This is a genomic window from Mammaliicoccus sp. A-M4 (assembly GCF_022386955.1).
Lineage (GTDB): Bacteria > Bacillota > Bacilli > Staphylococcales > Staphylococcaceae > Mammaliicoccus > Mammaliicoccus lentus.
This window is the reverse complement of record NZ_JAJNHH010000001.1, coordinates 229,128-286,798: the sequence shown is the minus strand read 5'-3', so window position 1 is coordinate 286,798 and position 57,671 is coordinate 229,128. Positions and strand designations below refer to the sequence as shown.

Sequence of the window (57,671 nt, the reverse complement as noted above, 5' to 3'; positions counted from 1 at the left end):
TTATTAACATAAAGATATTGCCTATGTCTAATTTGATATAAACCTTGCTTGTATTTCTTACCGAGTGCAGGTGTATGCAACGCACCGAATACAGGAAGTCGTATTTGTCCACCATGGGTGTGGCCAGATAAAACGAGATTTATATTTGGGTTGAGTAATCGAACTTTATCAGGTTCATGCATTAAGCAAACTCTAAAATCAATATAATCATCTTTGTCAAAAAATGAGTTACTAAAATTTGGTTGACCGAAACATAAATCATCAATGCCGTAAATAGAAAGATTGCCAGCACAGGTTTTGACTACTTGTGTTTCATTTAATAAAACATTAAACCCTGAAAGTTTCATGATTTTTATAACAGTACTGATACTATTGGAACCATAGTCATGGTTTCCTGGAACAAAAAATTTGCCATATTTTGATTTAAGGGTTATGAATAAAGGTATAACTAGATAAGGGTCAAATTTAATTTTGCCGATATCATCAAAGCAATCACCAGTTAAACATATGATATCAGGTTGCATATTATTAATTTTGATCACAAGTTGGTGTAATGATTCTAAGCCAGAGTAATAACCAATATGCAAATCTGTTATATGGACAATTTTTAAGTTAGATTTGAGTTCAGTGTAAAATGTGTGCTTGAGCGTTACTATATCAGAAGAAGGGAAATTTATTTTCATTGTGTTATACCTAGTGCTTTATTAAATGATTCAATATCTACTTGGTAGAATACTTTATCATCAATTAAAACAGTTGGAGTCGAAAAACTATCTAAGTCGATAAGTTCTGATTTGAATTTTGAGTTTTTAATATTTTTTTCTGTATAGTCAATTTCATTTTGATCAAAGTACTGTTTTACAAATTGACAAGGTGGGCATTGATCTTGTGTATAAATTATGACATTTTTCATTGAATTCACCTCTACTTTATATAGTCATATTATAATGATTTGTTAGCTTATTCAACGGATTAGCATAATGATGACATGAATTTGTCACGATTTGTTAAAACTTTTAGATTTTATTAAGTAATAATTTGTTGTATAATGAATTTAAATTGTGATATAAATCACATACGTTGAATGGAGGAATATTATGGATGCAGTAGTTGTAAGTCGTTTACTAACTGCAATGACATTAGGTTTTCATATTATATTTGCAACGATAGGTGTAGGTATACCGCTAATGTTTGCTATCGCAGAATTCATAGGGATTAAGAAAAATAATCCTATGTATATTGCAATGGCTAAACGATGGTCAAAAGGTTACACAATAACTGTAGCAGTCGGTGTAGTTACGGGAACAATTATCGGGCTACAATTATCATTATTATGGCCATCATTTATGCAGTTAGGTGGACAAGTTATTGCCCTTCCATTATTTATGGAAACATTTGCATTTTTCTTTGAAGCAATTTTCTTAAGTATTTATTTGTACACTTGGGATAGATTTAAAGGAAGATGGACACACTTTTTAATTAACTTACCAGTTATTATAGGTGGTACATTCTCAGCGTTTTTCATTACATCAGTGAACTCTTTCATGAATACGCCTGGAGGATTTGATTTTATCAACGGTAAATTGATGAATATTGATCCAGTTGCAGCTATGTTTAACGCTTCATTTGGAGTACGTTCATTTCACGTTGTAGCAACAGCGTTTATGACTGCCGCATTTATTTTAGCAAGTATAGCAGCTTATAGACTTATTAAAAATAAATTCATCGATGATAGAGAATATCATAAAAAAGCACTTAAATTAACAATGATAGTTGGTTTGGTTGCGAGTTTATTATCAATGCTTGCAGGGGATTTATCAGCTAAATTTTTACATGATGAACAACCTGAAAAATTAGCAGCTATGGAATGGCACTTTGAAAGTGAATCCAAGGCCGATTTAGTATTATTTGGTTATGTGGATGAGAAGAGCCAAGAAGTTAAAGGCGCTATTAAAATTCCTGGTGCTTTAAGTTTCTTATCTGATAATAACTTTAATACAGAAGTGAAAGGTTTAAATGACTTTAAGAGTGATGAAACACCACCACTCATTATACATTACTTCTTTGACTTAATGGTATTCTTTGGAGTTTATTGTTTTGTTGTATCAGCACTGTTTGTTGTTTTAAAATGGACGAAAAAATGGTCGCAATTTAACAAACCATTATTATACTTAACTGTGCTAACTGGACCATTAGCAATGCTAGCGATTGAATGTGGATGGTTCTTAGCAGAAATGGGTAGACAACCATGGATTTTAAGGGGCTATTTAAAAGTGGCACAAGCTGCTACAAACGCTGATGGTTTAAGTCTAGTGTTTATTGCTTTTGCTATACTTTATTTAGTACTCGGTATTTCATCAAGTTATGTATTAATCAGAATGTTTAGTCACAGTAAAGCAACAGATGATGTAAATAAAGTTATAGAAAGAAGGGGTGAAGTATAATGGATTATCAACACATAGGTGTCACAGTACTTTGGCTCTTCTTATATGGCTACATTGTTATCGGTGCAATTGATTTCGGCGCAGGATTCTTTTCTTTCCATGCGAAATTAACTAAACAAGATCATATTATAAATGGATTGATCTCCAGATATTTAAACCCTGTTTGGGAAGTTACAAATGTATTCTTCGTATTCTTCTTTGTAGGAATCGTTGGATTCTTCCCAGATTCAGCTTACTACTTTGGTTCAACATTATTGATACCAGGAAGTATAGCTCTAATATTATTAACAATTCGTGGTAGTTTCTACGCATTTGAAAACTACGGACAAGATAGTAAATTATCATGGTTGTTCTTGTATGGTGCTACTGGTTTGCTTATTCCGGCATCATTATCGACAATTTTAACAATTGCTGAAGGTGGATATATTAAAGAAACATCAAGTGGTGTTCACTTAGAATGGATGACACTATTATTAAGTCCTTATGCTTGGGCAGTAGTGTTCTTAGCTATTATCTCAGTACTCTATATCTCATCAGGTTTCTTAACGTACTATGCTAATAAAGCTAAAGATACTGAAGCTTATCATTTATTAAGACAATGGTTCTTAATTTGGGCACTTCCAATGATTATTATTTGTCAGTTTGTTTTCTTATCATTAAGACAACATAATGAAAGACATTTTACCAATGCGATTGAAAATTATTGGTGGTTGTTTGCTTTAAGTATGGTATTCTTCATTATTGCTGTAGTATTGATATATCTTAAAAAAGCGCATGGTTTTGCATTTACGATGATTCTGTTACAATTCGGAACAGCATTCTTTGGATACGGCTTAAGTAAATTACCTTATATACTTGAACCATATATTAATATTGATAAAGCTGTCGTAAATGAACAAATGGCGCTTATGTTAGTCATAGCATTTATTTTAGGTTTACTTTTACTAGTTCCATCGCTTATATTATTATTAAGATTGTTTATCTTTGATGCAGATTACGTTAAAGGTAAAAAATAATTTCAGGATAAGTATGGAGGCGTATCATGAGTAAAGAATATGTAGTAATTGGCTTAGGGCGTTTTGGTGGTAGTATTGTTAGAGAATTAAACGCGCTAGATATGGATGTAATGGCCATTGACTCAGATGAAGCTAGAGTGAATGAATTTAGTGATATTGCCACACATGCTGTTATAGCAGATACAACTGACGAAGCGGTTATGAAAAGTTTAGGTATACGTAACTTTGATCATGTCATTGTAGCGATAGGTGAGAATATACAGGCAAGTACTTTAACAACGTTAATTCTTAAAGAGTTGGGCGTAAAGAAAGTAACAGCTAAAGCTCAAAATGATTATCATGCGAAAATTTTGAATAAAATTGGTGCAGATACCGTAGTACATCCAGAAAGAGATATGGGTAGAAGAATTGCACATAACGTTGCAAGCGCATCTGTATTAGATTATTTAGAGTTATCGGATGAATATTCAATTGTTGAAATAAAAGCAGGAGAAAAGCTTGCAGGTAATTCTATACTGGAATTGGATGTCCGAGCTAATTACGGCATTAATATAATAGCTGTAAAAAGAGGTAAAGACATTATTGTAGCACCAGATCCAAATGAAAGTATTGAATTTAATGATATTTTAATTGTTATCGGACACGACAATGATTTAAATCGTTTTGAAAAGAAATTAGTAAATGAATAATACAAAATAAGGGAGTGGGACAGAAATCTCATTTTATTAAAAAGATTTCGTAGTCCCACCCCGGCAAGGGTGACTAGGTATGAAAAAAGCTTGTTATAAGCGCATTTTCATACCAGTCATCTACTGCCAATACAAAAATAAGAGCCTAGGACATAAATAATTGTCCTAGGCTCTTATTTTTAAATTTTACCCTAAACACATATGATACATTACTCTAATGAGCTAGTGATTATAAATAAGCCTGTTAGCGCGATATTTTCTATGATTTAATTTTATGTACTCAAATCTTTGTTAGTTATAACAAAAATAGAAGACTATATACTTTTTAAAACGAAATAAACAAACACCGCAATCCGAAAGAGAAATCAACGGATTGCGGTGTTTGACTTGAGAAAAGGAGTTATATCCTATTCTCTATTATTTGATTTTCATAATGATTGGTAAAATCATTGGTTTACGAGCAGTTTTTTCGTATAAATACGGTTGTAACGCTTCTGTTATTGTTGCTTTAACATGATGCCATTCAACTTTATCATTATTATTTAATTTCTCAATTACTGACTTTTTAATTAATCGTTGTGCATCATAAATTAAATGACCAGATTCTCTCATGTATACAAAACCACGAGATATAATATCAGGACCGGAAAGCAATTGCTTTGTCTTAAAGTCAATGCTTACAACTACAATTACTAAACCTTCTTCTGATAATACTTTACGGTCTTTTATAACAACGTTGCCTATATCTCCAATTCCGCTTCCATCTACGAACACACTTCCAGAAGGTATGCGTCCTGCGTATCGTGCAGAATCTTTCGTAAGTGCTAATACATCACCGATTTCATATACAAATATATTATCAGGATCAACGCCACAGTTAACACCTGTTTCACTGTGTTTCTTAAGCATTCTATATTCACCATGAATCGGCATGAAATATTTCGGCTTAATTAAACGAAGCATTAATTTTTGTTCATCTTGAGAACCGTGTCCAGATGTATGAATATTCGACAACTTACCATGGATAACATCTGCTCCAGCTTTATAAAGCGCGTTTATTGTTCTGTTAACACTCTTTGTATTACCTGGAATAGGGGAAGAACTAAATACTACTGTATCATCTGGTATAATACTGATTTGTCTATGTGTGCCATTAGCTATTCTAGATAAAGCAGCCATTGGTTCACCTTGAGAACCTGTACATAAAATTAATATTTCATGCTTAGGCACAGTATTGATTTTATTAGGTTCAATAAATGTTTCAGGTGGTACTTTAATATATCCTAAATCAGTACCAATTTTAATGTTGTTCTCCATTGAACGACCGAATACTACAATTTTACGATTGTATTTAACGGCAGCTTCAACAGCTTGTTGTACACGATATATATTTGATGCGAAAGTCGCAAAAATAATTCTTCCTGTACATTTACGGAAAATCTCATCTACATTTTGTCCAACTTCTTTTTCACTTAGTGTAAAGTTAGGAACTTCAGAGTTAGTAGAATCTGAAAGTAAACAAAGTACGCCTTCTTCACCTAATTGAGCCATTTTAGCAATATTTGCTGGTTGTCCAACAGGTGTGAAATCAAATTTGAAGTCACCAGTATGAACAATTTTACCTTGAGGTGTATCAGCTATAATACCGTATGCTTCAGGTATACTATGTGTTGTTAAATAAAATGAGATTTTAAAGTGTTTAAATTCAAACACAGAGTCTTCAGTTATTTCATTGAGTTGTGCAGTTTTTAGTAAATGATGTTCTTCTAATTTATTTCTAATTAAACCTAAAGCTAATGGTCCACTGTATATGGGAACATTAAATTGTTTAAGTAGATAAGGGACGCCACCAATATGGTCTTCGTGTCCATGTGTAATGAATAAAGCTTTTACTTTATGTTTGTTTTGTATTAAGTAAGTATAATCAGGTATCACGTAATCGATACCAAGCAAATCGTCATCTGGGAACTTAATACCAGCATCTATTACGATTATTTCATCTTGATATTCGAGGGCGTACGTGTTTTTACCTATTTCACCGAGTCCTCCCAGTGCATATACACCTACTTCATTTTTTTGGATGGGTTTCATTTAGATTTTCTCCACATTAAAATGTTCTGATTTTTGTTCATAATCTAAATGAGCGCCCTCTAATTTTTGGACAAATTCGATATTATAATTACGATCTGATAAATAACGTCTCACTTGTTCTTCTGTTTGTCCTTCGAAATACTTAGTTTGTGTACTTTCACGTACAATAACTTCACTTTTGTCTTCTTGATAAAATACTTTAAATATTGCCATATATATAATCCTCCTAGTTGATTAACATAAATAAAGCCCTAGTTTAAGGCTAGGGTTAGTCAATTTTTGAAATTTGAGTCCCGTTCATTTTGAGAGGTATTTAAATTAAATATATAAATACCTTTTTAATAAGTTCATTTTACATGATAATTAGATATAAATAAAGTTATTTAACTAAATCTTTCATATATACTCAGAATGGACTAGAATAGAACGGAGGAGGCGATGATAGTTGGAAAAGAAATTAATATTTCTAGATATAGATGGTACAATTTATGATGAAAATAAAGAAATACCTCAATCAACAATAACCGCAATAAAAAAATTAAAAGAAAAAGGTCACATAGTTGGAATTGCTACTGGACGCGCACCTTACATGTTTAAGCACGTAATTGAAGAAACTGATATTCAAACGTTTGTTTCATTAAATGGACAAATTGTTGTTCATGATGGAGAAGTAATAGGTAAATATCCATTGAATAAGGAAGAATTAACACAAATCGTTGAAAAAGCACACAAAAATAATCATCCTTTAGTTTTCTTTGGAGACACAAACGTATACGCAAGTGAAGAAAACAATCTTCATATTTCAGAAAGCTTAGGTACTTTGAAAATGGATTATCCACAATATCACAATACATATTATTTAGATCATCCAGTATATCAAGCGCTTATATTCCATACTGCTGATGAAGATTATAAATATGATAACCAATTTGAATCTTTAAAGTTTTATAGATGGCATACTTTAAGCAGAGACGTTGTACCTAACAATCGTTCTAAAGCAGAAGGCATTAAAGAGTTGAGTAAAGAGTTAGGATTTTCATTAAATGAAGTCGTAGCGTTTGGCGATGGACCGAACGATGTTGAAATGTTAACTGAAGTTGGTTGTGGAGTAGCTATGGGAAATGCTGTAGACGCTTTAAAAGAAGTTTGTGATTATGAAACTAAAAGTGTAGACGAGAATGGCATATACGATGCATGTGTGAAATTAGGATTGATAGATGAATAGGAAGTGAATGTTATGGATAAAGTTGAACGTATTATAAAAACTGTAAAAGCTGAAAAAAATAGATCAGATAAACATTTTAAAGGTATTGAATTTAATATTCGCCAAAATGAAGTTGTTATGATTTATAATTATGATGAAACAGTAAATAATGTAAAACAAGATCCACACTACATTCGACATAATAAAGATCCAGAGTGGTTGAATCTAGATGAATTAGAATTAATTCAAAAATCATTAAGAGAAGAAAATATTAAATTTATAGAACGTAGAGATGAATTTATGTAACTATAATTTAAAACTATGAAAAAGAGTCTGGGGCATAAATAATTGTCCCAGACTCTCTTTTTGTATTGTTAATTAATTTCTACAGCATCGTCTACCACTTTAAATGGATCTTCTTCATTAATATAGTCATAGAACATTATGCCATTCAAATGGTCAATTTCATGTTGTAGGACAATTGCTGGATATCCTTTAAACCTTTTTTTGAATGGATTGCCTTCAATATCAAAAGCTTCTATCGTCACTTTAAAGTTTCTGTGCACTAATCCTGGTATAGATTCGTCAACACTTAAACAACCTTCACCGCCGTTTAAATATGCTTTTTGAACACTATGGCTCACAATTTTAGGGTTAATGAGTTGAAGTTCAAGTTTATTTCCTTTTCCATCATCTTGGATATAAACGGCTAACATTTTTTTAGAAACATTTATTTGAGGAGCTGCAAGACCAACTCCAGAGCGAAGTCCATATTTTTTTGCTAGTTCTTCATCTTGAGAATTTTTAAGGAATTCTAACATTTCGTTTAAAGTTTCTTGATCCTCTTTAGATACAGGTATTGCTACTTCATCGGCTTTTTTTCTAAGTGTTTCGTGGCCGTCACGTATAATATTTTCCATAGTTATCATTTTCATGCACCTTCCTCATATAAAATATATCAAAAATTCATCGTATTTACATCTAATATTAATTGTATAAATAAAAAAAACAGAGTAACATAAACATAGATTAGTAAGGAGGAAATACATATGATTGGCAAGAAAATCGGCGCATTAACTTTAACAGCCACTATGTTATTAACAGCTTGTGGTCAATCAACAGATTCATTAGAATCATTTTACAAAAAAATAGAAAAAGCAAATAAAAAAGAGAAGGTCATCGTAGATTTAAATGAAGAAATGACAAAAGCAGAAAAAGAAAAAGTAGCTAAAATTGAAAAATTAAATAAAGCTAAAGGTGATGAATTTAAGTCTATTGCTGAAGAAATTACAAAAAGCGTTGATGATCGTGAAGCGATAATCGATAAAGAAGATAAAGCAATGAAAGATTCAAAAGAGATATTTGAAACATCCGAAAAAGACTATAAAGCGATAGAAGACGATGAACAGATAAAAGAAGCTAAAGATTTAAAAAATATCTTAGATAAAAAATATAAAACACATGAAGAAGTAATAAAAGGATATAAAGGTGTTCTAAAAGCAGAAAAAGAATTATTCGGTTATTTATCGAAAGATAAAGCAACACAACAAGGTGCAGATGAACGTTCGGAAAAATTAACTGAAGAAAATAAAAAAACAGAAAAAGTTGTTACAGATTATCAAAATCAATTAAAAAAAGTTCAACAAGAAAAACAAGATGTAGCACAGATTTTAAATAATTGATATGTATTAGTACAGTTGTTATGATGTTGTAATACAGACGTATAAAAGCCTTGAATCAAAGGCTTTTTATTATGTAAGTATTTTTTATTTAACAGTAAAACAGTTTTGTGTTAAACTAATTAAGAAATGATTATTTAATATAGGGAAAGGTATGGTGAATTGAATGGCTCCGAGAAAAAAAGCCCAATTCGATGCAGTAGCGACTTTAAATGAAATAGAGTCTAAGTTTGAAATGGTTCAAGTTTTAGATGAAGAAGGAAATGTCGTAAATAATGACTTATTACCGGACTTATCTGACGAAGAACTAGTTGAATTAATGGAAAGAATGGTATGGACTCGTGTCCTTGACCAACGTTCTATTTCTTTAAATAGACAAGGTCGTTTAGGTTTCTATGCACCAACAGCAGGACAAGAAGCTTCTCAATTAGCTTCACATTATGCATTAGAGAAAGAAGACTATGTACTTCCAGGTTACCGTGATGTACCTCAATTAATCTGGCATGGTTTACCATTAACTAAAGCGTTCTTATTCTCACGTGGACACTTTATTGGTAACCAATTCCCAGAAGGTGTGAACGCATTAAGTCCACAAATCATCATCGGTGCTCAGTTTATTCAAACAGCTGGTGTAGCATTAGGTCTTAAAAAACGCGGGAAGAAAAATGTAGCAATCACATATACTGGTGACGGTGGTTCATCACAAGGTGACTTCTATGAAGGTATTAACTTCGCATCTGCTTATAAAGCACCTGCTATCTTTGTAATTCAAAATAACAACTACGCGATTTCAACTCCACGTGATAAACAAACAGCAGCTAAGACATTAGCTCAAAAATCAGTGTCAGTTGGTATTCCAGGCGTATTAGTAGACGGAATGGATGCTTTAGCAGTTTATGCAATCACTAAAGAAGCGCGTGAACGTGCTGTTAAAGGTGAAGGTCCAACATTAATCGAAACATTAACTTATCGTTATGGTCCACATACAATGGCTGGTGACGATCCAACACGTTACAGAACATCTGATGAAGATTCAGATTGGGAAAAGAAAGATCCATTAGTACGTTTCAGAAAATATCTTGAAGCTAAAAACTTATGGTCTGAAGAAAAAGAAAACGAAGTAATGGAAAAAGCAAAAGAAGAAATTAAAACAGCTATTAAAGAGGCAGATAATACGCCTAAACAAAAAGTTACTGATTTAATGGAAATTATGTACGATGAAATGCCTCAAAACTTGGCTGAACAATATGAAATTTACAAAGAGAAGGAGTCGAAGTAAGTCATGGCACAAATGACAATGATTCAAGCGATTAACAATGCGCTTCAAAACGAATTAAAAAGAGACGAAGATGTTTTATTATTCGGTGAAGACGTTGGTGTAAACGGCGGAGTATTCCGTGCTACAGAAGGTTTACAAAAAGAATTCGGCGAAGATCGTGTATTTGATACACCACTAGCAGAATCAGGTATTGGTGGTTTAGCTTTAGGTTTAACGCTTGAAGGTTACCGTCCTGTCATGGAAATCCAATTCTTTGGTTTCGTATTTGAGGTTATGGACTCAATCGCTGGACAAATTGCACGTCACCGTTTCCGTTCAGGTGATTCAAAAGCTGCACCTGTAACTATCCGCGCGCCATTCGGTGGAGGTGTTCACACTCCAGAATTACACGCAGATAACTTAGAAGGTTTAATGGCACAATCACCAGGTTTGAAAGTAATCATTCCTTCAAACCCATATGATGCTAAAGGATTATTAATTTCAGCTATTCGTAGTGACGACCCTGTCGTTTACTTAGAACACATGAAATTATATCGTTCATTCCGTGAAGAAGTACCTGAAGAAGAGTACGAAGTAGAAATCGGTAAAGCGAAAGTAAAACGTGAAGGTACAGATTTAACTATTGTTACTTACGGTGCAATGGTTCAAGAATCTCTTAAAGCAGCAGAAGATTTAGAAAAAGACGGTTATTCAGTAGAAGTAATCGACTTAATCACTGTTCAACCTATCGATGTTGAAACAATCGTAAAATCAGTTGAAAAAACTAACCGTGTAATCATCGTTCAAGAAGCTCAAAAACAAGCTGGCGTTGGTGCTACTGTAGTTGCTGAGATTTCTGAAAGAGCAGTTCTATCATTAGAGGCTCCAATTGCACGTGTAGCAGCTCCTGATACTATTTACCCATTCACACAAGCTGAAGGTGTTTGGTTACCAAACAAAAAAGATATCGTAGCACAAGCTAAAGAAACATTAGAATTTTAATTTGTACTAAAAATACAGATTTATATTTAGGAGGAAAAAATCTTGTCATTTGAATTTAAATTACCAGATATCGGTGAAGGTATCCACGAAGGTGAAATTGTAAAATGGTTTGTTAAAGCAGGCGACGAAATTCAAGAAGACGATGTATTATGTGAAGTTCAAAATGATAAATCAGTCGTAGAAATTCCATCACCTGTTTCAGGTAAAGTAGAAGAAGTTATGGTCGAAGAAGGAACTGTTTCTGTTGTTGGTGACACAATTGTTAAAATTGATGCTCCTGACGCTGAAGGTATTCAGTTCAAAGGTCATGATGACGACGAAGAACCTAAACAAGAAGAAAAAGCAGAAGAAACTAAAGAAGAATCTGCTCAAGAAAGTGAAAAATCTGAAGAAGTTGACGATTCTAAACGCGTAATCGCAATGCCTTCTGTTCGTAAATTTGCACGTGACAACGATGTAAATATTAAAGCAGTTTCAGGTTCAGGTAAAAATGGACGTATCTTAAAAGAAGATGTTGAAGCATACTTAAATGGCGGAAGCACTTCAGAACAAGGTACAACAGAAGAAGCTCAATCAGCTTCAACTGAAGATACTGCAACACAAACTGCACAAGTACCAGAAGGTGCTTACCCAGAAACTCGTGAGAAAATACCTGCTATGCGTAAAGCAATTGCAAAAGCAATGGTTAACTCTAAACAAACAGCTCCTCATGTAACATTAATGGATGAAATTGATGTACAAGAACTATGGGATCACCGTAAAAAATTCAAAGAAGTTGCTGCGGAACAAGGTACTAAATTAACATTCTTACCATATGTTGTTAAAGCATTAGTATCAGCGCTTAAGAAATACCCAGCATTAAATACTGAATTTGATGAAGAAAATGGTGAAATTGTTCATAAACATTACTATAATATAGGTATAGCTGCAGATACTGATCGCGGTTTATTAGTACCAGTAGTTAAAAATGCTGATCATAAATCAATGTTCCAAATTTCAGATGAAATTAACGAATTAGCTGTAAAAGCACGTGATGGTAAATTACAAGCTAATGAAATGAAAGGCGCAACTTGTACAATCAGTAATATCGGTTCAGCTGGTGGACAATGGTTCACTCCTGTAATCAATCACCCTGAAGTAGCGATTTTAGGTATTGGCCGTATAGCTCAAAAACCTATCGTTAAAGATGGAGAAATTGTTGCAGCACCTGTGTTATCATTATCATTAAGCTTTGACCACAGACAAATTGATGGTGCTACTGGTCAAAACGCAATGAACCATATTAAGAGATTATTAAATAATCCAGAATTATTATTAATGGAGGGGTAAAAATGGTAGTTGGAGATTTTCCTATTGAAACAGATACTATTGTAATTGGAGCAGGTCCTGGTGGTTACGTTGCAGCAATTCGTGCAGCGCAACTTGGACAAAAAGTAACAATCGTTGAAAAAGGCGAATTAGGTGGCGTTTGTTTAAACGTTGGTTGTATTCCATCTAAAGCTTTATTATCAGCGTCTCACCGTTTCCATAATGCACAACATTCAGAAGATATGGGTGTAATTGCAGAAAAAGTAGCATTAAACTTTGACAAAGTTCAAGAATTCAAAAACGGCGTAGTTAATAAATTAACTGGCGGAGTTGCTGGATTATTAAAAGGTAACAAAGTTGAAGTTGTAAAAGGTGAAGCATACTTCGTAGATGAAAATAACTTAAAAGTTATGACTGAAAAAGCTTCTCAAACTTATACTTTCAAAAATGCAATTATCGCAACAGGTTCTCGTCCAATTGAAATTCCTAATTTCAAATTTGGTGAACGTGTTATCGATTCAAGTGGTGCATTAGCGCTTAAAGATGTTCCTAAAAAATTAGTTGTAGTTGGTGGCGGATATATCGGTTCTGAACTTGGTACAGCTTTCGCTAACTTCGGTTCTGAAGTTACAATTCTTGAAGGTGCAAAAGACATCTTAGGCGGATTCGAAAAACAAATGACTCAAATCGTTAAAAAAGGTCTTAAAGCTAAAGGCGTTGATATCGTAACTGAAGCAATGGCTAAATCTGCTGAAGAGACTGATAATGGCGTGAAAGTTACGTATGAAGCTGGTGGAGAAACAAAAGAAATCGAAGCTGATTATGTATTAGTAACTGTAGGACGTCGTCCAAATACTGACGAATTAGGTCTAGAAGAATTAGGCTTGAAAATGAGTGATCGCGGACTAGTTGAAGTAGACGATCAAACTCGTACATCAGTTGAAAATATCTTTGCAATTGGTGACATCGTAGCTGGTCCTCCACTTGCTCATAAAGCAAGTTATGAAGCTAAAGTAGCTGCTGAAGCTATTTCTGGTGAAAAATCAGCTGTTGATTACTTAGGTATTCCAGCAGTATGTTTCACTGAGCCAGAACTAGCTACTGTAGGTCATACAGAAGCTAGTGCTAAAGAAGAAGGTTTAGAAGTTAAAGCTTCTAAATTCCCATTTGCTGCAAATGGTCGTGCTTTAGCACTAAACGAAACAAATGGATTTGTTAAGTTAGTAACATTAAAAGAAAATGGATTATTAGTAGGTGCTCAAGTAGCAGGTGCTAATGCTTCAGATGTTATTGCTGAACTTGGATTAGCAATAGAAAGTGGAATGACTGCAGAAGACATTTCATTAACTATTCATGCTCACCCAACATTAGGTGAAATTTCTATGGAAGCTGCGGAAGTAGCACTAGGTACGCCTGTCCATACTTTATAATATTTGACAATACTAAAGAATCACTGTTAACGCAGTGATTCTTTTTTTATAAGGAGATTAATAATATGGAATATAGTTATCCAATTGATGTTGATTGGTCACAAGAAGAAATATTGCAAGTCGTTGAATTTTTTAATCATATCGAAGATGCTTACGAATCAAGTGCTAATAGAGAATCATTTGAACAAGCATACAAAAACTTTAAGAAAGTTGTTCCTGGTAAAGCAGATGAAAACAACATGTATAAAGAATTCAAACAAGCGAGTGGCTATGATGGATACAAAGCAGTTAAAGCTTTAAAAGATAGTACTACTGAAACAAGTATCACAATTAAATAAATTTTCTCATCCCCCAAAAAAGTGTTGAAGTATAAAATGATTTCTGTTATTTTATTAAAGATACTAAACTTATTGTTTAGTAAAAGTAAACATACAACTCTTTTTTGGGGGATTTATGAATATAGGAGAAAAACTTAAAAATTTAAGATATCAAAAGAACTTAACTCAAGAAGAATTAGGTGAAAGAACAGATTTATCAAAGGGATATATCTCACAATTAGAAAGAAATTTATCATCGCCATCTATGGAATCTTTTTTAAATATATTAGATGTATTAGGTGTTGAACCAAGCGAGTTTTTCAATGAAAAGCTATATCAAGCTCGTATACATTATCCCGCAAAAGAGCAAACTTTATATGACGAATATGATGAAGGATACAAAATTAATTGGTTAGTCCCAGATTCCAATGAATTTGAAATGGAACCAGTCATTATAACGCTTAAAGGCGGGTGTCGATATAAATCATTCTCACCATCTTCGTCAGAAACTTTTGCCTATGTTAAAAAAGGTACCATTACTTTGAAAATTGGGAAAAGAAAATATAAAGCTAAAAAAGGTGAATGTTTTTACTTTAAAGCTCATGAAGTTCATCAATTCTTCAATGAAACTGAGAAAGATGCTGAAGTACTAATTGTGGCTACAGAATCTTATTTATAGGAGGGGAAACAATGTCAAAATCAATTATTAAGTTTGAAAACATCTATAAAAATTTTAATAATACCCATGTATTAAACGATGTTAGTTTTGAAATAGAAGAAGGTAGGTTTTACACGCTATTAGGCCCTTCAGGTTGTGGCAAAACAACTATTTTAAAACTTATTGCTGGATTTGAAACACCGACAAGTGGAAACATATATTTTAATGATAAAATCATTAATCAAATCCCTGCAAATAATAGAAAAGTAAATACAGTATTTCAAGATTACGCATTGTTTCCTCATTTAAATGTTTTTGAAAATGTAGCTTTTGGATTAAAAATAAAAAAATTAAACAAAAAAGATATACAACATAAAGTGATAGAAGCATTGAAATTAGTGAAACTAGAAGGATATGAACAAAGAAAAATATCTGAAATGAGTGGTGGACAAAAACAACGTGTAGCAATTGCTCGCGCTATAGCAAATGAACCTGAAATTATATTGTTAGATGAACCTTTATCTGCATTAGATTTAAAACTGCGTACCGAAATGCAATATGAATTGCGTGAATTACAGCAAAGGCTAGGCATTACATTTATATTTGTAACGCATGATCAAGAAGAAGCTTTAGCAATGAGCGATTATATTTTTGTAATGAAAGATGGAAAGATTGAACAAAGTGGCACACCAGTTGATATATACGATGAACCGGTAAATAAATTCGTAGCAGATTTCATCGGTGAATCTAATATCGTAAGTGGCATCATGAAACGAGATTATGAAGTAGAAATGTATGGTATTACCTATGAATGTGTAGATGCTGGATTTGAGCCAGATGCTAAAGTAGATGTCGTAATACGCCCAGAAGACATAAGCATCAAATCGCCAAGTGAAGGTAGAGTATCTGCAGTAGTAGACTCACAGCTATTTAGAGGCGTGCATTATGAAATTTGTTGCTATGATGAACAAGGTAACGAATGGATTATACAAACGACTAAAAAGGCAGTAATCGGTGAAACAGTAGGATTAGATTTTGATTCTGAATCTATTCATATAATGCTACCTGGTGAAACAGAAGAAGAATTTGATCGTCGGATAGAAAGCTACGAGGATGATGTTCATGCATAAAATAAAATCATTTTTACTCGTACCTTATATGATTTGGATTATTTTATTTATCATCGTTCCAATTGCCATGATATTTTATGCTTCTTTACTCGATATTCATGGCCATTTTTCATTAGAGAATTATACGAATTTCTTTACAAGTAGCTATTTAAAAATGACTTTAAGTTCAGTATGGTATGCTATTTTGATTACATTCTTTTGTTTGTTAGTGAGCTATCCGTTAGCATTAGCTTTAAAAAGTGCTAGACATAAAGAAATATTATTATTGCTTATCATTTTACCAACATGGATTAATCTATTATTAAAAACATATGCTTTTATCGGTATTTTTAGCCATGATGGATTATTAAATAAAATGTTGAATATATTTCATGTACCTTCTACTGATTTATTATTTACGAGCACAGCGTTTATTATTGTATCGGTATACATTTATATTCCATTTATGCTATTACCTATATTTAATGCTATGGAAGAAATACCAGAAAATCTAATTCAAGCTTCAAGAGATTTAGGTGCTAATCACATTACAACTTTTAGAAAGGTCATTATGCCTTTAACTTATGAAGGTGTTAAAACAGGTATACAAATCACATTTATTCCTGCACTTTCATTATTTATGATTACAAGATTAATTGCAGGTAATAAAGTAGTTAACCTTGGTACAGCAATTCAAGAACAATTTTTAGTTACTCAAAACTATGGGATGGGTTCTACAATTGCAGTGTTTTTAATATTGGCGATGGCTTTTATTTTAATTATTACGAAATCTAAATCAGAGAATAAGGAGGTATAGAAATGAAATTATCAGGGAAAATCTATTTCACAATTATTATGATTTTTCTATACTTACCTATTTTCTTTTTAATTTTTTATTCTTTTAATAGTGCAGGGAATATGACACATTTTAAAGGTTTTACATTTGATCACTATACTTCAGTATTTCAAAATAAACGGTTACTTGTAATTATAGTTAACACGATAGCTGTAGCATTACTTGCAGCTAGTATTTCTACTTTGATTGGAATTTGCGGTGCTATCGGTATTTATTATATGAGAAACAAGAAACTTAAAGTGGGGTTATTAACATTAAATAATATCCTTATGGTAAGTTCAGACGTTGTTATTGGTTCTTCTTTCTTATTATTATTTACAGTTATTGGTCATTTTACTGGTATGGGGTTAGGCTTTTGGTCGGTGTTAATATCGCATATCGCATTTTGTGTACCAATTGTTGTATTACTTGTTCTACCTAAACTATATGATATGAATCCATCCATGATTAACGCTGCCAAAGACTTAGGTGCAACATCTTGGCAAACACTCATAAAAGTAATTATTCCTCATATATTACCAGGGGCAATAGGTGGATTCTTTATGGCATTAACATATTCATTAGATGACTTTACAGTGAGTTTCTTTGTAACTGGAAGCGGCTTTAGTGTATTATCAGTCGAAGTTTATTCTATGGCGAGAAAAGGTATTACGATGGAAATTAATGCGATTTCAACATTGTTGTTCTTATTAGTTATGTTTATCATAGTAGGTTATTACTTCATAAAAAGAAGTCAACAACAAAGGATAAGTAAAAAGGGAGGAATTATGAGATGAAACAATTAATGCAATTATTAGGCATCTCATTATTTGTTGGTGCACTATTAATCCTTTCAACAAAATTAATCGATCCTCCTCCTTCAAATGGCAAAAAAGATGTACTCTATGTATATAATTGGGGCGAGTATATAGATCCAGAACTAACTAAGAAATTTGAACAAGAAACAGGGATTAAAGTTGTTTATGAAACTTTTGATTCGAATGAAGCGATGATGGCTAAAATCAAAAACGGCGGTACTGCATACGATGTTGCTGTACCAAGTGAATATACTGTTCAAAAAATGAAAAAAGAACATTTATTATATCAAATTGATCATGAGAAAATTCCCAATATGAAAAATTTAGATAAAGATTTTATGGATTTACCATTTGATCCAGACAATAAATATTCTATCCCTTATTTTTGGGGAACTGTAGGTATACTGTATAATCCAGAAAAAACAAAAGGTTTAGATTTCACGAGTTGGGATACATTGTGGAACAAACGACTTAAAGATGATGTTTTAATTGTTGATGGCGCAAGAGAAGGTATTGGATTTGCGCTTAATAGTATGAATGAAAGCCTAAATGAAACTGATGAGAAAAAATTACAAAAAGCACAAGATAAATTGGTTCAATTAGCACCAAATGTTAGAGGTGTTGTTGGCGATGAAATCAACACCATGATGGGCCAAAATGAAACAGATGTTGCTGTAGTATGGAGCGGAATGGCTGCTGATATAATGAATAAAAATGAACAATTAGATTTTGTTGTACCTGAAGAAGGTTCCAATTTATGGTTTGATAACTTAGTTATTCCTAAAACAGCTCAAAATGTGGAAGGTGCTCATAAGTTTATTAACTTCTTGCTTGAAGAAGAAGTAGGTAAACAAAATGCTGAGTGGGTTGGTTATGCTACTCCAAATAAAGCATCTTATGAATTATTAGATAAAAATATTAGAGAAGATGAAAGATTTTATCCTGACTCTAAAGTAAGGAATAAATTAGAAGTTTATAAAGATTTAGGTAAAGAAAACATAGCAAAATACAACGAAGCATTTTTAAAATTCAAAATGTCATTAAATTAATATTTAAAAAGGTCTTTGTGAGAAACAATGGCCTTTTTTTGATATAATTAAAACCAATTCATTGTAGAGGAGGAAAATATAATGAATTCATATGTAGAACATGTGAGACAGCCTGTGGGAAGAGGCGCTGAGAAATTTTTCGGTTGGTTTGCATGGATTATTACATTAGGCGTAACGGCTTTATCATTATTTGCAGCTTTAGTCGTTTTAAATAATCCTACAAATATAAATAGACTTGAAACTTTGATAGAACAATTAAACATTAATATAACATCTAATGGACAAATACTGACATCTAGCCAGATAGCATTGAATATCCAAAATGGAATATGGTTATTCATTATTTATTTGATTATCGTTTTAATATTTTCATTTATAGGTTTAGTACTTATGAGATGGAGAATATTCTCTGCACTAGTATTCTTATTACTTTCAGTTGTAACACTGCCATTATTTATTGTATTAGTTCCGTTATTCTTCTTTATTACGAGTATTCTACTATTTATTAGAAAAGATAAAATCTTACCAGTAGAAGGTATGAGAAGACCTGAACCGATGTACAATGAACCGATAAAACAACCAGAAGAAAGAAAACCTATACCACCACAAGAACCTGTACAACCAAGAAGACAAGAAAAACAGGTAGAAACAGAACCGGAAATTAATGAGAATGAAGCACAAGATTCTGGTAATGATGAAATATTGTCTCGTACTAGAAAACATCAAAAAAATAAACGTTTTAAAGAGCCAGTTGCTGAAGAAGAAAAAACAGAGACAACAGAGACTGATGCAACAGAAAGTGAAGAAAAAGACGTTGATGCAGTTGATGAAAATGGAGAAATCGGTCAAAGATCAGATGATCCGTATAGCTATCAAACTACGCAACCCGATGATTATCAAGTTACATCAGGGGTAACTAAGAAAGAGAAAAAACCTAAAAAAGTTAAACCTAATGCCACTATTGAACGTAGAAAAAATTATGAAAAAAGAATGGAACAACAAAGAAAACAAACAAAAGCAGTACAAGAAGCGGAAGAACTAAATAAAAATGATAATAAGGGTTGAATATTATAAATATCATTGAGATAATAATATTTGACAAATTCTAGGAGGCAAATAATGAAAAGAACAGTAGAGTATACTTTAATGATTATTAGCGCAGTAGTATCATTAATAGGTATAATATTTGGTTTTGTTTTTAAATCCCTTGTAAATTCTCCGGATTTTGTAAACCAATTTAAATCAGAATTTGAAAATACTTATAATGAGCAAGTTGAACAAGCTGGAGGTACAGCACAAAATATTTCAGCTGAGCAAGCATTAGATACATTTGCAAGCGTATCAAATTATGGTTTAATCGTATTAGCTATTAGCTTAATTTTAACAATTGTAGCTATTATTTTTATTAAGAAACAAAGAATATTATCAGGAGTATTAGCTATCGTTGCAGGACTATTATCTATATTCACTCTTAACATTATTTCTTTCTTATTATTAATTATCGCAGCGATTATGTTATTTGTTAGGAAAAATAAATCTAATCAACAATTTGAAGATGTGAATTTTCAAAATGATGTAAATGATAATGAAAATAATTTAAATTCTAATCAAAATCAACAAACATTTGATGAACAACAAAATAAAAAGAACAAAGATGATGATCCATATATTTATTAATAACTGATATATAATCATATAGAATGAGTTGTTCTTAAGTTTAAAAGAAATCAGGTTGAGACATTATAATGTCTCAACCTGATTTTATTATATATACAGTTGTAGTATGATTAGCTATAAAACTTTATTAATTCATCAAATGTTTCATCTAAAAATTCTGTAAATGCTTTATCAGTTTTAAGTATTTCGGATTGTGGATCCAAAGTTCTAGCTACAAAGAATTCTGCTTTTTTAATTTCTTTTAAACGTTTGATATGATGTTTTATATCATCAGTGGATAGTTCATTTATAGGTGTCTTATCAATTTTATAGTGGTCAAAGCATAGTGAATAATCTTTTGGTAATGATTCTAATAAATTTATGTTTTTATTTAAGAATTCAGCCATTAAACCTTTATCTTTATTCTCATGCATTACACCAAACATGATGAATAATTGTGATTCAAATAGACCTATTTGAAAATGAGGCAGCATCTTATAGCCTCGTTGGTTTGTAGCAAAAGCAACCCATGTGTCTTTAGGCGGGTTAACAGTTCGACGTGCATGCTTAGCCACGTGGTAGAAAAACTCATCACCTGTTTGTTCTGTTAAGTATTTACTATATCTTTCCCCTAAAGCATTTAATTGCGGTCTTACTTGTTCATCTAGTGCAGCCATTCTATTTTCTAAGCCTTCAACACTAAAAACTTTAAAATCTTTTTGTTTAAACGTATACTTAGTCATAGTTGTCCTCCTTATAACGGTAATACTATATACATATTTTATCATAATTCTATTTGAATATATAAAGAACAATGCTAATATAAAAAATAAATTAGGGGGTATTGTGATGGAAATTTATAAATTTGCATATCAAATTATTAAAGAAGCTGGAAGACACATCAGAGAAACAATTGATGAAGAATTAGAAATAGAAACAAAATCAAACCCAAACGATCTCGTCACAAACATGGATAAAGAAACTGAGGAGCGTTTGTTTAATAATATAAAAGCCACTTACCCTGAACATTTTATATTAGGTGAGGAAGGTCACGGTAAAGATATTGAAAATACAAAAGGTGTATTGTGGATTATGGATCCAATAGATGGCACTTTAAATTTTGTACATCAAAAAGAAAACTTTGCGATTTCAATAGGTATATATATTGATGGTAAAAAATACGCAGGTTTTGTATATGACGTAATGAATGATAAAATGTATCATGCATTAGTAGGTAAAGGGGCATGGCAAAACGACAAGCAACTTAAGCAGATAGAAAATACTGAATTGAAATCAAGTTTGATTTCAACAAACCCTCTATGGCTGACGAAAGAAAAGTTATCTAAAATTTATATGCCAATTATAGATGAAGCTAGAAGTACACGTGCCTATGGATCAGCTGCTTTAGACTTTGTGCATGTAGCAAGAGGTATTACAAGTGCTTATTTAACAATGAGATTACACCCTTGGGATTTTGCTGGTGGATTAATTATTGCAGAAGAGGTAGGGGCAGTGGTAACAAACTTGCTAGGACAATCTTTAAATATTTTAGAAGCTAATTCAATTGTGGTCGGAAATAAACAAATACATGATGAATTATTGACTCAATATTTCTTACCACATAAAGCATTACTAGAAGAAATTCATACGGAAAGATTTAAGAAAAATGGCTAAAAAAAAGATGCGAAACAAAGTCGCATCTTTTCTTGATTGTGTCGGTAAATTTATAGCCATCCATTTTCGCGATATTTCTTTTTAAGTGTAAAACCGTAACCCATAGTTGCAATAATTAATATAACCGCTAGCAACATAAAGAGTATAGATCCCTCTGCTAAAGCAAAACTAAACACTAAAAGGAAAAATGTTACAATTAAAGCAAGTAAAACAAAAATTGCTTTAGATTTTTTCATTTATATCCACCCTTTAACCGTTTTCATTATTATATTATGCGTTACATTTCTAGAAAAATCAACTATCAGCAATTAATCCATTTTTATAAAATAAATGGAAATTTGAGTAAAAGTGTTCGATAATGGTTATTTTTCTAGTGATGTATGTTATAATTATCAAGTTATAAATATAAGCCGAATAAATTTAAATTGGAGAGGAAAATTTTTTGCATGACTAATTTAAGAGAAAATGTACGTAACATTGCAATAATAGCCCACGTAGACCACGGGAAAACAACACTAGTAGATGAATTATTGAAACAATCAGGAATATTTCGTGAGAATGAACATATAGCAGAGCGAGCAATGGATTCAAATGATATTGAGAAAGAAAGAGGTATTACAATTTTAGCGAAAAATACGGGAATTGAATATAAAGATCACCGTATTAATATATTAGATACACCAGGCCACGCAGACTTCGGTGGTGAAGTTGAACGTATTATGAAAATGGTAGATGGTGTTGTATTAGTTGTTGACGCTTATGAGGGAACGATGCCTCAAACTAGATTTGTATTGAAAAAAGCGTTAGAACAAAATTTAAAACCAGTTGTCGTTGTTAATAAAATTGATAAACCTTCAGCTAGACCAGAACAAGTGGTAGATGAAGTATTAGACTTATTTATAGAGTTAGATGCGAATGACGATCAATTAGAATTCCCTGTAGTATACGCTTCAGCAATAAGTGGTACTGCAAGTTTAGACGCTGATCATCAAGATGAGAACATGCAGTGTCTATATGAAACAATATTAGATTATGTACCAGCACCAATTGATAATAGAGATGAACCGTTACAATTCCAAGTAGCATTATTAGATTATAACGATTATGTTGGACGTATTGGTGTCGGACGTGTGTTTAGAGGTACAATTAAAGTTGGACAACAAGTATCACTAGTAAAACTTGATGGTACAATAAAACACTTTAGAGTATCAAAAATATTCGGTTTCTTTGGATTAAATCGTGTAGAAATTGATGAAGCTTATGCTGGTGATTTAATTGCATTAAGTGGGATGGAGGACATCAACGTTGGTGAGACAGTTACTCCACAAGATAATGTAGAAGCATTACCTGTATTGCGTATTGATGAGCCAACATTAGAAATGACATTCTCTGTAAATAACTCTCCATTTGCTGGTAAAGAAGGTACTTATGTAACAGCACGTAAAATTGAAGAAAGATTAGAAACACAATTAGAAACTGATGTTTCATTACGTGTAACACCAACTGACTCTCCAGACGCATGGGTAGTAGCTGGACGTGGTGAACTACATTTATCAATATTAATTGAAAACATGCGCCGTGAAGGATTTGAATTACAAGTTTCTAAACCACAAGTTATTATTAAAGAAGTTGATGGCGTTAAATGTGAACCATATGAACGTGTTCAAATCGATACGCCTGATGAATATACAGGTTCAGTTATTGAATCATTAGGTTCACGTAAAGGTGAAATGTTAGATATGCAATCTAACGAAAATGGACAAACAAAATTAATCTTCTTAGTACCTGCAAGAGGATTAATCGGTTATACAACTGAATTTATGTCTATGACTCGTGGTTACGGTATTATAAACCACACATTCGATTCATACCGTCCAAACATTAAAGGCCGTATCGGTGGTAGAAGAAATGGCGTACTTGTATCTATCGACAAAGGTACAGCAAGTACTTACGCTATCTTAAACTTAGAAGACAGAGGCGTAAACTTCATGGAACCTGGTACAGAAGTGTATGAAGGTATGATTGTTGGAGAGAATAACCGTGAGAACGATTTATCTGTAAACATTACAAAAGTTAAAGCAGCTAACAATATACGTTCTGCTACAAAAGAACAAACAACAACAATGAAGAAACCTAGAATTTTAACTTTAGAAGAAGCATTAGAATACTTGAACGATGATGAATTAGTTGAAATTACACCTGAATCTATTCGCTTAAGAAAGAAAATTTTAGACAAAGCTGAAAGAGAACGCGCTCAAAAGAGACAGAAAATGGCTGAACAAGAAGAGGAGTGATATAGATGCTCTTTATCGCTAAAAATGTAAGTGTTAATCCAGAAGAAAGGCTTTCATTTTTTGGTAAATTATTTAGAGTAGATGAAAATCCAGAACTTGGTATGTGGCTTTTATTATTAACAATATTTGTATTAAGCGCTATTGTATATAATTTAGGCTTCGCTAGAAAATTAAAGTTTTGGCAAAACATAATTATCTATATTTTACTGTTTTTAGGTTGTTTATTATTGACGTTCCTTGCGGTATTCTTACCAGTAGGAGAAAGCTTAATAATAGCAGCAATTGTATTAGGTCTATATCGCTACCGTCTTCATAAAGAGCGAAGTAGAGAAAATCAACAATAAAATTAACCCCTTATTCGTTAATTGGAATTTTAATGAATTAGGGGTTTTTTATATGAAATAAAATTTTTAAAATAGATAAAAATTAATTCAATATAATCTAGGAGAATTTAGAGATTGTAACGTGCAAGAAATCTAAGACAAGCCCGTTACATTTTCTAACGGGCTAGTGGTTTTAAACAAGCACGTTAGAGCGATATTTTCTATAATTTTGTAAAGTTCTGACGCCTAGGGTAATAGTATGAGCGAAAGACTACAGGCTCGAGCCATCTCTAGGTATGTATGCACTTTCAAAATCAGCAAAATAAATTCTCCTAATCCATTAAATGAAAATCACTCGGATTAGGAGAATTATTTTTTAAACAGTAAACCTTAAATGATATTTTATGATTTCGGTTTATCTAGTTTTGATTTACAATCATCGCACATATACGTACGAATTGGATGATTTCTAAGTCTCTTAGCTTCTTTAGATTTTGAATCAAGATTGACTACAGCATCGCATATAACGCATTTAACTTTCATAACCAAAATTATACGACCTCTATTTCGTCGACATAACTAAATTTGTCTTTGTATCCGTTTTCTTGATCATATGTGAAAGCGTCAATTTTACCGTCGCTATATATCATTTTTCCTTCTTTAGAGAAATGGAAAAATAGATAAGGCCAATCGTCGATTGAAATTTCTAAAGAATCTTTGTCATTTTTTAATACAACTTTTGTTGCATCTTCATTTGGTTCAGAATTTTTTATAAAAGGCATTGCATTAATAACAAAAGTTTCTTTTAAGAATGATTGTCTTTTATAATTTGTTTCACTATTTAAAGTAGGGGGCATAGTAGCACCTTCTAAAATAGCTCTGTTCCAAGCTACATTGTTTTCAAATTCAATTGGTTTTTCACCATTGAATATACCTTGTTCTAAATCTTCAATTTTTACTTTGCGATCGTCAAATATCCAAGTTGTTGCGTCTAAAGTAATATTAAATTTACAATTTCCTTTAATTTGTATCAATTTTTTTCACTCCTATCAATATCACAATTCAATTTTAACACATTTATATTGATGAACCTTCTGTTTTTACTTGCAATTTTAAGATTTCTAAGCTAAAATTTTATAAGTATAGAACCTAAAAGATTAAGGGGGAGTATGTCATGCATTACGATTCAGAAATTTGTCAGAAGGCATATGACCAATTATATAACGATTCTGAAAAGATTCTTCAGTTAATTAAGGTGCAAATGGACAACTTAACTATGCCCTCATGCCCGTTATATGAAGAAGTTTTAGATACGCAGATGTTTGGTCTTCAAAAGGAAGTTGATTTTGCAGTACAAATTGGACTTGTTGATAGAGAAAAGGGTCAGACACTTATGGCAAGTTTAGAAAAGGAACTATCTAAATTGCATGATGCTTTCACAAATGCTTAAATGATACAAAGTCTAGAGAGGAGAAATCTTTCTTTAGACTTATTTTTTTAGAATTGGAATGAGTAGATGGACTATATTAAAAGATTTTTTCGCTACATAAAAAATTATTCTAAATACATAGATTTTACGTTGTTAATCGCGTATATCATTTTATGTTTCATTGGTTTAGTGATGGTTTATAGTGCGAGTATGGTTGCTGCAACTAAAGGCTCATTAACTGGTGGCGTACCGGTTGCAGGTAATTACTTTTTTATTAGGCAATTAATGTATTGTATTGTTGGATTTGGAATTGTATTTTTTATGTCATATTTTATGCACATAAATATACTGAAAAATAAACGTGTTCAACAAATCATGATTTTTAGTGTTTTTGGTTTATTAGTATTAACATTACTAATCGGAACAGAAATAAACGGATCAACAAGTTGGATAAATTTAGGATTTATGAATTTGCAGGCATCTGAAATTTTAAAGGTAGTTATGATTTTATACTTATCATTTATTATTGATAAGAGAAGAAATCGATTAAAGCAATTCAAATTAGCTTTGATGATGCCATTATTCTTAATTGGAACATGTATTGGTCTTGTATTATTACAAAATGATACTGGACAAGCTTTACTATTATGCATGATAGTATTGTGTGTCTTTGCTTATTCAGGAATAGGTATAAAAGCTATTTTAAAATGGTCAGGTCCAATTTTAGCAGGTGTTGTGTTATTGATTGTATTTAGTATTGTCTTTAAAGGCGGTATTTTATCTCAGCACCAAGCTGATAGGTTCCATGTAATGGAAAATCCATTTAATTATGAAAGTGGTATTGGTTACCATTTAGCTAATTCATTGCTTGCTATAGGTAATGGAGGATTATTTGGTAAAGGTTTAGGTAATGGCGTTATGAAATTAGGTTATTTACCGGAACCGCACACCGATTTTATTTTCGCCGTTATTGCAGAAGAATTAGGTTTAGTAGGCGTATTATTTATAATTGGTTTGTTAATGTTTATTGTATATAAAGGATTTCTATATGCAGGTTTAACTGATTCATTCTTCTTTAAATTAGTTTGTGTTGGTATATCTAGTTATATTGGTGTACAAACATTTGTAAACTTAGGAGGAATTTCAGGTGCTATACCATTAACAGGTGTCCCACTACCATTTATGACTTTTGGTGGCTCATCCATGTTAAGTTTAAGTATAGCTATAGGAATTTTGCTATTAACTGCTAAACAAATCAAAATTGATAACATTGAGAGAAGGCGCTAAACTGCATATTTACTCAATCTAATTAATAAATTTTATAAAAAAAGCGTATTACAGTAGAATGTAATGCGTTTTTTTTATATAATGGACTAATACATCGTTTTTTGAAAATTCAAATACATTGAGGGGAGCCTTCAAATTATGAGCAAAATAAATAAATTATTAGTAGCCAATCGTGGTGAAATTGCGATTAGAATATTTAGGGCTGCAACAGAATTAGATATTGAAACAGTAGCAATTTATTCGAATGAAGATTTGGGAGCTTTACATAGGTATAAAGCGGATGAATCTTATTTAGTTGATGAAGATCTAGGACCGACGGAAAGTTACTTAGATATTGAAGCAATTATTAAAGTAGCAAAGAAAGCAGAAGTTGACGCTATCCATCCTGGATACGGCTTCTTAAGTGAAAATAAAACATTTGCTAAAAGATGTGCTGAGGAAGGTATTAAATTTATCGGGCCAGAACTTAAACATTTGGATATGTTTGGGGATAAGGTTAAAGCGAGAGCAACAGCACTAGATGCAGATTTACCAGTCATTCCTGGTACAGATGGTTCAGTTGAATCATTTGAAGAAGTAGAAGCATTTGCAAAAGAAAGTGGTTTTCCAATTATCATTAAAGCTATCTCAGGTGGCGGTGGTAAAGGAATGCGTATTGTTAATAGTGAAAGTGAGTTAGAAGACGCATACCAACGTGCTAAATCTGAAGCTGGAAAATCATTTGGGAATAGTGAAGTTTATGTGGAAAAATACATAGATCAACCTAAACATATAGAAGTGCAAATTATCGGAGATGAACATGGTAATTTAGTTCATTTATTCGAAAGAGATTGTTCAGTTCAACGTAGACATCAAAAAGTAGTTGAAGTAGCACCATCAGTTTCATTGAGTGACGAGTTAAGACATCGTATATGTAATTCAGCACTACATTTAATGAAAAAGATAGGGTATGTAAATGCGGGAACAGTTGAATTTCTTGTATCAGGTGATGAATACTACTTTATTGAAGTTAACCCACGTGTACAAGTAGAGCATACAATCACTGAAATGATAACTGGTATTGATATTGTAAAAACACAAATTTTAGTTGCAGCTGGTGAATCTTTATTTGGCGATGAAATTGAAATGCCTAAACAAGAAGATATCAAAACGCTAGGATATGCTATACAAAGTCGTATCACAACTGAAGATCCATTAAATGATTTCATGCCAGACACTGGTAAAATTATTGCGTATCGTTCAAGTGGCGGCTTCGGTGTAAGACTGGATGCTGGTGATGGATTTGAAGGTGCTGAAATTTCACCTTACTATGACTCATTACTCGTTAAAGTATCTACACATGCTATGTCGTTGAGACAAGCAACAGAAAAAATGCTTCGTTCTCTTAAAGAGATGAGAATTAGAGGTATTAAGACAAATATCCCATTCTTATACAATGTAGTAAATCATGAGAAATTTGCTAAAGGTAGTTATACAACTAAATTCTTAGAAAATAACCCAGAGTTATTTGATATTACGCCTTCACGAGATAGAGGTACTAAAACTTTACAATACATTGGGAATATTTCGGTTAATGGTTTTCCAAGTGTTAGAAAGCGTGAAAAACCACACTTCGAAAAAGTTAGGCTAGAAGAAATCTCTAATGAAGAAATTGCATCTTTATCAGGTACAAAACAAATATTAGAGCAACACGGTCCTGAAGGCGTAAGTAAATGGCTTAAAGAACAAGAAGAAGTATTGTTAACAGATACTACTTTTAGAGACGCACATCAGTCATTATTAGCTACGCGTATGCGTACTTATGATATGTTACAAATAGCGCCAGAAACAGCTAAATATTTAAATGATGCATTTTCATTAGAAATGTGGGGCGGTGCAACATTTGATGTTGCCTATAACTTCTTAAAAGAAAACCCATGGGAAAGATTAACGAGATTACGTAAAAAAATCCCTAATATTCTTTTCCAAATGTTATTAAGAGCATCTAATGCTGTTGGATATAAAAACTATCCTGATAACGTAATTGAAAAATTCGTTAAAGAAAGTGCAGATGCAGGCATCGACGTATTTAGAATATTTGATTCTCTAAACTGGTTAGATCAAATGAAAGTAGCCAATGAAGCGGTTCAAAAATCAGGTAAAATATCTGAAGGAGCAATATGTTACACAGGTGATATCTTAAACCCTGAAAGATCAAACGTTTATACGTTAGATTATTACATTAATTTAGCTAAAGAACTACAAAGCGAAGGTGTACACATTTTAGGAATTAAAGATATGGCTGGATTATTGAAACCAAAAGCTGCACACGAATTAATCGGTGAATTAAAAACACATATTGATATTCCTATACATTTACATACTCATGATACGAGTGGTAATGGTTTATTGGTTTATCAGAGTGCTATAAGAGCAGGTGTTGATGTAATAGATACAGCAGTAGCTAGTATGAGTGGTACAACATCTCAACCATCAGCGAACTCTTTATATTATGCTTTAAGTGGTAATGAAAGAGATGTAAGAACGAATATTGATGGTTTAGAAAGACTTTCACAATATTGGGATACAGTTAGAAACTATTATTCTGACTTTGAAAGTGACATTCGTTCACCACATACAGAAATTTATCAACATGAAATGCCTGGTGGACAATATTCAAACTTAAGTCAACAAGCGAAGAGCCTAGGATTAGGTGAACGTTTCAATGAAGTTAAAGACATGTACAAGCGTGTTAATTTATTATTCGGAGATATTGTCAAAGTTACACCATCATCTAAAGTTGTAGGGGATATGGCATTGTACATGGTTCAAAACGATTTGGATGAGGAAAGTGTCATTAAAAGAGGTCGTTCATTAGACTTCCCTGAATCTGTTGTTTCATTCTTTAAAGGTGAAATTGGACAACCGGTAAACGGCTTTAATAAAGAGTTACAAAAAGTTATATTAAAAGGTCAAACGCCTATCGAAAAACGACCGGGTGAATTATTAGAACCAGTAGACTTTGATAGTCTAAGAGAAGAATTACAAGAGAAACAACAAAGTGAAGTAACAGAACAAGATCTTATTAGTTATGCTATTTATCCAAAAGTATATGAACAATACATTAAGACTTACGAAAGTTTTGGTAATTTATCATTATTAGATACGCCTACATTCTTATTCGGAATGGCTAAGAATGAAACTGTTGAGATTACGATTGATAAAGGTAAGATATTAATCGTTAAACTATTATCTATCGGACACGTATATGAAGATGGACATCGTTGGGTTTATTATGAGTTGAACGGTCAACCACGTAAAGTATATGTTAAAGATGAACATGTTAAAGTATCTGATGCTGTTCTTCAAAAAGCAGATTTAAGTAATGAATCTCACATCGGTGCGCAAATGCCTGGAACAATTTCAGAAGTAAAAGTGAGCAAAGGTGATGAAGTTAAACAAGGTGATGCATTGATTATTACTGAAGCGATGAAGATGGAAACAACAATCCAAGCACCATTTGATGGAACGATTTCTAACATCTATGTTTCTTCAGGAGATAGTATTCAGACGCATGATTTAATCATTACAATAGATAAAGCTGAATAGCAAAATATTTATATACAAATAAAAAGCACGTACCATGAATTTATAGGTACGTGCTTTTTTGTTTGCTTAAAAGATAAAGCAAATTCTATTATTTATTGATTTCGTCGTTTAGAACGAAGTATCAACATTATGAAGTAACATAGTAATCCGAACAACATTGTGATGAACAATGCATGGAACAATGCTATAAATATATTAACTCTTGTAAATATAGACAACGCTCCTGTTGTAACCTGTAAGCAAATTAGTATAAATGCTAAAGTCCAACCGTACTTAATTACACGATATTTAGCATAATTTCTGAAAGCGTAAATGAATATATACAGTATCCATATAAATATGAAAAATGCTAGGGCTCGGTGAGACATTTGAACCCACTCATAAAATGTTTGTGGTAATCCAGTGCTACCGCTATGACACAGTGGCCAACTTAAGCATGAAAGACTAGCATTAGCATGTCTAACAAGCGCACCTGAATAAATAACAAAGTATATAAAGAAAGTTACGGCATACGTGTGTATTTTTAAGTGTTTATCTATCACTAAACTAGTTGCTTCGAATTTTTTATCTACTTCATAAATAATTAGTGTTAGTAATAGGACGGATGCGAAACTGATTAAAGATATTCCGAAATGTAATGAAAGTATAAAATCATTTTGTTGCCATATTACAGCGGCAGCTCCAATAAGTGCTTGTAATAATATAAAAGCTATACTTGTGATACATAAAGGTCTTACTTCTTTAATATGTCCTAATTTTATCCAACTAATAATAGCTAATAAAGCGACAAGAATAAGTGCTAAACCTGATACACCTCTATGGGCTAATTCAATTATCGTTTCAATTGGCCAGTCCGATGGTATAACAGATCCATGACATAATGGCCAAGAACTTCCACAACCATCTTCAGAACCAGTCTTGGTTACTAAAGCGCCACCTAACTGCACAAACAGCATAACAATTGTTGCTAATGTAGCTAGCCATTTTAAAAATTTGTCATTAAACAATAAGAACACCTCTAATAAAATTATAATCCATATTTAAACTAATATAAAATGGGCTTTATTCTAAAATAAACCTTATTTATATTAAAAAATATGATAGAATTTAAGAGAAAGACGTATTAACAATAATTATTATATTAATACGATTCTAATTTAAACACTAATATCTATAGTATAACAATGAATACCCATTGTAAATGTTACACAATAATGACTTTTTAATGAACTCAAATTTTAGGGAAGTATAAAAATGTCAAAATTTTGTTTCAAAAATGTATAGATTATGTGACAATTTTCATATATCATTGAATATATATGTGAGAGATAACGGAAGGAGGGACAAAATTGCAACAAAATCAATATAGTGTGACGTCCGAAAAAGATATAGATAAAAGTCGTCTAACGTTATATGAAATTAAAGCCATCATTAAAATGGGACTTGTTCAAGGGAATTTAATACCTGCGTTTGCGGGTGCTTGGCTTGCGATTGTATTTGGTGGTTTCAACTTCTTCCACAGCTTGCCAGTTGTGTTATTAATGATTGTAGGTTCTACACTCATTATGGGTGGCGCTTGTGCGATCAATAATTACTACGACCAAGATATCGACTCCATCATGCCATCTAAACAAAAAAGACCAACTGTTAATGGACGAATTAGTAACAATAATTTACTTAAATTAAGCTTTGGTTTAATGATAGTAGGTGAAATCTTATTATTTATGATTAACATTCCTACAGGTATTATTGGATTACTGGGGATTTTCGGATACGTTGTCTTATACTCAATTTGGTCTAAAAGACACACAGTTTGGAATACTGTAATAGGTAGTTTTCCTGGCGCGATACCACCATTGATTGGTTGGGCAAGCATTGATCAAACATTAAGTCCACTTGCTTGGACGCTATTTTTAGTATTATTTGCTTGGCAACCAGCGCACTTCTATGCATTAGCTTATCGTCGAAAAGACGAATATGCTTTAGCGAAAATACCAATGCTACCAGCAGTCAAAAGCTTTACTAGAACACGCTTAAGTATGTTGTTATGGGTAGTACTATTATTACCTTTACCATTCTTAATGGCGCAATTAGGTACTGTTTTTGTAGTTATTGCTTCATTACTTAATATAGCTTGGTTACTATTAGCTTTATCTGGATTTAAAAAAGAAATTAACAAATCAAAATGGGCTACGAGTATGTTTGTTTTTTCTTTAAATTACCTTGTTATTTTCTTTGTTATGACAGTCATTGTTACTGTCGTACAATTAATATAATTAAATATGAATGAATGCATGAAAGAGGGGTTAAACGAATGAAGACACGTTTAAAAAACACGAAAATGTTCGGTTTACTTATCGCCCTGCTGTTTGTTCTAGCAGGTTGTGGTCAACCACATTTATCAGTTCTTCGCCCGGCAGGGGAAGTCGCTGATAAACAATTCTTTTTATTAATGCTTTCAATAGGCATTATGTTACTTGTTATTATTGTAGTCGTTATTATTTTCTTACTTGCGATGATTAAATTCCGTCGTAAAAAATTAGGTGAAGATTTTGTTCCTAAAGACGTAGAAGGTAATCACAAATTAGAATTAGTATGGACAATCATTCCTGTTATTTTACTTATTATCTTAGCTATACCTACAGTGATGCTTACATTCTCACTAGGTGATACTAAAGCGATTGATAAAGTCGACGAAAAAGGTAAGAGTAAAGAGCTTGTTATTGATGTAACTGCTAATCTTTATTGGTGGGAATTTAGTTATCCAAATGAAAAAATTGTTACCAGTCAAGAGCTTGTTGTTCCAACTGATCAAAAAGTTTACTTCAGATTACATTCAGCTGACGTAAAACACTCATTCTGGGTGCCAGCAGTTGGTGGTAAATTAGATACTAACGTAGAAGGCGTTAATAAATTCTACTTAGAATTTAATAATGATAAAGCAAAAGAAGTTAAAAATCTATTCTACGGTAAATGTGCTGAGTTATGTGGACCTTCACATGCTTTAATGGACTTTAAAGTTAAAGCTCTACCAAAAGATGATTTTGATAAATGGGTTAAAGATATGAAATCTGTTGAGAAACCTGTAGCTGCGACATCTAGTCAAGCTAAAGAAGGTGAAAAGGTATTTAATAAATCATGTGCTGGATGTCATGCTGTTACGCCAACAGGTGAGAAAGCTAAAGGTCCTAACCTTACAAACTTTGGTGACCGTGATCTAATTGCTGGATATTTAGACCATGATGAAAAGAACCTTAAAAAATGGATTAAAGACCCTGAAAGCATTAAGCCTGGTAATAAAATGACTGATCAATATAAAGTTTCTGATGAAGATATCGATGCTTTATCTGCCTACTTAATGGAACGAAAAGTTGATAAGTAAGAATTGAAAGGGAGGTTACTCTAGTGTCTACTCAAAGTAAAAAGGGGTTTGGATCGACTATTTGGGACTATTTAACAACAGTCGACCACAAAAAAATTGCTATTTTATATTTATTAGCTGGAGGATTATTCTTTGCTATCGGTGGTATAGAAGCAATGTTGATTCGTATCCAGTTAGCAGTGCCAGAGAACGACTTTGTTTCAGCTGGACTGTTTAATGAAATCATTACGATGCACGGTACAACTATGATATTCTTGGCCGCAATGCCATTACTATTCGGTTATATGAACGCAGTTGTTCCATTACAAATTGGTGCTCGAGATGTTGCGTTTCCATTCTTAAATGCATTAGGTTTCTGGCTATTCTTATTTGGAGGAATATTCTTAAACTTATCATGGATTTTAGGTGGAGCTCCAGATGCAGGTTGGACATCTTATGCAAGTTTGTCACTTGAATCTGCAGGACATGGTATTAACTTCTATGCACTAGGACTTCAAATTTCTGGTGCAGGTACTTTAATCGCTGGTATTAACTTTGTTGCTACAATTGTTAATATGAGAGCGCCTGGTATGACATATATGCGTATGCCACTAATGACATGGACAACATTTGTTGCTTCAACATTAATCGTATTCGCATTCCCACCGTTAACTATCGGTATATTCTTATTAATATTCGATAGAATGTTTGGAACGTCATTCTTTATTGCTTCACAAGGTGGTAACACAATAATTTGGGAACATTTATTCTGGATATTTGGACACCCAGAAGTATATATTTTAGTATTACCAGCTTTCGGTATATTCTCAGAGATTATACCTGTATTCGCTAGGAAACGTTTATTCGGTTATTCTGCAATGGTATTTGCTACTGTTTTAATTGGTTTCTTAGGATTCATGGTTTGGGCTCACCATATGTTTACAGTAGGCCTAGGACCAGTAGCTAACGCTATATTCGCAGTTGCAACAATGGCAATTGCCGTACCAACCGGTGTTAAAATATTCAACTGGCTATTAACTGTTTGGGGTGGTAGTGTTGAATTTACAACGCCAATGCTATATGCATTATTCTTTATTCCATCATTCGTTATGGGTGGGGTAACAGGTGTCATGCAAGCATCAGCTCCTGCTGACTATCAATTACATGACTCATACTTTATTGTTGCTCACTTCCACTACGTAATTGTTGGTGGTGTCGTGTTTGCCATATTAGCAGCTTTACACTATTGGTTCCCATTAATAGCTGGAAAGATGTTAAATGAAACATTAGGTAAAATTGGATTCTGGTTCTTCTTCACTGGGTTCCACTTAACATTCTTAATTCAGCACTTCTTAGGACTATGGGGAATGCCTCGTCGAGTATTTACATACTTACCAGGACAAGGATATGATATTCCTAACTTAGTTTCTTCAATAGGTGCTTTGCTAATGGCAATCGCTGTAATTGTTGAAACAATAAACGTTATTACGACATTAGCTAAAGGTGAAAAAGTTGGAAGAGATCCTTGGGGCGACGGACGTACACTAGAATGGGCTTTACCACTTCCGACACCACATTATAATTTTGCGCAAGTACCTTTAGTTCGTGGTTTAGATGCTCTTTGGATTGAGAAAAAACAAGGCGATGGAAAAATATTACCTGCTGAATCATTGGATGATATTCACATGCCTAACAACTCATTCATACCATTTTTACAAGCTTTCGGTTTATTCGTAGCTGCATTTGGTGCAATGTACTTTGCTGATGGTAAAGAATGGGCATTAGAAGCAGTAAAAGGATTAAACGAAAAACCATGGGCAGTTTACGTGTTAATCTTCGGTCTGGCAATCACTGCAGGCAGCATGATTTACAGATCACTTAAAGATGACCACGGTCATCATATAACTAAACAAGAGTTAATTGAGTATGAAAGGGGTGAGCGTTAATGGCACATGAAGAAGTAAAATTTACAGCTGAAAATTGGCCAGATCATCCTGAAACAGCATCAATGGAAGGTAAGAATAAAATAGTTGGTTTTTGGGTATTCCTTGGTGGTGAGGTCGCATTATTCGCTTCATTATTCGCAACCTACTTAGCTTTGAAAGATGCTGTGCCAAGTGAAGATCACTTATTAGCTAAAGATTTGTTCCATCTTCCATTAGCGTTCGTAATGACGATGTTATTATTAACGTCTTCATTAACTAGTGTTTATGCTTTGTATCATTTAAGAAACTTTAATGCTAAAGGTGTATTTATCTGGATTGGTATTACTGTCCTTTTAGGTTTAGGTTTCTTAGGTTTAGAAATTTATGAGTTTGTTGAGTATGTTCAACAAGGTCATACATTCCGTTCAAGTGCTTTCGGTAGCGCATTCTATTTCTTAGTAGGAACACACGGTTTCCACGTAATAATTGGTTTAGTGTGGTTAACAGCACTTGTACTTAGAAACAGAGCAAGAGGATTAAGTATTTATAATGCACACAAATTTAATACTGCTGCTTTGTATTGGCACTTTATTGACGTAGTATGGGTGTTCATCTTCACAGTAGTATACTTGATGGGAGCGTTAGGATAATATGAATCAACAAGTTAATCATGACGCAGAAGCGCTAAGATCATACAAGAGACGTAAAAGTACTCAAGAAATGCGTATGCAAGTTACTAACTTTGCAATAATGATTTTTGTTACATTTGTTGCCTTCGCTTTAGTAGCTGCAGAATTACCAAAAGAATTTGTTATCCCTGTAATACTAGGATTAGCTGTACTTCAAGTAGTATTACAATTCTATTATTTCATGCATATGAAAGCTGAAAAACATGGTGTATCTAAACTGTTTATGGTTGTAGGTTTATTCTTCGGATTATCATTCGTTGTAACATTCATTTATATTGTTTGGATAGGCGATCCTATTTTCGTTAAAAATAAATAATATTTAAAGACCCAAAACTTTGTTATATAAGTTTTGGGTCTTTATTTTATAGTGAAAAGTATTATATTGGTCATATCATTGTCATAACTTATTTTTGAGTTGGGTTGTTTAAGCGGTTATTAAATCATATAATAAAGATAATGACTTAATGAGGAAGTGTATTAAAGATGGGTGGTTTAACTTCAATATCAATGTTTGGTTTTTGGGCGAATTGGACACCATTCTTTTTTATAGGCGTATTATGTGTAATTATCTTATACTTTTTGATTTGTGGTAAATGGTATAAAGATATTCCAGGGGGAAGACCTTTAAAAAAGGGTGAAGCAACATTATTTGTTGTACTTATGTTAGCAATCTATCTACTTGAAGGTGGGCCAATAGATTTACTATCACATATTATTTTTAGTTTCCATATGCTTCAAATGGCCATATTATTTTTAATTATTGCACCATTAATGTTTTATGCAATACCTGAGTATATTGTGAAATATGTGGAAGAATTACCTGTAGTAAATAAAATTGTAAGTTTATTTACGAAGCCTTTGTTAGCTATTTTCTTATTTAACGGGTTGTTCTCTGTCTATCATATTCCACTTGTTTTAGATACATTAAAGCAAAATATCGTTTTACATGACATGTATACTATTTTGCTATTTATAAGTGCTTGGTTTATGTGGCATCCAATTTTCAACAAGCATATACCAGATGCACAGCATATGACTAACATCAAAAAGATTCTATATATATTCTTTATAGGCGTTCTATTGACACCGTCATGTGGTTTAATTATATTTAGTAATAGTGCTATGTATGACACATATACTTCAGGAGAGGCATGGTTAGGAGCTATGACTCTATGTGTACCAGCAGATACTTTAAACAGTGTTGTTCAAGGGGCTGGTATTTCAGGTCCTGAATACTTTACAAACTTCTCACCATTAGAAGACCAACAAACTGGTGGGGTTATTATGAAGGTGATGCAAGAAATTGTATTTGGTATTTATTTATACGTTATCTTTGTAAGATGGTTCAGATATGAACGCAAAAATGAAAGTCAAATAACAGAAGATAGCTTAAGAAAATTAGAAGAACAAAAAGCGTTATACAATCAATTTAGATAGGATGTAAAAACATGAATTTACCTATATTACCAACAATTAGTACAACATTTATAGTATTGAGCGCAATTTTAGTAGCTATTGGCTGGTATTTTATTGCACAAAGAAAAATTGAAACACATAAAAAATTCATGCTTTCAGCAGCAGTAGCAGCAGTAATTTTCTTTACTATTTATGCTAGTAGAACAATATTTATTGGAAATACCTCTTTTGGTGGTCCAGACAATATTAAAATTTACTACACTTTATTTTTAATATTCCATATTACTTTAGCTACGATTGGAGCAATCATGGGGATTATTACAATTTATCTTGGCTTAAAAAATAAATTAGATCTTCATCGAAAATTTGGACCAGTAACATCCATTATATGGTTCTCTACAGCAATTACAGGCGTAGCTGTATATCTATTATTATATGTTTTCTATCATGGTGGAGAAACGACATCAATGATTAAAGCAATACTTGGTTCTTAAATTTAGTATAAGTCTAGAAATTGAATATTGATATGTAAACTAAAAGGGATTAAGCAATAAATCCATTAAAACAAAGAGGCTGGGACATAAATACATGTCTCAGCCTCTTTGTTTTAATGGCAGTAGCTGACTAGGGTTAAAATTCACTTATATCGAGCATTTTTTAACCTAGTCATCATTGCGGGGGTTGGGACTACGAAACCTTTTTAATAAAATGAGATTTCTTTCCCACTCTTTTATAATTTATATTTTAAAGTCTGTTTTTATTAAACCGGATTCTAATATTGTTTTTATAACAATTAAAATGAGTGGGCCGATAAAGAATCCTAAGAATCCCATTAATTTTAATCCTATAAACATAGAAATAAGTGTTGGTAAAGGAGTTAATCCAACACCTGTACCAAATATTTTAGGTTCCAGTACTTTTCTTTGGACGAGTAGTACAATGGATAGAATAATGAGTTGTATGCCAAGAGTAGGGTCACCTACAATATAAGCGTATGCTGCCCATGGTATTGTAAATCCTGTAGCACCTACAATAGGTAATATATCTATAAACCAGATTAATAAACTTATAATGAATGCAGAATCTACACCTATAATTAATAGTCCTATATATGTGAATACCCAAGTAATAAAACTTAGTATAACTGTGGCTGTAATCATACCAAGTATTGAATGACTTATTTTATTATAGATTGTTATAACTTGAGTATAAGTATTTGGGTATAAATGCTTCTTTATGAATTTGTGAATATTAGGTATTTCTAGCATAAATAAAAATAATGCAACGAGAAAGACAACTAGACTAATTATGAACCCTGGTAAGGAGGAAACGACTTCAGTAATATTTTCAACACTAAAATAATGAGAAATAGAATCTCTCATAGACGCGACAAAATTTTGTAATTCTTTGTTAATGGTAGTAGCCATTTCATCAGGTAATACTGCTTTCATTTTGTCGTTATATTGTTCGATTACTTTTATTAATTTATTTATTTTATTAGGTAAATCTTTAATGAATAGTACAATTTGGTCTATTAGTTTTGTTAAAAACAAATAGATTATGAACCCACTTATTGTTAGTAGGGATGTATATATAATTATAACGCTCCATTTACGACTATTAATCTTGTTAGTTAGTCTTTTAATGAGTGGGTTAAAAGCTAGCGCTATAATGAACGCAGTGATTAAAGGTATAGAAATCGGGATGATAAAATAAATAAATAAAATTATTAATATTGCGATGATAAATATACTTATATTACGTTTATTAATCCATTTTTTCATAAATGTACCTCTCAATTTTAGATGTAGATATAAATTAAGAGACGTGAAAAAATCACGTCTCTTAATTTACTGTTCAAAGTTGTTTTCTATTGTGTACTTAATGTGTTTAAAGCTTTAATATCTGACGTAATTCGTTCAATTAGTAAGTTGCAATGAGCAACTAAGTTATCTGGATAAACTTCATCATCACCGTACTCAACGCCAGTTGGATAATAATGTTTACCTAAATAAGGATCCATCAATTGGAGTGTTGCACTTTTTGCACCAACGTCCCCTTTAAGTGCATAACCTGGAACTCTTAAATAATATATGCCTTCACTTAATTCATATTTAAAATCATAAGTAATACGTTCATAGTCCCAGTGTCCGCCTGCAACAAAACCATGTTTATTCATAACATCTTGCAATAGTTCTTGTTCGATGATAACCTTTTCAAGACTTGTATTATCAAATACCATGTAATTTTCCTCCCTCTAAGTACCTTTAAGTTTATTTTATGATAAAAGCTTCAATGTTGCAATGTACATTTAAATTTAACATAAATATTCACATTTCAATTGATTTAACTAAAAACTTTACTGTAAAATGATATAATCATTATTAGGAGTAAAAAGAGGAGGTAAATAGTTGAAGAATATTATCATTAAAGTAATAGCAATCGCTATTTTAATCATTGTACTCTTTTATTTATTCTATTCTCCTAAATTAGAATTTGATGTCTTAAAGAACCCAAACTACTCACATGATAAAGCAAGTGAAAATTACTATGAGAAACAAGCTGAAAAGTCCACAGGTAATGCTAAGCTGAAAGAGGGCGTAGGGACTTATGTCTATGGTAGTATAGATGATGTCATTAAAGATTTAGGTCAACCAGATAGGGTATATAAGGCAGAGCACGATAGAAAGAATTATGTCTTTAAAAATAAGGAACATTATTATTTAGTTTCAACCAAAAATAATAAAGTGGCATCTGTATTTGCAACTGGTGAAAAAGTAGATGTATCACCAATTAAAATTAAACAAGATGCTACTAAATTATTTAATGGTACTAACATAGATATGGAACCAAACATAAATAGTTCGTATGGTGATTATCAAATTGAATTATCAGAAAGGGACATCAAAACTCAATTATTAGTTAAATATGGTGATGTTTATGCACAGGTATTAATTGATAGCGAAACAAATGAGGTTATGGGTGTTCAATTTATGGATTCAGACATAATTGTTGAGCAAGCGCCATTTTCTATGTCTAAAGTTTCAAATAAAGATAAAAAATTAAAACGTGCAGATCAACAAGATTTCCAAACACATATTAATAAAGATTTAACTTTATTAGAAATTGTAAATGAGTATAGAGAATTAAAAGGAATAACACCTTTAGATATAAATGATCAACTAACTTATATTACTCAAATGGAAGCGGATTTGATTGATAGTGACGTTGATGAAGAAGAGGCTGTAAAAACTTTAGAAGATGGTATAATGAAACATATCAATGATAAAAAAATTGAATATAACGCTATCAACCAAAACTTAGCATATAATTTTTATGATATGCCAACACTTGTTAATAGTTGGTTGAACAACAACAGTTATAGAGAGAAATTACTTGGAAGTCAATACGATGAATTTGGTGCAGGTAATTCTCGAGAATATTATTCACTTGTCTTCAAAGATAATAAATAATAAGGAGGTCATTGGGATGTTCACAGTTGAAACAGCTAATATTTTAGATCAATCCGATGAACTAAGTGCTTGTATTATGGAATCAGAAATTTACCAAGCTTATCGAGAAGCTAAATATAAATTAGAAACAGATTTAGAAGTAAAGATTTTAAGAAAGAAATTTGATCAAATCAAGTCACACTATGATGATTGTTTAAGGTTTGGAAGATATCATCCTGATTATAATAGAGTAATGAAAGAAACAAGACAGCAGAAGAGAGAATACGAAATGCACCCAATCGTTTCCAACTTTAAAACCAAAGAAACAGAATTACAGAATTTATTGGATGAAGTTGTAAGCATTGTATCTTATTCTATATCAAACAATGTTAAAGTAGATACAGGTAATCCATTCTTTACTAGTGAGAGTCACGGTGGAGGATGTTCAACAGGCGGTTCATGCGGTTGTTCTTAATAAAACAGTCCGAGACATTTATATATGTCTCGGACTGTTTTATGTTTAATATTGTTTTTTAATTAAAAAGTGCGCTGTATCTGGTCTATCTGTAACGATAGTATGTGCACCTTTTTGAATTAAGTCATCCATAATATCTATTTGATTGATGACCCAATAACCAACGGCAATATTCAGTGAAGTTAAATATTGAATAAAGCCTTCTGAATCAAGTGGAAGACCTTTTGCATTTACAGGAATTTGGAATGTATCAGTTTTAGGTTGGTAAACATGTCCATAACCAGAATGATAAGCAGTATATGCTTTTGTTACTTCGTTTTGTCCTGTACCTAATGAAATAGTATCTTGAGCGTATAAATTAAATCTTTCTATTTGTTCATCATAAAAACTTGTAATATTTACACGATCTTCAACTTTTAATTCTGATATTAATCGGAATAAGTGTGAAGGTGCTAAACTTCCAGCATAAGATTCAGGATGGTCCTTGATATCGATGTTTACTAACACATCTTGGTATTCTGTTAATAATTCTTTAAGCGTAACGATTTTGGCTTTTTCATCGCCTCTATAAGGATGTTCATGGTTGATATCTTTATAGTGATATCCAAAGTCAAACTGACGTAACTCTTCTAAAGTGTGATCAGCTACTAAGCCAGAACCATTACTTGTTCGATCTACCGTTTCGTCATGTGTAACAACTAAGACTTCATCTTTTGTTAAACGAACATCAATTTCAAAACCAGTTACATTGTATTTTAATGCATGGTCAAAAGCTAGACGGGTATGTTCTGGTCTTAAAGCCATCCCACCTCGATGAGCGAAAATATAAGGTGCTGGTTGAGTAAAGAATGGTTTGATTTTGCGAGGTCTAACTTCACTAGTAGCTTTTGTAATAAGCCAAGAACCTGCAGCTATGCCTCCGATAAGACCTGTTGCTTTCATTAAATTAATTTTTGACATTTTATCCAATCCTTTCGAAATGCAATTAAAGACTTATATATATTCTATCAAATTGGTATGTGATATAAAAGCATGTAAGTTATGAGTGCAAGATTATCTTCTTTCAACATCATATATAAAATGCTAATATAAAAATAAAACATGAAGGGAGATATTGTCATGGAGCTAGTAGAGCGCATTAGTATTATTGTCTATTTAAAAAATATGAAACATGAAAGACAATTACGTAAATTCGGGAATATTTATTATTCTCATAAAAAAGAACAATATGTCATGCTTTATACAAATGAAGATAAAATAGATGACACTGTCCAACATCTAATGAAATTAAAATATGTTAAAGATGTGAAAGTGTCACCATTTAAGAGTGTTAAGAGAGATTATTCAAATAAAAATGTTGAGAAAAAAGAATATTTGAACTTTTAATTTATTGTAACGGTGGCAAGTAACGTTCTAGTCTCAATACACCTTTTAAGTAAGTGAAGTATAGTTCATCTTCTGCGAATTCAGACCGTGACTTTACGTCTAGACCTTTTACTTTTATGTCATATTCATTTGCCCATTGATTAATTAAATCAAATTTTTTGTTAGATTCTGGATACGGATATCTTATGCCTTCTAATATTGTATAGATAGCTTGAAAATGGTTCTCTTTAGTCGGTTTCATAATTATGCAAGCTGTTGATAGCTTCTCCTCAGATAAAGGCGTGTGGAGCATCAAAATATCAGAAATACGTTCGTGATTGTATTCAATGATTGTTTGAAATTCAAATAAATCCGTTAATCCATGTCCAATGACAATAAATGATTGCTTCATAAGGTAAACCTCGTTTTCATATAATATATAATTAGTATAGTTAATAATTTGAAATAAAGAAAGAGTTGATTCAATTGAGAGTTATTGGTGGAAAATATAAAAGGTTACATATAAATACAATTGAAGGCCAATCTACAAGACCAACTACCGATAAAGTAAAAGAAAGTATCTTCAATAGTTTACAAGACGTTGATGGGCTTGGCTTAGATTTGTTTGCAGGAAGTGGTGGGTTAGGTATTGAAGCATTATCAAGAGGATTAAACAAAGTTATTTTTGTAGATGGCAATTTTAAAGCGACAAAAATGATAAAAGAAAACTTGAATTTACTCAAAATCCCAGCTTCAGAGTATGAAGTGTATAAAAATGATGCTATTAGAGCTTTAAAAGCATTGAATAAAAGAGAAATTCAATTTGATTATATATTTTTAGATCCACCTTATAATAAAGACCTTATAAATAAATCATTAGAAAAAATTGAAGAATTTAATTTATTAAGTGCTAATGGTACAATTGTTTGTGAATTTGATAAATCAGAAAATATAAATACACGTCAGTTTGAAATCTTTAAAAAGTATGAATATGGTCTTACACATGTTATGTTGCTGACAAAAGGAGAGAACGATGTCTAAAAAAATAGCAGTAGTCCCAGGTAGTTTCGATCCAATTACTTTAGGACATATAGATATTATAAAAAGAAGCGCTAAAATATTTGATGAAGTACATGTCTCGGTATTAAAAAATTCTTCGAAAAAAGGTTTATTTACAAATGAAGAAAGAGTGGCATTAATAAAAGAAGCGGTCGAAGATGTACCTAATATCGTAGTACATACATTCCACGGCTTACTCGTTGATTTTTGTAGGGAAATCAATGCGACAACAATTGTTCGAGGATTGAGAGCTGTGAGTGATTTCGAATATGAAATGCAATTAACATCTATGAATAAAAAATTAGATGATGATATAGAAACATTATATATGATGACTAATAATAAGTATTCATTTATTAGTTCTAGTGTTGTAAAAGAAGTAGCGCAATACGATAGAGATGTTTCGGAGTTTGTTCCCGCCAATGTAAATAAAGCTTTAAAAGAAAAACGAGAGAACAACAAATAAACTTCGTGCGATATATACTAAAGCACGAAGTTTATTTCCATTAAATAAGTTTCACTATTTTTTTATATAAACATGTTGATTAAAGTCTGTTTCTGATTCTCCAGATACATACTGGTATAAAGACGTGGCTTTAATCTCATGTTCAAAATACGGAGCAGACTTTTTGTTAACATTAGTAATAATTGGTAATGGGCACGACTCTTGTATTTCTTTAATGTATTTTCTACCTTGTTCGGACATTGCTAATACACGAATTGCTTGTGGTTTATAAGAGTTTACATCTATATTTTTGATGTTGAGTAATGTAGCAGTTAGTAATCTTTGAATACGCGTCCAAGTATATCTTTTTGATTTAATGCGCGATACGAATTCATCGAAAGTCTGACTATCTTCTATTTCTTTCTTTAGTTTATATTCTAACCCTTCAGTCATCATATAAATTTCTTGTAATTCTTCTGTACTTGATCTCAAAATAGTCCATTTTAATAATGGGAAAAAATCATCCCAGTTTACACCTTTATGTGAACTTAATAAGTTAGAGCTAAATTCAGGTAAACTTAGTTTATATTGCTCATCATTTGAAAAGTATGCATTTCTTATTGAGGTTGCACTGGAAATGTGTGAGCGTTGATTTAAGCTTGAATCTAGAAATAAGTTGTCTTTTCGTTGTATAGTCACTGGTTCGATATTAAGGTCGTTGTTTATTATGTGTCTGACGTATTCTATAGCCAATAAATTATTAGAGCCTGATAATAACTTTGAATCTTGAATTAATTCAGAGATGATTCTAGGGTGAGATTTTCCTTCTTTAATCATTTCCTTATATCGTATATCATTTTTTATATCTTCAATTTGACTAATAGTCTCTTTAATATCATTAACGTTTCCTGACTCGCTACCAAAAGATAAATAATTACATTTAAATTGTTCTGCTATATCAACACCACCTTGAGCAAAAAGTTCTCCGGAAGATATTGCATAAATAAGTGGTAATTCCACTACTAAATCTACATATTGAACAGCCATTTTAGCACGTTGAAATTTATTCAAAATTGCTGGTTCTCCTCGCATCGTAAACGATCCACTCATAACAGCGACTGATACATCGCTGTTTGTTATGTTTTTAGATAGTTCAGCATGATAAACATGGCCATTATGAAACGGATTATACTCTGTAATTAAAGCAACACTTTTCATTTGCAATTCCCCTCATTTCACTTCATCATTAGTATTGTATCAGATAATGAATGTTAAGAAAAAATCTTGACAAACGTTGTCGTTAAGGTTACAATAATTTTTGTGTTTGTAAGAGGTGAACCTAGATGAAGTGGTCAATAACACAACTTAATAAATACCAAGACGAACCATTTACTTTTGATAAAGAAATCGATATGAAATATCTTACTGAACGAGTAGATGAACTTATCGATATATCTCCAATAAAAGTAACAGGAGACGTACAAGTGCGAATGCATGAGATAATTGTCAATCTTGACATTAGCGGTGTATTGACGTTACCATGTGCCCGTACTTTAAAGCTAGTAGATCTACCATTTGATACTACTTCAACGGAAATATTCGAATTAGATGAGTTTAGCGATGGTGATGAAGAAGAAGACGGTCTTAGACATAAAGTCGAAGGCGGTATGATTAATTTATTACCGATTATCGAAGAACTCGTTATTTTAGAAAAGCCACAACGCGTATTTTCTGAAGGTAGTGAAGATATTTCAATAGCAGGCAATGGTTGGGAAGTTATTGGCGAAGATCAAATTGAATCAACTGAAACTTCAGATCAAGAAGATAGTGAACGTAAAGTTGATCCAAGACTTCAAAAATTACAACAATTCTTCGATGATGAAAAATAATCGAACTAGTGTTTATAAAATTTAAGGAGGAATTAAACATGGCAGTTCCAAAAAGAAGAACTTCAAAAGCAGCTAAAAGAAAACGTCGTACTCATTTCAAAATCTCAGTACCAGGCATGGTAGAATGTTCTAACTGTGGAGAAATGAAATTATCTCACCGTGTATGTAAAGCATGTGGATCATACAAAGGTAAAGAAGTCGTTTCTAAATAATAAGTTATATTACAACGTCCTTTTTAAGGGCGTTTTTTTATTTATATGAAAATATGTGGTTATCATATATAATAGATACATAAGATTACATAAACACGAGGAGATTATATGGAAGAAATCACTTCAGCACAAAATAATAAAATAAAACAAATTAATAAATTAAAGAAAAAGAAAGACAGAATAAAACAAGGGCAATTTCTTATTGAAGGTTATCATTTAGTTGAAGAAGCATTTCGCAGTCAACTAAAAATAAATTCTTTATTATCAGTAGATTTTTCAAGATTAGATGAACAAATTATAGATTATGCGGAAAATGCTTATATTATAAATTTTAAAGTAGCTGAAGCATTGTCGGACACAACTACACCACAAGGTATATTCGCTGTTGTTGATATTCCGAATTACGAAGCAGATGTTTTTAAACAAGTGCTTATTTTAGATAGAGTACAAGATCCTGGAAACATGGGGGCACTTATTCGTAATGCAGATGCGTCTGGTATGGATGCAGTTATTTATTCTAAAGGCAGTGCAGATCCTTATCAAGATAAGGTGTTAAGAGCATCACAAGGTAGCGTGTTCCATTTGCCAATCATTGAAGAAGATTTATTAACATTTATACAATCATTTGATGGCAAAGTATTTGGAACGAGTTTACAAAACGCAGTGCCATATAATACTGTTGAAAAACAAGACAATTTTGCTTTAATTATGGGTAATGAAGGCAGTGGTGTTGATGAATCATTATTGCAGGAAACATTCCAGAACTTAAATATACCTATATATGGCCAAGCTGAAAGCTTAAATGTAGCTGTATCTAGTGGTATTTTACTCTATCATTTGAGAGGTTGACCATTCATGTATAATTTTATATAATGATTTCATAATCAATATGAGCTAATAAAAGGACGTAAATTAATGTTCGCGCATGAAAGGGAATGGATTCGTGACTGAAAAATCCTATGTTGTGACTTAATTTTTTTCATCCTTTTGGCAACTTAAAGAAATTTAAGTCGGAATGTAGATCCGTTATCAACATATAAGTGTATGCATGAGTATGTATAAATTTGGGTGGTACCACGGAAGACTTTCGTCCCTCTATTATTGAGGGGTGGAAGTCTTTTTTTTCGACTAAATAGGAGGATATATATGTCATTACGCGAGAAACTTTCAGATTTAAGACAAGAAGCGCTTGTTCGCATAAACGAAGCTAAAGCTGAAAGATCATTACAAGATGTTAAAGTAAATTACTTAGGTAAAAAAGGCGTTATTACAAGTTTGATGAAAGAAATGAAAGATTTACCTAAAGAAGAAAGACCAGAATTTGGTCAATTAGTTAACGAAGTACGTAACGCTGTTGAAGTTGAAATTGAATCTAAAAGAGAATTATTAGAAGAAGAAGCGTTAAATGAACAACTAGAGAATGAAACAATAGATGTAACTTTGCCTGGTAGAAAAGTGGCATTAGGAGCAAAACATCCTCTGACTAAAATTAACGAAGATTTAGAAGATTTATTTATTGGATTAGGATATGAAATCGTTGAAGGTTATGAAGTTGAATCGGACTATTATAACTTTGAAGCTTTAAATTTACCTAAATCACATCCAGCGAGAGATATGCAAGATACTTTCTATATTTCAGAAGAAGTTTTATTGCGTACACACACATCTCCAGTTCAAGCTAGAACTTTAGAAAAAAGAAATGGTAAAGGTCCAGTAAAAATTATTTGTCCAGGTAAAGTTTATAGACGAGATTCTGATGATGCAACACATAGTCATCAATTTACTCAAATCGAAGGATTAGTAGTTGCAGAGAACATTAAAATGAGTGATTTAAAAGGTACTCTAGAACTATTAGTACGTAAATTATTTGGTAAAGATAGAGAAATACGTTTAAGACCAAGCTTCTTCCCATTTACAGAACCTTCAGTTGAAGTAGACGTATCTTGTTTTAAATGTAAAGGTAAAGGATGTAATGTGTGTAAACAAACTGGTTGGATAGAAGTATTAGGTTCAGGTATGGTACATCCTAACGTATTAGAAATGGCTGGGTTTGACTCAAATAAATATTCTGGATTTGCATTCGGATTAGGGCCAGATAGATTAGCTATGTTGAAATATGGAATTGAGGATATAAGACACTTCTATACTAATGATGTGAGATTTATAGAACAATTTAAGCCTGTAGAAGATGGTGGTGAAGCGTAATGTTAGTAAGTAAAGAATGGTTAAATGAATTTATAAAAATAGATGCTGGTATTGAAGAACTAGCAGAAAAAATAACAAGAAGTGGTATAGAAGTAGATAGCATTACGGACTATAGTAAAGATATTAAGAAATTAGTCGTAGGTCACGTCGTTTCTAAAGAAAAACATCCAGAAGCAGATAAATTAAATATTTGTAAAGTAGATGTTGGTGAAGAAGAACATGTACAAATTGTTTGTGGTGCACCAAATGTCGATGAAGGCCAACATGTTATTGTTGTTAAAGTCGGTGGAAGATTGCCTGGCGGGGTTAAAATTAAAAGAGCTAAATTAAGAGGCGAAGTTTCTGAAGGCATGATTTGTTCTCTACAAGAAATTGGTATAGATCAAAACGTCTTACCTAAAAAGTATGCAGACGGTATTTATGTATTTTCAAATGAGCCAACACCAGGAAATGATGCGTTAGAAGCTTTATTATTAGATGATCAAGTAATGGACTTTGATTTAACACCTAATAGAGCTGACTGCTTAAGTATGCTAGGTGCTGCACATGAAGTTAGTGCTTTGTATGGTCAAGATATTAAGTATCCAAATACAAACGTTAATGAAACCACTGCAAAAGCTTCTGATGAACTATCAATTACTGTTGAAGATACAGAAGCGGTGCCGTTTTATTCAGCTAGAATAGTTAAAAATGTCACGATAGAACCATCACCAACTTGGCTACAATCGAGATTAATGAAATCAGGTATTCGTCCAATCAATAATGTAGTTGATGTTTCGAACTATGTATTGCTTGAATACGGTCAACCACTTCATATGTTTGATCAAGATCAAATTGGTTCTAAAGAAATTGTTGCTCGTTATGCTAAAGAGGAAGAAAAAATGACAACACTTGATGATGTTGAAAGAACTTTAAAAACTTCGGACATTGTAATTACTAACGGTAAAGAACCAATCGCAATAGCTGGTGTGATGGGTGGAGATTTTTCTGAAGTAACAGAAAACACTGTGAACGTTGTAATTGAAAGTGCATTATTCAATGCAACTAATATTCGTCAAACATCTAGAAGATTAGGTCTACGTAGTGAAGCATCAAATCGATTCGAAAAAGGTGTTGCAAGTGAAAGAGTACTTGAGGCATTAAATAGAGCTGCTTATTTATTACAAGAAATCGCAGGAGCAAAAGTGTTAAACGAAGTTGTATCGGACGGAACTTTACCTGCAACTTCTAAAGTAATCAGTATTTCAACACACGATGTGAATGAGTTAATCGGATTTAATTTATCGACAGACGAGATTGATACAATTTTCAATCGTTTAGGTTTCACTACTAATATTACAGGTGAAGACTTTGAAGTAACTGTTCCTTCAAGACGTAATGATATTACAATTAAAGCTGATTTAATCGAAGAAGTAGCGAGAATTTACGGTTACGACCAATTGCCATCAACTTTACCAAACTTTGAAAATGCTACAGCAGGTTATTTAACAGATAATCAACTAAAAACACGTAAAGTAAAAGAAATTCTAGAAGGTGCAGGTTTAGACCAAGCGATAACATACTCTTTAGTGAGTAAAGATATAGCTACTCAATTTACAATCAATCAACATGATGTCGTTGAGTTGATGATGCCTATGAGTGAAGATCAAGCTGTTTTACGTCAAAGCATATTACCAAGATTGATTGATGCAACACGTTATAACGTTGCTAGAAAGAATAAAAATGTAGCATTATATGAATTAGGTAAAGTCTTTTATGGTAATGGTCAAGATGAGTTGCCAACTGAAGTGGAGTTCTTAAGTGGAATACTAACAGGACAATATTCAGGTAACCGTTGGCAACAAAAAGATGAACCAGTAGACTTTTATTTAGTAAAAGGCATCGTGGAACGTATTGCAGAACAATTAAATGTACGTTTTACATTTGAAACTACTAAAGTAGATTTATTACACCCAGGTAGAACAGCATATGTAAAATTAGATGATGAAGTAATCGGCTTAATTGCAGAGCTGCATCCAACTGTAGAGAAAGAAAATGATTTAGACCGTACGTATGTTTTTGAACTAAACTTCACTAGAATATTAGAGCATCCAGTAGGTAAAATTGAATATGCACCTATACCAAGATTCCCAGGTGTATCAAGAGATGTTGCTTTAGTTGTAGGTACTGAAGTTTCAGCTTCTTCATTAATTAATACTATTAATGAAAATGGTGAAGAAATCTTAAATCATACAGAAGTATTTGACGTTTATGAAGGTGAACATATGGAAGAAGGCAAGAAATCAGTAGCTATCCGTATAGATTACTTAGATGTTAATGACACACTAACTGAAGAAAAAGTTACAGCTGTACACAATCAAATACTAAAAGCACTAGAACAACAAGGTGCCACGTTGAGATCATAATTAACAAAACAAAAACGCCAATCCATGAGTTTACAATTCACGGATTGGCGTTTTTCATTTCGATATTTATAATATTGAATGTTTACATGAGAATTATTATTTCTTTTTACGTTTACTCATTTTTGTAATTTGTTTTCCGATAAACCATATTAAATAACACATAATAAGAATGGCTAAGATAACTTGCCAACCTATAGTTATGAGCAGCATATTAATTTCTCCTTTTACGGTTAATTAAATCTAAAACTTTTTCTCTATTTTTAAAATGTTTTTTCGAAATTTTATCGAGTTGGTGCATATCATATCTCTGAGCGATTTTAGCAGCTTCTAAATCGACTTTACTACTAGCGCCTTTAGGTATAATCATATTTAAATCTTTCGCGATTTTATCCATATGTTTTACGAAAGCATATCTAGCGATAATGCTTGCTGCAGCTATAGCAATTGATTTTGATTCACCTTTTGTTTCAAAAAATGTAATATCTTTTCTAGGCATAGGGCTTGCTGTATAGCGTTCATATGTACTAGCTTGAACAAACTGGTCAATGACAATCTGTTCTAATTCATTTTCATCTATACGTGATATAACATTAGTAATTGCTTGGTTATGTAATACAGCTTTCATTTTTACTTGACTCCAACCGTCAAGTTGCTTTTTATTATAGTTATCATTATCAAGAACTATGAGCGAATGAGGACAAATTTCAATGATTTGCTCTGCTAACTGTACAATTTTAGCATCAGTCAGTGATTTAGAATCCATAACACCTATAGTTTTTAAAATTTCTGCATTTTTCTTAGAAACATAAGCTGCACAAACTGTTAATGGCCCAAAATAATCACCACTGCCTGCCTCATCGCTGCCTATAGTATTATGCTTGTCGAAATTATAAACTTTATTAGATGTACTAGTTTTTTGGGGTTGAGATGATTCGATTTTAATTCCAAGTAGTTGTGAAGCTACTTGTTCTGCATCTTTACCTTGAAACATAATTTTTTTAGAACGATAAATTTGTACTTGAGTACTTTTAATTTTTTTTCGTGCAATGGTACCATTAGGAAGACCAGTTGTTTCCATGTTATATTGATTAATTAAATGATTGATGGTTTGCGTGTCTATTACTTTAACGATATTTCCCACAATGTATATCCTGCCTTTAATATATTTTCTTAGTTAAGATTATCATAATTTTTTGGTTAAAACGAATATTCTATTGGGAAGTTAGTGGATTATCATACACAAATGAACATATGTCATGTATAATATATTATGATTAAGTATAGAATAATCCATTTATAATTTGAACAGGGGTAGTATAATGAGTGAAAACAAAAACAGAGTAACAGTAGTTATAAATGATCAACATTATACAATAATTGGAGAAGACGATCCATCTCATATTCGTTATGTAGCTGGTAGAGTAGATGAGAAGATTAAAGCATTGGGTCAATTAAATGCTGGGTTGGATACAACACGTAAATCAGTTCTCACCGCTGTAAATGTGATGCACGAGTATGTTAAATTGGAAGAAGAGAATGAAAAGCTCCAAGAAGAAATAAAACAATTAAAAAATAAAGGAAATTTAGAATGATTACATTACTAGTTATTATATGTTTAATATTAGGTGTCATCATTGGTTATAGAAGAAGTTTGGTATTAGAGTCTTTACATGCTATAAGTACAATTTCTGCACTTGTAGTAGCAGTAATTTGCTATGCGCCATTTAGTAAGCAATTACATCTTTTACTTCCTTATCCAAGTGCATCTACTGAAGGTACTAATGCAATATTTAAAAATATTAATAATGAGGATGCATTTTATAATATTATGGCAATTCTCATTTTATTTGTTTTGACTAAAATAATTTTACAAGTAATTTCTACTGTATTTGATTTTTATCATCAAATGGAATTCGGTGGTAAGTATGCGCAATACTTTGCTATGGTACTTGGTTTTATAGAAACATATATTATCGTGATTATAATACTTGCTACTGTTGCAGTGATACCTATACCTATGTTTATAGAAGCTTTACACCAATCTTCTGTAGGGAATCTTGTATTAACAAAAACACCATTCTTATCTGATTTGTTAGTAAATTGGCTTTCAAATTAATTGAATCATATTGAACTAAGTCATGGGCCAACCTATGACTTTTTTTACGGAGGAATAGATATGTTAACGAAAAAAGATATAGTGAAAATGCTTGAGACAATTGCAGTATATATGGAAATTAAAGGGGAGAATCCTTTTAAAGTATCAGCATATAGAAAAGCTAGTCAATCCTTAGAAACTGATGAAAGAACGATACAAGAAATTGACGATGTCACAACACTGAAAGGAATAGGTAAAGGTGTTGGAGATGTAATTAATGAATATTTAGAAACAGGTAAACAAAGTTATTTAGATGAACTTAAAGAAGAAATACCGGAAGGCTTGATTCCGCTTTTAAAAATTCCAGGTCTTGGCAGTAAAAAAGTCGCAAAATTATACAAAGAATTAAATATAAAAAATAAAGAAGATTTAATAAAAGCTTGTGAAAATAATGAAGTCTCAGCTTTACCAGGTTTTGCTAAAAAAACGGAACAGAAGTTACTAGAAGAAGCTAAAGTTCTAGGACAAAGACCTGAACGTTATCCAATCAATACAATGATTAAAGCACACGAAGTGATTAATCGCTTTTTAGATGATATTGACGGCATAATTGAATATCATGTTGCGGGTAGTTTCAGAAGAATGAAAGAAACGAGCAAAGATTTAGACTATATTATTTCTACTGAAAATGAGATGGATGTTCAACAAGCGCTTTTACAATTCCCAGACATACAAGAACAAATTGCTGTAGGTAAAACTAAAGTCTCATTAGATATATTAATTGAAGATGATGTAATAGGTGTAGACTTCAGAATGATTAAGCCTGAAGCTTTCTACCATACTTTGCAACATTTTACAGGTTCAAAAGATCATAATATAAGAATTAGGCAATTGGCTAAAGAAAGAAATGAAAAAGTAAGTGAATATGGTATTGAAGAAAGTAACGGTAATATAATTACTTATGATAATGAAAAATCTATTTATGATCACTTCAATGTACCGTATGTTCCTCCAACTATGCGTGAAGATGGTACAGAATTTGATAAAGATATTAGTGATATTGTTCAATTAAGTAATATCAATGGTGATATCCATATGCATACAACTTATAGTGATGGTGCCTTTAAATTAGAAGAGATGATAGAAGCTGCGATAGAGAAAGGTTATCAATTCATATGTATAACTGATCATTCTAGAAGCCTTGCAGTAGCTAACGGATTATCTATAGATCGACTTTTAGAACAAAATGAAAAAATCAAACAATTAAACGAAAAATATAAAGAAATTGATATCTATAGTGGTACAGAAATGGACATTAAACCAGATGGTACTTTAGATTATCCTAACGAAGTATTAAAAGAATTAGATTATGTAATTGCTGCCATTCATCAAAGCTTTAATCAAACTGAAGAAGAAATTATGAATAGGTTAAGAAATGCATGTGAGAACCCATATGTAAGACATATAGCTCATCCTACAGGCCGTATTATAGGTAGAAGAGATGGTTATAAAGTTAATATTGAACAACTTATTGAGATGGCTAAAAAAACAAATACTGTTTTAGAATTAAATGCAAATCCACAAAGATTGGATTTAAATGCAGAAGTATTAAAAAAACATCCTGATTTAATGATTACTATTAATACAGACGCTCATCATATCGATCACTTTGATTTTATGAAATATGGCGTCGGTACTGCACAAAAAGGATGGGTCAAAAAAGACCAAGTTATAAATACTAAAGATCGTGATTCATTTAAAGAATGGATTCGTTCTAATAAATAATGTACAAATAGAAGAGGGAAGATAAAATGAATGAAAAAACATTAAAAGTTCTTGAATATCCCTTAATTATTCAAAAATTGTCAGCTCATGCTACAAGTGACATTGCGACACGCTTAATTGAAGAGCTTAAACCAAGTGATGATTATGCATCTGTTCAACATAGTTTAAATGAAACGGATGAAATGACACAAATATATAATAAACATAGGGTGCCAGGATATTCAGGATTACAAGATATTAAATCTCTTGTAAGAAGGTCTGAAATAGGAAGTTTATTAAATGTCGAAGAACTTAATCAAATTAAAAGAAATATACAAGTTCAAAATAGATTTAAAACATTTTATGCAAGCATTGTAGAAGAAGATGAAGATATTCTGTATCCAATAATAGACGAACAAGTTTCTCGATTACCGGTGCTCAGTGAATTGTTAAATCAAATAAATGAACAATGTGATGAACATGACTTATTTGATACGGCTAGTCCTAAATTAGCGGAATTGAGATATCAAATTAAAAAAACGAACGACCGTATTAAATCAAAATTGGAACAAATGGTAAGATCTCAATCGAATCAGAAGAAATTATCAGATTCGATTGTTACAGTGAGAAATGATCGACATGTATTACCTGTTAAAGCTGAATACCGTCAAGATTTCAGTGGTATCGTACATGATCAATCTGCATCCGGCCAAACTTTATATATAGAACCTAGTGCAATTGTTGAAATGCATAATCAGATTGCACAAGTTAAAGTGAAAGAAAAAGAAGAAAGAGATAGATTGCTATATATTCTTACAGAACTAGTTAGCGGTGTATCTTATGAATTACTAACAAGCACAGAAATAATGGGTCATTTAGATTTTATAACTGCTAAAGCCAAATTTGGTACGACTATAAAAGCAACAAAACCTATTCTTTCTGAAGATAGAGCTATATATTTACCTAAAGCAAGACATCCACTAATCAATGAAAATGAAGTGGTTAGCAATACGATTGAATTTAAGGAAGATATAAATGCTGTTATTATAACTGGTCCTAATACAGGCGGTAAGACAGTAACTTTAAAAACAGTTGGTTTGATCACATTAATGGCGCAATCTGGTTTATTAATTCCAACTTTAGACGGTTCAATCATTACAATATTTAAAAATGTATTTTGTGATATTGGTGACGAACAATCTATAGAGCAATCTCTATCTACTTTTTCATCACATATGAAGAATATTGTTAATATTATCGAGCACGCAGATAAAGATTCATTAATCTTATTTGATGAGCTTGGGGCAGGTACTGATCCAAGTGAGGGTGCTGCATTAGCGATGAGTATATTAGATTATACAATTGAAAGAGATGCATTAATAATGGCTACAACACATTATCCAGAACTTAAAGCTTATAGTTACAATAGAGACAAAGTGATGAATGCAAGTGTGGAATTTGATGTAGAGACTCTAAAACCAACTTATAAATTATTAATGGGTATACCGGGAAGATCTAATGCGTTTGAAATTTCGAAAAAACTAGGATTAAAAAATGAGTTAATTAATCATGCTAAATCGCTAATTGGTCAAGATGAGAAAGAAATTAATGTCATGATTGAGTCGTTAGAAAAGAATGCTAAAACAGTGGAAAACGATAGAATTGAAGTGGAAAAATTAAAACAAGAATCACAAGAACTACATCAATCACTATCTCAAGAGTTACAACGTTTTGAAAAATTCAAGACCCAATTAAT

At 32.0% G+C, this 57,671-nt stretch carries 61 protein-coding genes (2 of these 61 cut by a window edge); 45 read left to right on the top strand and 16 right to left on the bottom strand.

Annotated elements, in window-relative coordinates; genetic code table 11:
* Nucleotides 1-683, bottom strand: the 5' portion of a protein-coding gene (locus LQ682_RS01610; protein WP_239723769.1) for a metallophosphoesterase. The gene continues 79 nt to the left of window position 1, outside the view; 683 of the gene's 762 nt are visible here — the first part of the coding sequence; it begins with the start codon at nt 681-683; its stop codon lies off the left edge, out of view.
* Entirely contained in the window at nt 680-913 is a 234-nt protein-coding gene (locus LQ682_RS01605) for a glutaredoxin family protein (RefSeq protein ID WP_135031799.1), read from the bottom strand. Before LQ682_RS01605 ends, LQ682_RS01610 begins: the two co-directional genes overlap by 4 nt.
* 184 nt (nt 914-1,097) lie before the next feature.
* Here LQ682_RS01605 and LQ682_RS01600 point away from each other — a divergent pair, with 184 nt between their 5' ends.
* Genes LQ682_RS01600 through LQ682_RS01590 form a run of 3 tightly spaced genes read left to right on the top strand, consistent with a single transcriptional unit; the run spans nt 1,098 to nt 4,149 of the window.
* Nucleotides 1,098-2,444, top strand: a complete 1,347-nt coding sequence (locus tag LQ682_RS01600; RefSeq protein WP_016999683.1) for a cytochrome ubiquinol oxidase subunit I — start codon at nt 1,098-1,100, stop codon at nt 2,442-2,444.
* A complete protein-coding gene (locus LQ682_RS01595) occupies nt 2,444-3,460 on the top strand; it encodes a cytochrome d ubiquinol oxidase subunit II (protein ID WP_016999684.1) in 1,017 nt (338 codons plus the stop codon). Before LQ682_RS01600 ends, LQ682_RS01595 begins: the two co-directional genes overlap by 1 nt.
* Nucleotides 3,461-3,486: 26 nt before the next feature.
* Nucleotides 3,487-4,149 (top strand): potassium channel family protein, encoded by a 663-nt coding sequence (locus LQ682_RS01590; protein ID WP_016999685.1) that lies wholly within the window; start codon nt 3,487-3,489, stop codon nt 4,147-4,149.
* Between the two features lie 417 nt (nt 4,150-4,566).
* Here the strand turns inward: LQ682_RS01590 and rnjA are convergent, their stop codons facing one another.
* Nucleotides 4,567-6,240 (bottom strand): ribonuclease J1, encoded by a 1,674-nt coding sequence (gene rnjA / locus LQ682_RS01585; protein ID WP_064204124.1) that lies wholly within the window; start codon nt 6,238-6,240, stop codon nt 4,567-4,569.
* Entirely contained in the window at nt 6,241-6,453 is a 213-nt protein-coding gene (locus tag LQ682_RS01580) for a DNA-dependent RNA polymerase subunit epsilon (RefSeq protein WP_064204123.1), read from the bottom strand.
* A 232-nt stretch (nt 6,454-6,685) separates the two neighbouring features.
* Here LQ682_RS01580 and LQ682_RS01575 point away from each other — a divergent pair, with 232 nt between their 5' ends.
* Together LQ682_RS01575 and LQ682_RS01570 are read left to right on the top strand one after the other, a co-directional pair.
* Nucleotides 6,686-7,465 carry a Cof-type HAD-IIB family hydrolase gene (locus LQ682_RS01575; RefSeq protein WP_064204122.1) on the top strand — a complete coding sequence of 260 codons (780 nt, stop codon included), beginning with the start codon at nt 6,686-6,688 and terminating at the stop codon, nt 7,463-7,465.
* 12 nt (nt 7,466-7,477) lie between these two features.
* Complete coding sequence (locus LQ682_RS01570; protein WP_064204121.1) at nt 7,478-7,750, top strand: hypothetical protein; 273 nt, start codon at nt 7,478-7,480, stop codon at nt 7,748-7,750.
* A 68-nt stretch (nt 7,751-7,818) separates the two neighbouring features.
* Here the strand turns inward: LQ682_RS01570 and def are convergent, their stop codons facing one another.
* Entirely contained in the window at nt 7,819-8,373 is a 555-nt protein-coding gene (def, locus tag LQ682_RS01565) for a peptide deformylase (RefSeq protein WP_064204134.1), read from the bottom strand.
* A 120-nt stretch (nt 8,374-8,493) separates the two neighbouring features.
* On the opposite strand from def, the gene LQ682_RS01560 reads away from it, so the two are divergent.
* The 13 genes from LQ682_RS01560 (at nt 8,494) to LQ682_RS01500 (ending at nt 20,584) form a co-directional block, all read left to right on the top strand.
* Nucleotides 8,494-9,126, top strand: coding sequence for a YkyA family protein (locus LQ682_RS01560; protein WP_064204120.1), 633 nt, complete (start codon nt 8,494-8,496; stop codon nt 9,124-9,126).
* A gap of 163 nt (nt 9,127-9,289) precedes the next feature.
* The gene (gene pdhA, locus LQ682_RS01555; RefSeq protein ID WP_239723768.1) at nt 9,290-10,402 is read left to right on the top strand and encodes a pyruvate dehydrogenase (acetyl-transferring) E1 component subunit alpha; all 1,113 of its coding nucleotides are present in this window, start codon (nt 9,290-9,292) and stop codon (nt 10,400-10,402) included.
* 3 nt (nt 10,403-10,405) lie between these two features.
* Nucleotides 10,406-11,383, top strand: a complete 978-nt coding sequence (locus tag LQ682_RS01550) for an alpha-ketoacid dehydrogenase subunit beta (RefSeq protein ID WP_064211626.1) — start codon at nt 10,406-10,408, stop codon at nt 11,381-11,383.
* A gap of 42 nt (nt 11,384-11,425) precedes the next feature.
* Entirely contained in the window at nt 11,426-12,712 is a 1,287-nt protein-coding gene (locus LQ682_RS01545; protein WP_064211627.1) for a dihydrolipoamide acetyltransferase family protein, read from the top strand.
* 2 nt (nt 12,713-12,714) lie between these two features.
* The gene (gene lpdA, locus LQ682_RS01540) at nt 12,715-14,121 is read left to right on the top strand and encodes a dihydrolipoyl dehydrogenase (protein WP_064204116.1); all 1,407 of its coding nucleotides are present in this window, start codon (nt 12,715-12,717) and stop codon (nt 14,119-14,121) included.
* A 65-nt stretch (nt 14,122-14,186) separates the two neighbouring features.
* Entirely contained in the window at nt 14,187-14,459 is a 273-nt protein-coding gene (locus LQ682_RS01535; RefSeq protein ID WP_064211628.1) for a UPF0223 family protein, read from the top strand.
* 115 nt (nt 14,460-14,574) lie between these two features.
* On the top strand, nt 14,575-15,117 hold the full coding sequence (locus tag LQ682_RS01530; RefSeq protein ID WP_239723767.1) for a helix-turn-helix domain-containing protein: 543 nt from the start codon (nt 14,575-14,577) through the stop codon (nt 15,115-15,117).
* 11 nt (nt 15,118-15,128) lie between these two features.
* A complete protein-coding gene (locus tag LQ682_RS01525) occupies nt 15,129-16,226 on the top strand; it encodes an ABC transporter ATP-binding protein (RefSeq protein WP_064204113.1) in 1,098 nt (365 codons plus the stop codon).
* A complete protein-coding gene (locus LQ682_RS01520; RefSeq protein ID WP_064204112.1) occupies nt 16,219-17,022 on the top strand; it encodes an ABC transporter permease in 804 nt (267 codons plus the stop codon). The genes LQ682_RS01525 and LQ682_RS01520 overlap by 8 nt, the downstream gene beginning before the upstream one ends.
* A gap of 2 nt (nt 17,023-17,024) precedes the next feature.
* Nucleotides 17,025-17,837: an ABC transporter permease gene (locus LQ682_RS01515; RefSeq protein ID WP_064204111.1), complete on the top strand. Its 813-nt coding sequence runs from the start codon at nt 17,025-17,027 to the stop codon at nt 17,835-17,837.
* Nucleotides 17,834-18,907 (top strand): ABC transporter substrate-binding protein, encoded by a 1,074-nt coding sequence (locus LQ682_RS01510; protein WP_064204110.1) that lies wholly within the window; start codon nt 17,834-17,836, stop codon nt 18,905-18,907. Before LQ682_RS01515 ends, LQ682_RS01510 begins: the two co-directional genes overlap by 4 nt.
* Nucleotides 18,908-18,988: 81 nt before the next feature.
* A complete protein-coding gene (locus LQ682_RS01505; protein ID WP_239723766.1) occupies nt 18,989-19,972 on the top strand; it encodes a DUF4064 domain-containing protein in 984 nt (327 codons plus the stop codon).
* Between the two features lie 54 nt (nt 19,973-20,026).
* On the top strand, nt 20,027-20,584 hold the full coding sequence (locus tag LQ682_RS01500; protein ID WP_064204108.1) for a DUF4064 domain-containing protein: 558 nt from the start codon (nt 20,027-20,029) through the stop codon (nt 20,582-20,584).
* Between the two features lie 110 nt (nt 20,585-20,694).
* On the opposite strand, the gene LQ682_RS01495 is transcribed toward LQ682_RS01500, so the two are convergent.
* Complete coding sequence (locus tag LQ682_RS01495) at nt 20,695-21,306, bottom strand: YktB family protein (RefSeq protein WP_070045691.1); 612 nt, start codon at nt 21,304-21,306, stop codon at nt 20,695-20,697.
* A 106-nt stretch (nt 21,307-21,412) separates the two neighbouring features.
* On the opposite strand from LQ682_RS01495, the gene LQ682_RS01490 reads away from it, so the two are divergent.
* A complete protein-coding gene (locus LQ682_RS01490; protein WP_064204106.1) occupies nt 21,413-22,237 on the top strand; it encodes an inositol monophosphatase family protein in 825 nt (274 codons plus the stop codon).
* Between the two features lie 50 nt (nt 22,238-22,287).
* Here the strand turns inward: LQ682_RS01490 and LQ682_RS01485 are convergent, their stop codons facing one another.
* Complete coding sequence (locus tag LQ682_RS01485; protein WP_064204105.1) at nt 22,288-22,473, bottom strand: DUF5325 family protein; 186 nt, start codon at nt 22,471-22,473, stop codon at nt 22,288-22,290.
* A 210-nt stretch (nt 22,474-22,683) separates the two neighbouring features.
* Between LQ682_RS01485 and typA the strand changes: the two genes are divergently transcribed.
* Both typA and LQ682_RS01475 read left to right on the top strand, forming a co-directional pair.
* Complete coding sequence (gene typA, locus LQ682_RS01480; RefSeq protein WP_064204104.1) at nt 22,684-24,531, top strand: translational GTPase TypA; 1,848 nt, start codon at nt 22,684-22,686, stop codon at nt 24,529-24,531.
* Nucleotides 24,532-24,536: 5 nt separating this feature from the next.
* A complete protein-coding gene (locus LQ682_RS01475; RefSeq protein WP_064204103.1) occupies nt 24,537-24,875 on the top strand; it encodes a YlaH-like family protein in 339 nt (112 codons plus the stop codon).
* A gap of 381 nt (nt 24,876-25,256) precedes the next feature.
* Here LQ682_RS01475 and LQ682_RS01470 read toward each other — a convergent pair whose 3' ends face one another.
* A complete protein-coding gene (locus tag LQ682_RS01470; RefSeq protein WP_239723799.1) occupies nt 25,257-25,397 on the bottom strand; it encodes a DUF2197 domain-containing protein in 141 nt (46 codons plus the stop codon).
* Between the two features lie 8 nt (nt 25,398-25,405).
* Nucleotides 25,406-25,888, bottom strand: a complete 483-nt coding sequence (locus LQ682_RS01465; RefSeq protein ID WP_064204102.1) for a hypothetical protein — start codon at nt 25,886-25,888, stop codon at nt 25,406-25,408.
* Nucleotides 25,889-26,028: 140 nt separating this feature from the next.
* On the opposite strand from LQ682_RS01465, the gene LQ682_RS01460 reads away from it, so the two are divergent.
* The 3 genes from LQ682_RS01460 (at nt 26,029) to LQ682_RS01450 (ending at nt 31,158) form a co-directional block, all read left to right on the top strand.
* Nucleotides 26,029-26,304: an Fpa/YlaN family protein gene (locus LQ682_RS01460; RefSeq protein ID WP_017001262.1), complete on the top strand. Its 276-nt coding sequence runs from the start codon at nt 26,029-26,031 to the stop codon at nt 26,302-26,304.
* A 66-nt stretch (nt 26,305-26,370) separates the two neighbouring features.
* Entirely contained in the window at nt 26,371-27,570 is a 1,200-nt protein-coding gene (locus LQ682_RS01455; protein WP_064204101.1) for an FtsW/RodA/SpoVE family cell cycle protein, read from the top strand.
* 138 nt (nt 27,571-27,708) lie between these two features.
* A complete protein-coding gene (locus LQ682_RS01450) occupies nt 27,709-31,158 on the top strand; it encodes a pyruvate carboxylase (RefSeq protein ID WP_064204100.1) in 3,450 nt (1,149 codons plus the stop codon).
* A gap of 92 nt (nt 31,159-31,250) precedes the next feature.
* Here LQ682_RS01450 and LQ682_RS01445 read toward each other — a convergent pair whose 3' ends face one another.
* Complete coding sequence (locus tag LQ682_RS01445) at nt 31,251-32,165, bottom strand: COX15/CtaA family protein (protein ID WP_017001122.1); 915 nt, start codon at nt 32,163-32,165, stop codon at nt 31,251-31,253.
* Between the two features lie 363 nt (nt 32,166-32,528).
* Here LQ682_RS01445 and cyoE point away from each other — a divergent pair, with 363 nt between their 5' ends.
* From cyoE to LQ682_RS01410, 7 genes are all read left to right on the top strand, one after another.
* Entirely contained in the window at nt 32,529-33,434 is a 906-nt protein-coding gene (gene cyoE, locus LQ682_RS01440; protein ID WP_026023743.1) for a heme o synthase, read from the top strand.
* A gap of 38 nt (nt 33,435-33,472) precedes the next feature.
* Nucleotides 33,473-34,540, top strand: a complete 1,068-nt coding sequence (gene coxB / locus LQ682_RS01435; RefSeq protein ID WP_017001120.1) for a cytochrome c oxidase subunit II — start codon at nt 33,473-33,475, stop codon at nt 34,538-34,540.
* 23 nt (nt 34,541-34,563) lie between these two features.
* Nucleotides 34,564-36,465, top strand: coding sequence for a cytochrome c oxidase subunit I (gene ctaD / locus LQ682_RS01430; RefSeq protein WP_017001119.1), 1,902 nt, complete (start codon nt 34,564-34,566; stop codon nt 36,463-36,465).
* Nucleotides 36,465-37,094 carry a cytochrome c oxidase subunit 3 gene (locus tag LQ682_RS01425; protein ID WP_017001118.1) on the top strand — a complete coding sequence of 210 codons (630 nt, stop codon included), beginning with the start codon at nt 36,465-36,467 and terminating at the stop codon, nt 37,092-37,094. The genes ctaD and LQ682_RS01425 overlap by 1 nt, the downstream gene beginning before the upstream one ends.
* Nucleotide 37,095: 1 nt before the next feature.
* Nucleotides 37,096-37,449, top strand: a complete 354-nt coding sequence (locus LQ682_RS01420) for a cytochrome C oxidase subunit IV family protein (protein WP_017001117.1) — start codon at nt 37,096-37,098, stop codon at nt 37,447-37,449.
* A 167-nt stretch (nt 37,450-37,616) separates the two neighbouring features.
* The gene (ctaG, locus tag LQ682_RS01415; protein ID WP_017001116.1) at nt 37,617-38,570 is read left to right on the top strand and encodes a cytochrome c oxidase assembly factor CtaG; all 954 of its coding nucleotides are present in this window, start codon (nt 37,617-37,619) and stop codon (nt 38,568-38,570) included.
* Nucleotides 38,571-38,581: 11 nt separating this feature from the next.
* Nucleotides 38,582-39,043 carry a DUF420 domain-containing protein gene (locus LQ682_RS01410; protein WP_064204099.1) on the top strand — a complete coding sequence of 154 codons (462 nt, stop codon included), beginning with the start codon at nt 38,582-38,584 and terminating at the stop codon, nt 39,041-39,043.
* Nucleotides 39,044-39,286: 243 nt separating this feature from the next.
* On the opposite strand, the gene ytvI is transcribed toward LQ682_RS01410, so the two are convergent.
* Together ytvI and LQ682_RS01400 are read right to left on the bottom strand one after the other, a co-directional pair.
* Nucleotides 39,287-40,333, bottom strand: coding sequence for a sporulation integral membrane protein YtvI (gene ytvI, locus LQ682_RS01405; RefSeq protein WP_239723765.1), 1,047 nt, complete (start codon nt 40,331-40,333; stop codon nt 39,287-39,289).
* A gap of 86 nt (nt 40,334-40,419) precedes the next feature.
* Nucleotides 40,420-40,791, bottom strand: coding sequence for a YugN family protein (locus LQ682_RS01400; protein WP_064204097.1), 372 nt, complete (start codon nt 40,789-40,791; stop codon nt 40,420-40,422).
* A gap of 169 nt (nt 40,792-40,960) precedes the next feature.
* Here LQ682_RS01400 and LQ682_RS01395 point away from each other — a divergent pair, with 169 nt between their 5' ends.
* Both LQ682_RS01395 and LQ682_RS01390 read left to right on the top strand, forming a co-directional pair.
* Nucleotides 40,961-42,022: a CAP-associated domain-containing protein gene (locus LQ682_RS01395; protein WP_239723764.1), complete on the top strand. Its 1,062-nt coding sequence runs from the start codon at nt 40,961-40,963 to the stop codon at nt 42,020-42,022.
* Nucleotides 42,023-42,038: 16 nt separating this feature from the next.
* Nucleotides 42,039-42,476, top strand: a complete 438-nt coding sequence (locus tag LQ682_RS01390; protein WP_239723763.1) for a YlbF/YmcA family competence regulator — start codon at nt 42,039-42,041, stop codon at nt 42,474-42,476.
* 45 nt (nt 42,477-42,521) lie between these two features.
* On the opposite strand, the gene LQ682_RS01385 is transcribed toward LQ682_RS01390, so the two are convergent.
* Nucleotides 42,522-43,436, bottom strand: a complete 915-nt coding sequence (locus LQ682_RS01385) for a glycerophosphodiester phosphodiesterase family protein (RefSeq protein WP_017000504.1) — start codon at nt 43,434-43,436, stop codon at nt 42,522-42,524.
* A gap of 159 nt (nt 43,437-43,595) precedes the next feature.
* Here LQ682_RS01385 and LQ682_RS01380 point away from each other — a divergent pair, with 159 nt between their 5' ends.
* Complete coding sequence (locus LQ682_RS01380) at nt 43,596-43,862, top strand: DUF2129 domain-containing protein (RefSeq protein WP_239723762.1); 267 nt, start codon at nt 43,596-43,598, stop codon at nt 43,860-43,862.
* Nucleotide 43,863: 1 nt separating this feature from the next.
* On the opposite strand, the gene LQ682_RS01375 is transcribed toward LQ682_RS01380, so the two are convergent.
* Entirely contained in the window at nt 43,864-44,253 is a 390-nt protein-coding gene (locus LQ682_RS01375) for a DUF7147 family protein (protein ID WP_017000506.1), read from the bottom strand.
* Nucleotides 44,254-44,321: 68 nt separating this feature from the next.
* Between LQ682_RS01375 and rsmD the strand changes: the two genes are divergently transcribed.
* Nucleotides 44,322-44,882 carry a 16S rRNA (guanine(966)-N(2))-methyltransferase RsmD gene (gene rsmD / locus LQ682_RS01370; RefSeq protein ID WP_082892479.1) on the top strand — a complete coding sequence of 187 codons (561 nt, stop codon included), beginning with the start codon at nt 44,322-44,324 and terminating at the stop codon, nt 44,880-44,882.
* Entirely contained in the window at nt 44,875-45,366 is a 492-nt protein-coding gene (gene coaD / locus LQ682_RS01365; RefSeq protein ID WP_064204094.1) for a pantetheine-phosphate adenylyltransferase, read from the top strand. Before rsmD ends, coaD begins: the two co-directional genes overlap by 8 nt.
* 54 nt (nt 45,367-45,420) lie before the next feature.
* On the opposite strand, the gene LQ682_RS01360 is transcribed toward coaD, so the two are convergent.
* Complete coding sequence (locus LQ682_RS01360; RefSeq protein ID WP_070045724.1) at nt 45,421-46,563, bottom strand: nucleotidyltransferase; 1,143 nt, start codon at nt 46,561-46,563, stop codon at nt 45,421-45,423.
* Between the two features lie 125 nt (nt 46,564-46,688).
* On the opposite strand from LQ682_RS01360, the gene LQ682_RS01355 reads away from it, so the two are divergent.
* The 5 genes from LQ682_RS01355 (at nt 46,689) to pheT (ending at nt 52,056) form a co-directional block, all read left to right on the top strand.
* A complete protein-coding gene (locus tag LQ682_RS01355) occupies nt 46,689-47,234 on the top strand; it encodes a YceD family protein (protein ID WP_239723761.1) in 546 nt (181 codons plus the stop codon).
* Nucleotides 47,235-47,272: 38 nt separating this feature from the next.
* Entirely contained in the window at nt 47,273-47,446 is a 174-nt protein-coding gene (gene rpmF, locus LQ682_RS01350) for a 50S ribosomal protein L32 (RefSeq protein ID WP_017000511.1), read from the top strand.
* A gap of 108 nt (nt 47,447-47,554) precedes the next feature.
* Nucleotides 47,555-48,295, top strand: coding sequence for a TrmH family RNA methyltransferase (locus tag LQ682_RS01345; RefSeq protein WP_017000512.1), 741 nt, complete (start codon nt 47,555-47,557; stop codon nt 48,293-48,295).
* A gap of 297 nt (nt 48,296-48,592) precedes the next feature.
* Entirely contained in the window at nt 48,593-49,651 is a 1,059-nt protein-coding gene (gene pheS / locus LQ682_RS01340; protein ID WP_064204092.1) for a phenylalanine--tRNA ligase subunit alpha, read from the top strand.
* Nucleotides 49,651-52,056 (top strand): phenylalanine--tRNA ligase subunit beta, encoded by a 2,406-nt coding sequence (gene pheT / locus LQ682_RS01335; protein ID WP_064204091.1) that lies wholly within the window; start codon nt 49,651-49,653, stop codon nt 52,054-52,056. Before pheS ends, pheT begins: the two co-directional genes overlap by 1 nt.
* 211 nt (nt 52,057-52,267) lie before the next feature.
* On the opposite strand, the gene rnhC is transcribed toward pheT, so the two are convergent.
* On the bottom strand, nt 52,268-53,197 hold the full coding sequence (rnhC, locus tag LQ682_RS01330) for a ribonuclease HIII (protein WP_017000516.1): 930 nt from the start codon (nt 53,195-53,197) through the stop codon (nt 52,268-52,270).
* Between the two features lie 178 nt (nt 53,198-53,375).
* Between rnhC and zapA the strand changes: the two genes are divergently transcribed.
* The 4 genes in view from zapA to LQ682_RS01310 are tightly spaced (at most 60 nt apart) and all read left to right on the top strand, a layout consistent with a single transcriptional unit that may run on beyond the window.
* On the top strand, nt 53,376-53,648 hold the full coding sequence (gene zapA / locus LQ682_RS01325; RefSeq protein WP_017000517.1) for a cell division protein ZapA: 273 nt from the start codon (nt 53,376-53,378) through the stop codon (nt 53,646-53,648).
* A complete protein-coding gene (locus LQ682_RS01320) occupies nt 53,645-54,172 on the top strand; it encodes a CvpA family protein (protein WP_064211130.1) in 528 nt (175 codons plus the stop codon). Before zapA ends, LQ682_RS01320 begins: the two co-directional genes overlap by 4 nt.
* Before the next feature lie 60 nt (nt 54,173-54,232).
* Nucleotides 54,233-55,936, top strand: a complete 1,704-nt coding sequence (gene polX, locus LQ682_RS01315) for a DNA polymerase/3'-5' exonuclease PolX (protein ID WP_239723760.1) — start codon at nt 54,233-54,235, stop codon at nt 55,934-55,936.
* Between the two features lie 26 nt (nt 55,937-55,962).
* On the top strand, nt 55,963-57,671 hold the 5' portion of the coding sequence (locus tag LQ682_RS01310) for an endonuclease MutS2 (RefSeq protein ID WP_239723759.1). 640 nt of this gene lie beyond the right edge of the window; only the first 1,709 of its 2,349 coding nucleotides appear in the window; its start codon is at nt 55,963-55,965; the stop codon falls past the right edge of the window.

Coding starts and splice junctions, on each gene's coding strand:
- pheT (WP_064204091.1), top strand. CDS start 49,651: ATGTTAGTAAGTAAAGAATGGTTAAATGAATTTATAAAAATAGATGCT.
- LQ682_RS01600 (WP_016999683.1), top strand. CDS start 1,098: ATGGATGCAGTAGTTGTAAGTCGTTTACTAACTGCAATGACATTAGGT.
- ytvI (WP_239723765.1), bottom strand. CDS start 40,333: ATGAAAAAATGGATTAATAAACGTAATATAAGTATATTTATCATCGCA.
- coxB (WP_017001120.1), top strand. CDS start 33,473: ATGAAGACACGTTTAAAAAACACGAAAATGTTCGGTTTACTTATCGCC.
- LQ682_RS01605 (WP_135031799.1), bottom strand. CDS start 913: ATGAAAAATGTCATAATTTATACACAAGATCAATGCCCACCTTGTCAA.
- pdhA (WP_239723768.1), top strand. CDS start 9,290: ATGGCTCCGAGAAAAAAAGCCCAATTCGATGCAGTAGCGACTTTAAAT.
- LQ682_RS01485 (WP_064204105.1), bottom strand. CDS start 22,473: ATGAAAAAATCTAAAGCAATTTTTGTTTTACTTGCTTTAATTGTAACA.
- LQ682_RS01345 (WP_017000512.1), top strand. CDS start 47,555: ATGGAAGAAATCACTTCAGCACAAAATAATAAAATAAAACAAATTAAT.
- LQ682_RS01400 (WP_064204097.1), bottom strand. CDS start 40,791: ATGGTATTTGATAATACAAGTCTTGAAAAGGTTATCATCGAACAAGAA.
- LQ682_RS01570 (WP_064204121.1), top strand. CDS start 7,478: ATGGATAAAGTTGAACGTATTATAAAAACTGTAAAAGCTGAAAAAAAT.
- LQ682_RS01515 (WP_064204111.1), top strand. CDS start 17,025: ATGAAATTATCAGGGAAAATCTATTTCACAATTATTATGATTTTTCTA.
- LQ682_RS01455 (WP_064204101.1), top strand. CDS start 26,371: ATGGACTATATTAAAAGATTTTTTCGCTACATAAAAAATTATTCTAAA.
- LQ682_RS01490 (WP_064204106.1), top strand. CDS start 21,413: ATGGAAATTTATAAATTTGCATATCAAATTATTAAAGAAGCTGGAAGA.
- LQ682_RS01475 (WP_064204103.1), top strand. CDS start 24,537: ATGCTCTTTATCGCTAAAAATGTAAGTGTTAATCCAGAAGAAAGGCTT.
- ctaG (WP_017001116.1), top strand. CDS start 37,617: ATGGGTGGTTTAACTTCAATATCAATGTTTGGTTTTTGGGCGAATTGG.
- LQ682_RS01550 (WP_064211626.1), top strand. CDS start 10,406: ATGGCACAAATGACAATGATTCAAGCGATTAACAATGCGCTTCAAAAC.
- LQ682_RS01450 (WP_064204100.1), top strand. CDS start 27,709: ATGAGCAAAATAAATAAATTATTAGTAGCCAATCGTGGTGAAATTGCG.
- LQ682_RS01460 (WP_017001262.1), top strand. CDS start 26,029: ATGCATTACGATTCAGAAATTTGTCAGAAGGCATATGACCAATTATAT.
- LQ682_RS01410 (WP_064204099.1), top strand. CDS start 38,582: ATGAATTTACCTATATTACCAACAATTAGTACAACATTTATAGTATTG.
- rnjA (WP_064204124.1), bottom strand. CDS start 6,240: ATGAAACCCATCCAAAAAAATGAAGTAGGTGTATATGCACTGGGAGGA.
- coaD (WP_064204094.1), top strand. CDS start 44,875: ATGTCTAAAAAAATAGCAGTAGTCCCAGGTAGTTTCGATCCAATTACT.
- LQ682_RS01425 (WP_017001118.1), top strand. CDS start 36,465: ATGGCACATGAAGAAGTAAAATTTACAGCTGAAAATTGGCCAGATCAT.
- LQ682_RS01360 (WP_070045724.1), bottom strand. CDS start 46,563: ATGAAAAGTGTTGCTTTAATTACAGAGTATAATCCGTTTCATAATGGC.
- LQ682_RS01420 (WP_017001117.1), top strand. CDS start 37,096: ATGAATCAACAAGTTAATCATGACGCAGAAGCGCTAAGATCATACAAG.
- LQ682_RS01495 (WP_070045691.1), bottom strand. CDS start 21,306: ATGACTAAGTATACGTTTAAACAAAAAGATTTTAAAGTTTTTAGTGTT.
- LQ682_RS01505 (WP_239723766.1), top strand. CDS start 18,989: ATGAATTCATATGTAGAACATGTGAGACAGCCTGTGGGAAGAGGCGCT.
- LQ682_RS01520 (WP_064204112.1), top strand. CDS start 16,219: ATGCATAAAATAAAATCATTTTTACTCGTACCTTATATGATTTGGATT.
- LQ682_RS01595 (WP_016999684.1), top strand. CDS start 2,444: ATGGATTATCAACACATAGGTGTCACAGTACTTTGGCTCTTCTTATAT.
- LQ682_RS01390 (WP_239723763.1), top strand. CDS start 42,039: ATGTTCACAGTTGAAACAGCTAATATTTTAGATCAATCCGATGAACTA.
- LQ682_RS01380 (WP_239723762.1), top strand. CDS start 43,596: ATGGAGCTAGTAGAGCGCATTAGTATTATTGTCTATTTAAAAAATATG.
- pheS (WP_064204092.1), top strand. CDS start 48,593: ATGTCATTACGCGAGAAACTTTCAGATTTAAGACAAGAAGCGCTTGTT.
- LQ682_RS01385 (WP_017000504.1), bottom strand. CDS start 43,436: ATGTCAAAAATTAATTTAATGAAAGCAACAGGTCTTATCGGAGGCATA.
- rpmF (WP_017000511.1), top strand. CDS start 47,273: ATGGCAGTTCCAAAAAGAAGAACTTCAAAAGCAGCTAAAAGAAAACGT.
- LQ682_RS01375 (WP_017000506.1), bottom strand. CDS start 44,253: ATGAAGCAATCATTTATTGTCATTGGACATGGATTAACGGATTTATTT.
- LQ682_RS01560 (WP_064204120.1), top strand. CDS start 8,494: ATGATTGGCAAGAAAATCGGCGCATTAACTTTAACAGCCACTATGTTA.
- LQ682_RS01355 (WP_239723761.1), top strand. CDS start 46,689: ATGAAGTGGTCAATAACACAACTTAATAAATACCAAGACGAACCATTT.
- polX (WP_239723760.1), top strand. CDS start 54,233: ATGTTAACGAAAAAAGATATAGTGAAAATGCTTGAGACAATTGCAGTA.
- LQ682_RS01590 (WP_016999685.1), top strand. CDS start 3,487: ATGAGTAAAGAATATGTAGTAATTGGCTTAGGGCGTTTTGGTGGTAGT.
- LQ682_RS01510 (WP_064204110.1), top strand. CDS start 17,834: ATGAAACAATTAATGCAATTATTAGGCATCTCATTATTTGTTGGTGCA.
- LQ682_RS01500 (WP_064204108.1), top strand. CDS start 20,027: ATGAAAAGAACAGTAGAGTATACTTTAATGATTATTAGCGCAGTAGTA.
- zapA (WP_017000517.1), top strand. CDS start 53,376: ATGAGTGAAAACAAAAACAGAGTAACAGTAGTTATAAATGATCAACAT.
- lpdA (WP_064204116.1), top strand. CDS start 12,715: ATGGTAGTTGGAGATTTTCCTATTGAAACAGATACTATTGTAATTGGA.
- LQ682_RS01580 (WP_064204123.1), bottom strand. CDS start 6,453: ATGGCAATATTTAAAGTATTTTATCAAGAAGACAAAAGTGAAGTTATT.
- typA (WP_064204104.1), top strand. CDS start 22,684: ATGACTAATTTAAGAGAAAATGTACGTAACATTGCAATAATAGCCCAC.
- LQ682_RS01530 (WP_239723767.1), top strand. CDS start 14,575: ATGAATATAGGAGAAAAACTTAAAAATTTAAGATATCAAAAGAACTTA.
- def (WP_064204134.1), bottom strand. CDS start 8,373: ATGATAACTATGGAAAATATTATACGTGACGGCCACGAAACACTTAGA.
- LQ682_RS01525 (WP_064204113.1), top strand. CDS start 15,129: ATGTCAAAATCAATTATTAAGTTTGAAAACATCTATAAAAATTTTAAT.
- LQ682_RS01320 (WP_064211130.1), top strand. CDS start 53,645: ATGATTACATTACTAGTTATTATATGTTTAATATTAGGTGTCATCATT.
- LQ682_RS01535 (WP_064211628.1), top strand. CDS start 14,187: ATGGAATATAGTTATCCAATTGATGTTGATTGGTCACAAGAAGAAATA.
- LQ682_RS01470 (WP_239723799.1), bottom strand. CDS start 25,397: ATGAAAGTTAAATGCGTTATATGCGATGCTGTAGTCAATCTTGATTCA.